The following is a 57,671-nucleotide window of genomic DNA, read 5'->3' on the forward strand; positions in this document are numbered from 1 at the left end:
GGAAAAAAGAAAGCCAATCACGTAGTTATTGCCGGAATCTTTGCTTCGTTCTTTTCATTAGGTATCATCTATGTTTCTAAAGTAGCTCCGGCTACTTCTTGGTCTGTAGTAGATGATGGAACCTTTGTAGAAGTATTTGGCGCAGCACCTTTGGCTGTTCTTGCTTCAATGCTTGCTTATCTATCGGCACAATTCATAGATATTAGAATCTACCATTTCTGGAAAAACCTCACCAAAGGAAGACATCTGTGGTTACGTAATAACTTTTCTACCTTCTCTTCTCAGATCGTAGATACGTTAACAGTTCTTTTATTATTGTGTTCTTTTGGGATCATTCCTTGGGATAAATTTGTAGGACTATTGATTAGTGGAGTTATTTTTAAAATGATGATCGCTGCTTTAGACACTCCTATTCTCTATGTTGTTGTATACGGATTTAGAAAGTATTTTGGTTTGAATCCGGGAGAAGAGATCGATGAGAAAATTCAAAGAAGTTTGGAAGGTGAAATTAAAAACATCGGTTAGTAGTATAAATTTTAGTTTCCCTGTAATTTATTGAGATTCCTTTCGTCTAAATCGGCATAATTAAGACAAAAATGATGAAACGAATTCTAACCCTTATTCTAGTCCTTTTCATAACTCACAGTTACGCACAATCTTCTAACTTTAATGATCTATTGCAGAAGCATGTGGATGTTAGAGGAACCGTAGATTACAAATCTCTTAAAGCCAACGAAGCAAAGCTAGATGCTTATCTTTCATACTTAAATAACACAAAGCCTGACAAGGCTTGGTCTGCCGATAAAGAAAAAGCTTTTTGGATCAATGCGTACAACGCATATACAATTAAAATTATCTTAGATAATTACCCACTTAAGAGCATTACAAATATTAAAAAAGGTGGCAAAACTGCTTGGAAATATGCTTTTGCCAAGGTTGGAGGAAAGACATATACCTTAGATCATATAGAACATGAGATCTTACGAAAAAAATTCAAAGACCCTAGAATTCATGTAGGTGTCAATTGTGCTTCAGGATCATGTCCTAAATTGGCAAACCTAGCTTTTACTGAAGATAATATCGAATTAGAGTTGGAACGTTTGATGAAAGAATTCATCAACGATCCTACAAGAAATAAATTAGGGAAGAAAAAAGTAGAAATTTCAGAGATATTCAATTGGTTTAAAGGAGATTTCACAGCCAACGGCTCTGTAATTGATTACATCAACCGCTACGCTGACACTCCTGTAAACAAGAAAGCAAAAATAAAATACCTAACTTACGACTGGAGTTTGAACGGTAATTAAATAGTGTCTGTTCGAGTGAAATTCATACTTGAATTTTGTATCGAGAATCACTCCTAACTTCTCGATACTGTTTTCTGTCAGACTGAGCTTGCCGAAGTCAAGAAAATCACTCGAAATGATATAAAAGAAAAGAAGTATGTCGAAAACATATTATGACCCAGCCGACTTACGCAAGTTTGGCAAAATAACAGAATGGAGTGAAGAACTTGGAAACAAGTTCTTTGATTATTATGGAAAAGTATTTGAAGAAGGTGCTCTAACAGCTCGTGAAAAATCGTTGATTGCCTTGGCGGTAGCACATACAGAACAATGTCCGTATTGTATAGACGCTTATACCAAAGACGGATTACAAAGAGGAATCACGAAAGAAGAAATGATGGAAGCTGTTCATGTAGGAGCAGCTATAAAGAGTGGAGCTACCTTGGTTCACGGTGTTCAGATGATGAACAAAGTGAACAAACTGGAAATGTAAGCAGGAACCAATTTAAAATTGTGTGAATCGCTTACTCTGAGTAAAGTCAAAGAGTCGATAACCATCGACTTGACAAATGAAGTAGAAAAAATGAGTAAAAAATCACTTTTAGCCAGAAACAATGATCTGGCCAATACTGAACGACAGTTGGAGATTCTTTCCAATGGTATTTTTGCGGATGGAGAATTACCTACGTTCGCAAAAAAAATAAAGGAAACAGATCAGTTTCCTCTACGCCCAAAAAAATTAGAGATTTTACAAATCAACGTTGGATATATGTGCAATCAAGTTTGTGCGCATTGTCATGTTGATGCCGGTCCGGATAGAAAAGAGATCATGACCAAAGAGACCATGCAACAATGTTTGGACGTCATCAAAAAAACAGGAGCTCATACCTTAGACCTTACCGGAGGTGCGCCGGAAATGAATCCTAATTTCCGCTGGTTTGTAGAAGAAGCTGCAAAAGTGGGAATCAAAGATTTTATCGTACGCTCCAACTTAACTATCATACGAGCTAATAAAAAATATCACGACCTGCCTGAGTTCTTTAAAAAGCACAATGTACATGTAGTAAGTTCTATGCCACATTGGACCAGAGGAAAAACAGATAAGCAACGTGGAGATGGAGTTTTTGACAAATCGATTCAGGCTTTGAAAGATTTGAATGCTGTTGGATACGGAATGCCTGAAAGCAATCTACGCTTAGATTTAGTATACAATCCTTCAGGTGCGTTTTTACCGGGAGATCAAATGGCATTAGAAGCCGATTTCAAAAAAGCTCTGAAAGAAGATTTTGACATTGATTTTCATAATTTATTTGCTATTACCAATTTACCTATCAGTAGGTTTTTAGACTATTTAATCGCTTCAGAAAACTATGAGGATTATATGTACGCTTTGGTAGATGCTTACAATCCGGCAGCGGTAGAAAATGTTATGTGTACCAACACACTTTCTGTAAGTTGGGATGGTTGGTTATACGATTGTGATTTCAACCAAATGCTAAACCTGAAAGTAGCTAGTAAAGTAAAGCATATCTCTGAGTATAACGAAGAGTTGTTACAAAATAGAAACATCATTATCAATCAACATTGTTATGGATGTACCGCTGGTGCGGGTAGCAGCTGTCAAGGGGTAGTTGCATAAAATTAGAACATGAAAAAACTAACGTTTTTATTTCTTTTCATCTCATTAACTGCTTTCTCTCAAGAAAGCATTAAAGAAGTACTTAAAAAATACAACAATGAGAAGATTCCTTATATCAGTGTAGATCGTTTAAAAAGCTTCAACTCTAAAAAGGTTGTTATTTTAGATGCAAGAGAACAAAAAGAGTTTGATGTAAGTCATATTAAAAATTCGATCCCTGTAGGCTATAACAATTTCAATGTATCAAAAGCAATCAAAAATATCACAGACAAAAATATCTCTGTAGTAGTATACTGCACTTTGGGAGTTCGTTCTGAGGATATTGCCGAAAAATTAAAAGAGGCAGGTTACAAGAATGTTTACAATCTATTTGGAGGCATTGTTGAATGGAAAAACAAAGGATACACTGTGGTTGATATAAATGGAAATGAAACCGAAAAAGTTCATGTATCAAGTAAAGTTTGGGGCAAATGGCTCCTAAAAGGAGAGAAAGTATATGAATAAAAATCTATTGATCGTTTTTGTCAAGAACATTATCCTTGGTAAAGTAAAAACAAGATTGGCTAAAACTATTGGTAATGTGGGAGCTTTTCAAATTTATCAAGAATTGGTAGCTATTACAGAAAGGGAATCAAAAAATGTAACTGCCGATAAGCATATCTATTTTTCTGATGTCATCATCCCTTCAAAATGGGAAGGAAATGAAAAATTTGTTCAGGAAGGAAAAGACTTAGGTGAGCGAATGAAAAATGCTTTTATAGAAGGTTTTGAAAAAGGATACAAAAACATCATTGTAATCGGATCTGACCTGCCCAATATTTCAAAAGAAGTTATTGAACGAGGTTTTGAAGAATTGGATTCAAATGACCTTGTTTTTGGTCCTGCAGATGATGGAGGTTATTACTTACTGGGAATGTCTCAACTAAACACTTCGGTTTTTGATGACAAACCATGGAGTCAATCTGCTTTATTAGATGTAACTTTACAAGAATTATCTGAGCAGCAAAAGTCGGTTTCTTTACTGGAAACTCTTAATGACATTGATACATTTGAAGACTTAATTGCTTCTGACTTTTACAGAACAAGCAAGCGCGCTCAGGAAATTGTTAAGCATCTAAACCCATCCGTAAAAGAATGAAACAACATTTACAAGAAACAACCGATTTTTTAAGATCTGAAGGTTTTGAAAAACCAGAAATAGGAATTGTTTTAGGAACTGGCTTAGGTCAGTTAATCCAAGAAATAGAGATAGAAAAAGAGGTTTCTTATGCAGACATTCCTCATTTTCCACAAGCCACAGTAGAATTCCATTCCGGAAGACTTATCTACGGAACTCTTTCCGGAAAGAAGGTAATTGTAATGTCCGGAAGATTCCATTTGTACGAAGGATATTCTCAATGGGAAGTAACTTACGGAATCAGAACCATGCATCAGCTAGGCATTCAAACCCTATTAATTTCAAATGCTGCCGGAGCTATTAATCTTTCTTACAAAAAAGGAGATCTAATGGTCATTGATGATCATTTGAATTTACAAGGAGGATCACCTTTGGCTTTTGCCAATGTAGGTGAATATGGTGAACGTTTTGCTGATATGTTGGAACCTTATTCAAAAAAAATCAACGGTTTACTGAAATCTATCGCAAAAGAAAACGACATAAACTTGCAAGAAGGTATATATGCCGGTGTTTTTGGACCTCAACTAGAAACACGAGCAGAATACAGAATGCTACAAATTTTAGAGGTAGATGCCGTAGGAATGAGCACTGTTCCGGAAGTAATTGTAGCCAAGCATTTAAACCTTCCTTGTGCTGCAGTTTCAGTTTTAACGGACGAATGCGATCCTAAAAATCTGGCTCCTGTAGATATTGAAGATATCATTAGAGTTGCCGGTGAAGCCGAACCCAAAATGATTCTGTTATTTAAAGAATTGATCAAAAAAATATAGATGCATAGAAATCGACAAGTCGCTGTTTTAACCCTCCGATTATTACTTGGATTCATTTTCTTCTTTCAAGGATTTGGAAAGGTTTTCAAGTTCGGTTTGGAGAACGTTTCTCAAAATTTCTTTTTGAAAAGTTATGGCGAATTGCTTCCTGATTTTCTACTCATCTTTACCGCTTATTATACTTCATTGGTTGAGCTGATAGGAGGTTTGCTCCTGATCATCGGATTGAAAAGAGATATAACATTGTATTTTTTAGCCTCTGTATTGGTCATTGTTACCTTTGGACATGGTCTAAAAGATCCTATTTGGGACCTATCTCATGTAATGTACAGAGCAATTCTTTTGGTTGCTTTGTTATGGTTGCCAAAAGAATACGACCTATTCTCTATTGATTCCCTCATCAAGAAAAAATCAAAAAACGAATGAGTTATTTAGAAACAACAAAAGACCTATATAAAGAAGCAGCTTTAGTACCGGATGTTGGGCTATGCTGTACTACCAATCCCATCTGGGAATTGCCGGGATTAAAGATCCCTCGTATCATGCAGGAAATGAATTATGGTTGCGGAAGCACAGTTCACGCTCGCGACCTGACCAACAACCCTAAAATCTTATACGTAGGAGTTGGAGGAGGAATGGAATTATTACAATTCTCTTATTTCTCTCGCCAAAAAGCAGGTGTGATCGGAGTGGATGTTGTCGATGAAATGTTAGAAGCTTCTCAAAAGAATTTTGTTGAAGCAGAAGCACAAAACGATTGGTTTGATTCCAGTTTTGTGGATTTGCGCAAAGGAGATGCTTTGAACCTTCCGGTAGAAGACAATTCTATTGATGTAGCTGCTCAAAACTGTCTTTTCAACATCTTTAAAGAAGAAGATCTAAAGAAAGCGATCAAAGAAATGTATCGTGTGCTAAAACCTCATGGTAGATTGGTAATGAGCGACCCTACATGTGAGCAGCCTATGAACGATAATTTACGTAATGACGAACGTTTACGTGCGCTGTGTTTGAGTGGAAGCTTACCTATTAAAGAGTATGTAAAGATGTTGACAGATGCCGGGTTTGGAACCATTGAAATACGAGCTAGAAAGCCATATAGAATTTTAGACCCTAAAAATTACGATACAGATGAGTTAATCTATATCGAGTCTATCGAAGTAGCCGCAATCAAAGATCCAATGCCTGCAGATGGTCCTTGTGTTTTTACAGGAAAAACTGCTATTTACTTTGGAGAGAATGAATATTATGATGATGGTAAAGGACATACCTTATTACAAAATCAGCCTTTAGCTATCTGTGATAAAACTGCTGAAGCCATTGCAGACTTAGGCAGAAAAGATATTTTCATTTCAGAATCCACGTTCCATTACGATGGTGGAGGATGCTGTTAAGTTAATTTTATTGAGTTTGTAAACGCCTTTTGTAAAAAGGCGTTTTTTTATGCTTTTTTAACACCTCCCAACGTAAAGTCACGCGCTCTTTTTCGACTTACATCTCTGTATCGAACAGGTAAATTCTTTTATGACTGACATCCAGTTACAATCGGCTATTTTGATCTTTGCCAATACGTCTGAAAAAGATGTTATTGACAAATCAATTCCCAATGGAAAGGATTTATTTGATCGCTTGAATACCCATACTTTTGAGATAACTACTAAGGCAAAACTTCCTGTTTTCTTAATTTCTGAAGACATTCAACGTGGAGATAATTTCGGAGAGCGATTTGCCAATGCGATCACAGATATATTTTCCAAAGGATATGAGCAGATTATAACTGTTGGAAATGACAGTCCGGATTTAAAAACCTCAGATATTTTAGAGGCACATTTCAACTTGATTTCCGGCAATTCAACGATTGGCCCTTCAGCAGATGGTGGCACCTATTTGATTGGGATTCACAAACATTCTTTCAACAAAAAGTTGTTTACTGAACTTCCTTGGCAAACTTCTTTTTTAAGACAGGCGCTTCACTCTTATTTAATAGAGCAAGGTTCTACCGTAAAGAGCCTTTCCTATAAGCAAGATATCGATTCTTATGACGACCTTAAGTACTTTCTGGATCGTCATCAAAAGATAACATCAGATCTCCGGCAAATTTTGTTGGAGCTTACAAAAAATAAGCATTCTGTTTTTTCATATGTCGAGCTTTTTCAACTTGAAAATACAGATACAAATCTTTACAACAAAGGTTCTCCTTATTAAGCAAACTCTCTCTTTTGCTTCCTCACTTTGAAATGAGGATGCAAGTCAAGCTTACATCAGATTTATCAACAAACAATTTATATACGTGAAAAGTACATACGCTTTTTTAATATTATTCTTTTGCACACTTTTTTCGGCAAAAGCTCAAGAAACAACAGGTTCTATAGAAGGAAAAGTAACCGATACACAAGGTAAAAACATTCCTTTTGCAACTGTAACCATTACCGATACTGAAACTAATTTTAAATATGGTACAACCTCTCAGGAAAGCGGGCATTATGTAATTGCCAACATCCCTCCGGGAAACCAATACAAAGTAGAAGTTCATTATTTGGGATACGAAACCAAGAGTATTTCCAGCATCATTATCAACCTTGGAAAAACAACAACATTAGACTTAATGATCAAAGAAGAAAATACACTTCTTGAAGAGATTGTCATTCGAGGGAAAACAAAAAAAATAAATCAGCGTATCATCAACACAAAACAACTGCTAAAAACACCTACAATCAGCAGGAGTGTGCAAGACCTCACCAGAACCATCTCAGAAGCTAATTTAAATTCTTTTGGAGGAGCCAGCAATCGCTTCAACAATTTCAATATTGATGGAGTTGCCAGCAATGATGTTGTTGGTTTTCAAGAACCGGCCAGTGGCGCTGCAGGTTCGTCTGCCAATGGAACTCCGGGAAGTCTTTCTAGAAGTCAACCCATTAGTTTTGGTGCCATTAAAGAGCTTTCTGTAAAAACTTCTCCTTTTGATGTTAGTATTGGAAACTTTACCGGAGCCAATATCAATATTGTAACAAAAAACGGAACCAACACAACCCGAGGAGAGATCTACGGATACGGAAACAATCAGGTTTTGGTTGGTTCGTATTCTGATGGAATTGAGCAAGATGTTGCAAACTTTCACGATGTACAATTTGGAGGTGGAATTGGCGGCGCCATTGTTAAGGACAAGCTTTTTTACTATGTCAATGTAGAACAAGCACTCAGTTCTTTGCCTCTCTTAAGTGCACCGGGTAGCAATTCTTCTAACATTAGCAGGCAAACTGTTATTGATATTGCCAATAAATTACAAACCGATTACAACTACAATCCGGGAAGTTTTGAAAACAGTACGGTAAAGACGGCATCAACAAAAGTTTTTGCTCGCTTGGATTACAATATTTCTGAGCAACACAAACTTACTTTCAGAAATAATTTTGTGAGAAGTTTTGCTGACAATCTAGAATGGAATCAATCTGTTTTTAATTTCGGGAACCAAGGATATAGACACAATAGTACTTTGAATAGTACTACATTGGAATTGAACTCTACTTTTTCTCAAAATGCCTCAAACATACTAAGCATTGGATACAATAAAGTAAAAGAAGATCGAAGTTATGATGGAAGGGTTTTTCCGCATATTGAAATTACAGATGCTTCCAACAGAATCTTTGCCGGAACGTACAGAGAGGCTTCTATTTACAATACAGATCTAAACACATTTCAACTAACAAATAAGTTTACTTATTACAAGAACAATCATACATTAACCGGAGGTTTGTTACTACAATACAATGATATTGATTATGGTTTTTTAACTGCCTGGAATGGTAGATGGGCTTACAATTCTGTGGATGACTTTTTAAATGATCGTCCTTCTAGAATTCGCGGTGTATATCACGTAAGTAATAACTCGTTTGATTTTGTAAACAATCAACCTTCTGCAACCATTGATGTCTTAACTACCGCCTTATATCTTCAAGATAAAATTCGTATCAATGATCATTTTACCATCACTCCAGGAATACGTTTAGACAATCAATTTTTATTGGATAAATTACCTTTAAGCGACTTGGTAAAAGCAACTCCGGAGTTTAGCGGTTTTACAAATGAAATAAGAACCTCGCCACACATCAATCCTAGAGTTAGCTTTGACTATATTTTAGACGAAAATAGAAACTATACACTTAGTGGTGGAAGTGGTTTGTTTACCGGAAGAATTCCGTATTTGTGGTTGGCTTATGCCGAATATATCTCCGGAACAGATTATTTTAATGTTGATATTAGGCCTGGTGGAAATACTGTTCTTTTAGAAGAAAATTTAGGTGCTTTGGCGCAACAACAGCCCGGACTCACAGAGATCAATCTCATTGATAATAATTTTGAACTACCGAGAGAATGGAAAACCCGATTGAGTTTTTCTGCAAAACTACCCAACAAACTCCGTTTGGGGATCGAAGGAACCTATACTGAAGTTTTACAAGGAATTTTCTTTCAATCGATCAACAGAAGATTACAATTTGAAACTTTTGACGGTGCCGATAATCGCCAATATTACAGTGGCAATAACCTGATTGTCAACCCAAATTTCACCAATGTATTCTTACTATCAAATACAGACAAAGGGTATCGTTATACACTTTCCTTAACGGCTGCGAAAGAGCTAGAGAATTATGTAGGGACTTTTGGGTATACCTATGGAAAAAGCAAAGATATTTCCAGTACTGTTCGTAATTCTCCTGCAGCGAATTTTGAATGGAATCAGGCGATCAATTCACAATCTCCAGATCTAGCTTTGTCTAATTTTGATCTTCGTCATAAGATCGTTTCCACTCATGCGTATAATTTTAATTTTAAGAATAATCATCAGCTACAAGTATCAATGTTGTATAGCGGAACTTCAGGCTCACCTTATTCTATCGTATACCAAGGTGATGTAAATCGCGATGGTTCTTCTCGTAATGATCTAGTATACATCCCAAGGAATTCTAGCGAAATTATTTTGCGTGACATTACGGACGGAAATGGAAACATTTTGGTTTCTTCTCAGCAACAATGGGAGCAATTGAACAGCTTTATTGAGTCTAATGATTATCTGAGAGAAAACAGAGGTAATTATGCAGAAAGAAATGGCGCAAAAACTCCATGGAATCATCAATTGGATGCCAAGTTTGTTTACAATTTACCACTGAAAAGGAAAAACCTACAAATTACTTTAGATGTATTTAATGTATTGAATTTGGTCAATAGAAATTGGGGAGAGTTGGTGTTTGTTCCCAACGTAGTAAACTCAAGTTTTAATCTATTGCGATTTACGGGAATTGAAAACAATCAGCCTACCTATCAGTATACAAATAACGAAAACACAACTCCTTGGGTTGTTGATAATGTAAACTCGAGATGGAGAGCTCAATTGGGAATTAAGTATCAATTTTAGTGCTCTTGTCTTCTATTACAATTCGCTTATATTTCAGTACTTTTGAGGTAAAAGCCTATTGTTATGGAAGTACTTATCATTCCTTTTAAAGGAAATTTTGAAATTCCCATTGATGATAAAATTTTAGAGCTCGCAGTAGAAGATGCTGAAGATGTTAGAAGAATTCTTTTAAAGCACGTCATAAAAGGAAATGCATATCATGTACAAATTTTTAAAAGCCTTCAAGATCTTTTTCATGTTATCATAGGTCCAAATGAAGTTACTGCTTATTATGGAGATGATATTGATAATGAAATTCAGTTAGAATCCTATGAAGAAGCTGTATCGTTAATTTTAGATTATTCTTCTTCCAATGGAACTCAATTATTAAAAGACATTATTCACAAAAAGCAAGTAAAAAAAGAAGAGCTTGAAAAAGCTCGTTTTGAAAGTTGGAAAAAGCAATATAAAATTCAACAAGAAGAGAATAAAAAAACATACAGAAAGAGAAGTATTATCGTTTGGGCAGCCATAGTGCTCATATCATTAGTTATATATTTAGCTTGGACTGATGAATTAAGGTTTGTAGGGAGAGAGACAAATACTACTGAAGCTCTTGTAGTAAAGACCAAATTCTATCATTGGGGTAGAGGGTATTACAAACAAAAAGTAGTTTATCAATTTAAATACAAAGACAAAACTTACGAAGGTTCTTTTAATGCCGGGAAACGAATAGGAATTCAAGAAGAAGGTAATTTGGTGAAAATTAAGTTTAGAACCTCTGATCCAAACGTTTCAAAAAGAATTCCTTGGAGATAGGAATATACTTCTAGAAATACTGCCCAATACCAAAAACAAATCCTTGTGTACCGTTTTTAGTAATTCCATATCCGTAATCGATACGAAAAATAGCATTGTAGATCTTTTTATGAATGAATCGAACCCCCAACCCCGGATAAATTCGAAGGTTATTACTATCGCTAAAATCTCCTAAATCACCTCCCGGGTTGCGCCAAGAACCTGCATCAATGAAGGCGTTTCCTTGCACGGTTATATTCCCTTTCTTATGTAAGATATATCGATATTCTGTGTTCAATACAACAACTCCCGTTCCGCGATCAATGATATTCCCTACTCCACGTACATTCAGGTTGTTGTCTACAGAAAAAGGTGCGAATGGTGAGTCTTCATTACTGGCAAATCCAATTCGCAATCGGTTGGCCCAATTTCCTTTTTCGCCAAATCGTTTGTAATAGAAGAAATCATTCCACCAAATAGAAAAATCCGGTAAAATTTGATTTCTAGCATTGACATATTGAAAGTTAAAAATACTACGGAACCCTGAAACACTTTCATAATAATAATTCAAGGCATTGTATTCATAGATTAGTTTGATCAATGATTTATCTACCACTAGTTCCTGAGGCACATTTGGACTCGTAGCTCCTGATTTGTACTGATAATCTTCTGTAAATAAGTTTAACCCCAATTCTACTCGGTGATGAAAGTTAAATTGATACAATCCTAGCAATTCATACGACGTATTATTGTATTTATAATCTGCCGTGGTGTCATCGAAAAAAACGGGTTCTTGTGTCGTTAAGTTTTGATAGTTGAATGCCAACCCAACTTTCCTCCCAAACAAAAAAGGCGCTCTGAAATTGATCGCATAGGAGTTGTAAATGTCTTTTTGAAAAAATCCTCCAATGTTAATTCCCCTACCTAAGAAATTGAATTCGTTAACTCCAATGCGATAGGCAAATTCATCATCATTGGTCGTATATACATTGGCAAAAGGAATGATGGTAAAATTCTCTTCAATATCTATATAAACATTGTATAAATTCTCATGCGAATAGAATACCTGAAAATAAGCATGTGATATTGCCGGTTGCCTTCGCAACCGAGCAATATCATTCTTTAGTTTTACAGAATCCAAAGGTTTTCCTGCTTTGGATTCAAGAATTTGTTTTATAAAGGGTGCTTTTGTTTTTTTTGCACCTCGTATTTTGATATCATAAATGATTCCTTCTTGACAGTATGTTGTAACTGTTCCTAAAATGAATATGATAACTAATACGATTCGCTTCACAATATTGTTTTACGTCTGATTGCAAAACGAAGATAGAAACCTTTTTTAACCTCCTGTTAATTCAGGATAAACAATTTACATCTTAACAGTTAAAATAGGTAACGTCGCATGATTTGCAATGTCTTCTGAAAGGCTACCTCTAAAAACATGAGAAAGTCCTTTTCTACCGTGGGTACTTACTGCGATCAAATCTGCTCCAACAGAATTGGCAAAGTTTAAGATCCCCTTTTCGATGGTTCTGTCGCAAACAAAGGAAACTTCTTTCAATTTTTCTGCATTTCCTTCAGCAGCGATTAAAAATTCTGCAGCCATCTGATGCATTTCTGCTGTGGTTTTAAAGTTATCATATGGAGTATTTACATACAAAACATGTAATTTCCCTCCCAAATCATCAACAATACTTTTTGTTTGAAGATACGCACCAATAGATTCTCTTGAGAAGTCTGTAGCGTACACAACCTCTTCAAAATCGAAATTCTCCAAATCATTTTTTACGATCATTACCGGAATTTCAGAAAAACGGATCACCTTTTCGGTATTAGAACCTAAGAAAAGTTCCTTTAATCCTGTGGCACCGTGAGATCCCATTACTATCAAATCTGCATTCTCTTTTTTTGCTACCTCATTAACCTCACTAAACACTTTAAAGTGTTTGATAATAGGTGTTACTTTAACATCTTCTAAATACTCTTTCTTTAGAAAATTGTGAAATCGCTTTTTAGCAAACTGTAACAAAAAAGCTGTTTGCTCTTGATGATAACTTCCACTTTCATTCATAGAAGCAACGTGCATATCTAACATGTGTAATGCCAAGATTTCGCTATCTCTTTTCTTAGCTAAAGCTGCAGCAGCTTTCAATGCATACTCGGAATGTTCCGAAAAGTCTACGGGTACAATAATAGTTTTCATAAGTTTTTTTGTTGGTATCATACCTCAAAGGTATCTCCAACTCTTCACCTATTTCATAACATTTATCATGTTTTGAAAACTAATATTATGCTATCTTATGTGCTAGTTGAGCTTGTAAAGCTTTTGTAGTAAAGCCTCTGCTGGCTTATTCTGAGGTGTAAACCGATTGTTGTCTTTTCCTCCTACGCGATCATGCCTGTGAAACCACTTCCAAACAAAACCTCCGGCAAACCATTTCTCTTTCCAAAACTGATTGTAGATGGCTTGTAATCCGTTGGCTTGAGCTTCAAGATCTATAGAGCCTGCAACTCTTTTAGAATCCCAAGGTTCTTTTCCGGTGTAGTGCAAACTTCGGTAACCGAATTCTGTAAATAAAACAGGCTTATTAAAGTTCTTTTGAATCTTTTTGATCTCGTTCTTGTGCTGCTTCCACCCTTTTTCAAAGTCTTTAACACTTGGTGTTTTCTCAGCAGTAACAGGAAAATAAGCATCAATTCCGATGTAATCTAACTGATCCCAGAATTTTACTCTTTTAAACTCATCCCAATTGGAAGCATAGGTAAGTTTACCTTTGTATACTTTTCGAATTTTCTTGATCAAAGATTTCCAATAATCGGGTCTGTTAAAAACAAATTTTTCCAACTCTGTTCCAATACTAAAAATATCTACTTTGATCTTTTGTGCTGTTTTTGCATACGTAAGAATGAAACGCTCGTAAGAGTCTTCCAACATCTTCCATTGCTCTTCAGAGTTCATCTCAATATGACCGGTATACTTACCTCCCCAAACCCAGATTTGAGGTTTTAGCATCACTTTTATTCCTTTTTTTCGGAACTCTCTTGCATATTGTTGTATTCCTTCATCTCTTTCTCCAAACCACTGTCTCTTTTCGTTAAAACGAATTTCTGGGGATGACAGTTCTCGGATAAACCCAAAAGGCATTAATGCTACATAATTTGCATTGACCTTTTTTACCGGGTTGGTATGGACATGACTTATGCTGTCACCCGAAGCAACAAAACTGATTCCATTAACTTTTTGAGCAATTCCTTTAAAAGAAAAACTCAACAAAATAACAGATAATAAAAAGAGCCTAATAGTTTTCATAATCAGGCTCTAAATGTATTTAATATTTTCAAAATTTCTAAAACAAAGCTCTTAAACCTATGCTAAAAGTATTTCCTAAACCTTGAAAGTTATGACCTCTTACAATCTTACTATACAAAGCTTCTACATTCAAAACTTTAGTTACCTGGTATTTACTTCCAAAACCTACAGATGAGCTATTTTGTTGAAAATTCCCTCCAACTCTTTGTGAATGCTGAACGAATCCTAAAACTGTTGCTTTTTGAGTTGGGAAATAACTCATAAAAACTCCTGGTGCTAATAATAAAGTCTTGTTTGCAAAACTGTTTTCATCACCAAAACTATACTCAGTATTTAACTCTGTAAACAACTGCCATTTACCACTTGGGAAAGTGTAATCATAGAAGTATCTATTTTGCAAAGCCCAAGCTGATTGATCAAGAAAAACACCTGTATTATCACTACCACTAAATGTAGGAATATGAAGTGCTGTTAAAACTGAGAAATTCCCAAAATTCTTGAAAGGTTGAATTTTAATAGCTGGAGCTATCGTAGAAAGTCCGTTTCTTGAAGTATTTGAATTTCCAAAATTGAAGACAGAGAACGTATTTTCTCCTCCTAGTGTATTAGATCTATATTCTAAAATCACCCCTAAGTTAACTCTATTGTTTTCAGAAACACCTGTAAAAACTTCTAAAGTAGAAGTGAAAAAAGTTTGTCTTGGAATATCTACTCCATTACTATTATCTTGACCTGTTTGTCTTGTCTGGGTGTATAAACCATTAAAAAATTTAATGTCCCATTGACCTTTATTCAACAATTTAGAAGGTGTAAATACTTGTAAATTATTTTTATCCTCAGTGTCATCTTCTTGAGAAAACCCTTGATATGCTATAAGTAACAAAGCGATTAGTAGAATTCGTTTCATAATATATTTTGATTTTATTTTCTTGTAGTTAATCGTGGTATCCGTCGAGATGAAGAAAGATTACTTTCATTCTAAAATTATTTATACTCGTTCTAAATTAGAAATTGGTTTAAGAAAATTGAATTAACTTCGACAGATTGCACAGCAACCCAACAATCATGGAGCACATAGTTATTATTGGAAATGGGATTTCGGGAGTAACCTTAGCGAGACATATTCGCAAAAACTCCGACAAGCAAATCACCATAGTTTCAGCAGAAACAGATTACTTTTTTTCTAGAACAGCACTCATGTATATCTACATGGGGCATATGAAATTTGAACACACACAACCTTACGAACCTTGGTTCTGGAAAAAGAACCGAATCAACTTAAAAAAGGGATATGTTCAAAAAGTAGACACTGCTAACAAACAATTGCTTTTTTCTAATGGAGAGACATTAGCTTACGACAAATTGGTTCTTGCAACTGGTTCTAAACCTAATAAATTTGGATGGCCAGGACAAGATCTAAAAGGTGTTATGGGCATGTATCACAAACAAGATCTAGAGAATTTAGAAGTTCACGCACCTAATAACGATGTATGTAAAAGAGCTGTAATTGTAGGAGGTGGATTGATAGGAATAGAATTAGCAGAAATGCTGCATTCAAGAAATATTCCTGTTACATTTTTGGTTCGTGAAGATAGTTTTTGGAATGGGGTTTTGCCTTCCGGAGAGAGTGAAATGATCAATAGACATATCCAAAGTCATCATATAGATCTTCGCTTGGGTGTCAACTTAAAAGAGATCAAATCTGATGAGAACGGACATTGTTACTCTGTGGTAATTGCAGAAACCGGGGAAGAAATCGAATGTGATGTTGTTGGATTGACAGCTGGAGTTTCTCCAAATATCGACTTCTTGAAAGAGTCGGATATCGAAACTAATCGCGGAATTCTTGTTAATAGATATTTAGAAACCAGTGCAAAAGATGTGTATGCTATTGGTGATTGTGCAGAGCAAAGAGAAGCTATTGGAAACAGAAGACCTATAGAAGCCGTTTGGTATACCGGAAGGATGATGGGTGAAACCTTGGCTCAAACAATCTGTGGAAATAGAATTCAATATAACCCAGGACATTGGTTCAACTCTGCTAAATTCTTAGACATCGAATACCAAACTTATGGTTGGGTATTTAGTGATAGAACTAAAAAAGATTCTGAACTCCATTTTCATTGGAAACATGAAGATGACACCAAATGTATTACTGTAGCTTACGATAGAGATTCTAATAAATTTTTAGGGATTAACACATTTGGCATTCGCATGAGACACGAAGTGTTTGATCGATGGTTAACAGAGGAAAGAGATGTAGATTTTGTAATGCAGCATTTGGCTGAAGCCAATTTCGATCCTGAATTCTACAAACGCTATGAGAAAGAGATTTTAAACGCTTTTAACAACAAACTTCAAACGGCATAGATCATGAGTGGAAGAGTCAATTATAGCATGTCTTTAGCAAAACCAGATGCAAAAGATGTAACCATAAAACAAAAAATAGGAGTAGCCATAGGTACAGTAGGTTTGTTGATCCTTATACTAACCTTATTTAACTTAGATGTATTAAATAATGGAATTTTCTTAACAGCTTCTTTGGTATTAATTACTATTGGAACTATTATTTATGCCAATGATCTATACTTAACAAAACCAGAAGGAATTAAAAACAACGGTGTTTGGTTTAAATCCATCTCCTCACGTGGAATTTTAGGATGGGCTGCCGGAATTTTATTAACAGGGTTCTATATCGTTCTATATTTTAAAGCAGAATTACTGGGGCAAGGAGTAAACGGAGCTCCCAATACCGGACTTGTTGCTTTGTTTGATCCTTTAAGTCTCTTTTTAAGCGGAAGACCTGCAAGTCAGTGGTTTGTATACGGAACCTTATATACCGTAGCAATTATAGCCTTTGGATATAAATTCATTTTAAAATATCGTCATAATAGATATCAGCAACTACGAACAGTTTCTGTAATGTTCTTTCAATTAGGTTTCGCCTATTTGATTCCGGAATTCATGGCTCGTTTAAACGAGCGTCCTGAATACAACCTTCCTTACTACGACCTAAAAAGTATGTGGCCATTGAATTATTATTTATTTGATGGATGGTCTATAGATGGCTTGATCACTTCAGGAAACTTAGGAATTGGTATGTTGATCTTTGGGGTAGTCACCATTTTTGTGATCTCTCCTATTCTAACCTATAAGTACGGAAAACGCTGGTACTGTTCATGGGTTTGCGGATGTGGAGGATTGGCAGAAACTGCCGGAGATTCATTCCGTCAATTAAGTAGTAAAAAAATGTCGGCTTGGCGCATCGAAAGATGGTTGATTCATACTGTAATGGTTTTCTCAATTATCATGACTGTAGCTATGGTGTATACTTACTTAGGAAACGATTCTAAAACATTTTGGTTGACCAAAGGTTTCTTCTTAGCTGCTATTGGTATCATCTTAACTGCCATTTTTGCTTTGGTAATGATCTTTAAAAGAAATGAGTTAGGAAAGGATGCCAAATACGGAGCTATTGGTTATTTCGTAGTGATCGCTGCATTGGTAGGAATGTATTTGACAGGAACTACAGATCACGTTTTCTACATCCCTTCTTGGGAATTAAGGTCTGTTTACGGAATCTATATCGGAGCCGTTTTCTCAGGTGTTATCGGAACAGGATTCTATCCAATTTTAGGAAACAGAGTATGGTGTCGATTTGGATGCCCTATGGCTGCTATCTTAGGATTCCAACAACGTATGTTCTCTAAATTTAGAATTACCACCAACGGTGGACAATGTATCTCTTGTGGAAATTGTTCTACTTATTGTGAAATGGGAATTGATGTACGTTCTTACGCTCAAAAAGGAGAAAACATTGTTAGATCTAGTTGTGTGGGATGTGGTGTTTGTTCTGCAGTATGCCCAAGAGGTGTCTTAAAATTAGAAAACGGTGCTCAAAAAGGAAGAATTAACCCTACTGAAGTTTTATTAGGGAACGATGTGAACTTAATGGAGCTTGTAAATCAGAAATAATGCCTTTACAAAAGCCTCTACTTCTTTTATTTCTCTGTGCTTCTTTAAGCCTATTTGCACAGAAGAAAACTTATCATAAAGCCTATTATAAAAATGGGAAGTTAAAAGAAGAAGGTTGGATGAAAAATAACCAGAAGAATGGTTATTGGAAGTTCTATTACAGAAATGGAAATCTAAAAAAAGAAGGTCGTTTTAAAAATAATTTAGAGGTAAAATATTGGTACTTTTACCGTAAAGATGCCTCCAAAGAAAAGGAAGGTCATTTCGAAAAAGGCAAAAAGAATAAATGGTGGTTGTTCTATGACGATATGGGGCATATCAATCATAAATGTCAATTAAAAGACAATCAAAAAAATGGCTATTGCCTGATGTACGAAATGAAGAAATTGGTGAGAGCCGAAAAATATCAGCAAGGGAAAAAGATAAAAGAATGGACAGACTTTAAATCTTTTAAAAGAGATAATAATTTGTCGGATTTGAGACAGTAAGTCTTATGATGAATGGAGAATTTGAGGTAATTTATTGAAGTGAAGAAAAACATTAAAGTAATCATTCCTGCATATAATGAGGAAGATTCTATAACCAACGTTGTAAACGATATTCCCAGTATCGTAAATGAAATTATTGTAGTAAGCAATAATTCGACAGACAAAACCGAAGAAAACGCAGCTAAAGCAGGTGCTACTGTTTTGCAAGAACCTCGTCGTGGTTATGGCTATGCTTGTTTGAAAGGAATGGAACATATTTACAACCAAGTAAACAAACCGGATATTGTTGTTTTTTTGGATGGAGATTATTCTGATTACCCGGAACAGCTAACAGAATTAATAGACCCTATTATACATGAGGATATGGATTTTGTTATTGGAGCACGTGTAAAAGAATTAAGAGAACCCGGTTCTATGACACCTCAACAGGTTTTTGGAAATTGGTTAGCTACCTTTCTGATGAAATTGTTCTTTAGAGCAAAATTTTCTGACCTGGGACCTTTTAGAGCTATCACATATGATAAGTTGTTAGCTCTGGAAATGGAAGATAAGACCTATGGCTGGACTGTAGAAATGCAATTGAAAGCCATCAAACAAAAATTAAAATACAAAGAGATTCCTGTAAAATACAGAAACCGTATTGGTGTTTCCAAAGTTTCAGGAACAGTTAAAGGAACTATCATGGCAGGTTTTAAAATATTAGGTTGGATTTTTAAATACAGTTTTAAGTAATGGTCCTAGAATATATTATTATCACTATTTACTCTGTAGCGCTCATTTTGATCTTTATGTACGCATTGGCGCAATTGAACTTATTGTTCAATTATGTGAGCGCACAAAAGAAAGAAGATACTTGTGCCAGATACGATCTTGAAAATCCAGACGAAGTTCCTTACGTAACCATTCAGCTTCCTGTATACAACGAATTGTATGTGATGGAGCGTTTATTAGACAATATTGTAAAGCTTAAATATCCACGTGAAAAACTGGAGATTCAGGTATTGGATGATTCTACGGATGAGTCTGTACAAAGTACAGAGCAGAAGATCATTCAATTACAAAAAACTGGTATTGATATACAACACATCCGTAGAACTAACAGACAAGGATTTAAAGCCGGCGCTTTAAAAGAAGGTTTACAAATCGCCAAAGGTGATTTTATCGCCATTTTTGATGCCGATTTTCTGCCACAAGAAGATTGGTTATTACAAACCGTTCCTTATTTCAAAAATCCTGATGTGGGTGTTGTTCAAACTCGTTGGGGGCATATCAACAGAAACTATTCTACCTTAACTAAAGTTCAAGCATTTGCCTTGGATGCTCACTTTACATTAGAGCAAGTGGGGCGTAATAGCAAGGGGCATTTTATCAATTTTAACGGTACTGCCGGTATTTGGAGAAAACAATGTATTATTGATGCCGGAAACTGGGAAGGAGATACGCTTACAGAAGATTTAGATCTTAGCTACCGTGCTCAATTGAGAAAGTGGAAATTCAAATACTTAGAAGATGTAAAAACTCCTGCCGAACTTCCTGTAATTATTAGTGCCGCTAGATCTCAACAGTTCCGTTGGAACAAAGGTGGTGCAGAGAATTTCCAAAAAATGGCAAAGAGAGTATTATCAAACCAACATATTCCTTTAAAAACCAAAATTCACAGTCTGTTACATTTACTCAACAGTTCTATGTTTATGATGATCTTTTTAGTGGCTATTTTGAGTATTCCAATGCTATATATCAAGAACGAATATGCACATCTAAAGTCATATTTCTATATGATGAGCTTCTTCGTAATGAGTACCATTATCTTTTTTATCTGCTATTGGTTTATGTTCAAAAAAACCTATGGCGGCGGATTCATCAATTTTATCAAATACATCGGAACATTCTTTACCTTCTTCTCTATTGCAATGGGATTCTCATTACATAATACTATTGCTGTTGTAGAAGGGCATATTGGGAAGAAAAGTGAGTTTGTAAGAACTCCAAAATTTAATATCAAATCTCTTACAGATAGCTGGAAGAATAACAAATACATTCGTAAAAAACTGAGTCTAAATGTGGTTATTGAAGGACTGCTAACAATCTATTTCGCTTTTGGAATGTACAGTGCTTTTGTGGTAGGTGATCAAGGTGGTGATTTTGGATTGTTCCCTTTCCATTTGATGCTTTTCATTGGATTTGGATATGTATTCTTTAAATCGATTTTCTCAAAAGCTTAATGATTCTTTCTAAAAAATATCAGACCATTCTTGCTATGATTGTTAGCATTGGCCTGTATTTTTTGTTTGCTTATAATCTAGATCGCACCAACTTTACACAATTGGTATCGATGTATGTAGCACTATTCCTACCTTTTTTATATTTCATTAAAAAGGAGCAATCAAATTTTCCTTTTTTAGTAGGAGTAGCCATCCTTTTCCGATTGGTATTCTTATTTGCCATACCCAACCTATCACAAGATTTTTATCGTTTTATTTGGGATGGACGTATGCTCTTAGAAGGGTTTAACCCATACATTTCATTGCCTCAAACCTATATAGAACAGAGACAATTTCCTATAGAACAAGCTGTAGATCTGTACGCAGGAATGGGTGATTTAAATGGGAGTCATTTTACCAACTATCCTCCTATCAATCAATTGAACTTTTTGATTGCTGCCATCTTTTCCAACTCCAGTATTCTTGGGGCTGCAATTGTATTGAGATTACAAATTATTTTGGCGGATATTGGAATCATTTACTTTGGAAAAAAGATTCTGGAAAAACTGAATTTACCCATTCATCATATCTTTTTGTATGCACTGAATCCGTTTATCATTATTGAGTTGACCGGAAACCTGCATTTTGAGCCTGTTATGTTGTTCTTTTTGGTGTGGAGTTTATACTTGCTCATACAAAAGAAATGGATTTGGGCTGCTGTGGTTTTAGGTTTATCGGTTTCTTCTAAGTTGATCCCTCTGCTGTTTTTACCATTGTTCTTTCAGTGGTTTGTAAAAAGACCTCTCGACTCCGCTCGAGGTGACAGAGATGCAATAAACCAAACAAAATCAAAGCTTTATTCTTTAAATGGTTTTTTACAATTACTTTCTTTTGGAGCTATAGTAATTGTAACCAACATCATTTTATTCTTGCCCTTCCTCTCTTCTGAATTGATTAGTAGTTATACCAATTCTGTAGGGTTGTGGTTCCGTAATTTCGAATTCAATGCCAGTTTGTATTACATCGCTAGAGAGATCGGTTATTTGTTTAGAGGGTACAATGAAATTGCTATCATCGGAAAGATCATGCCTACCATCGCTGTTTTATTCTTACTAGGAATTACTTTCTTTAGAAAAAACAAATCTCCTCAACAGCTATTAACAGCCCTGTTATTAGGATTGACATTCTATTATTTCACCACAACTACCATGCACCCATGGTATTTGGCAACGCTAATCATACTAAGTGTATTTACCAAGTATCGTTTTCCAATTGTATGGAGCGTTGTTATCATTGTAACCTATCAAGCCTATGCCAATACACCTTGGAAAGAAAATCTATGGCTGGTTGGATTGGAATACCTAATTGTGTATGGTGTTTTGATCTGGGAACTCAAGAAACTAAAGAGCAATAAAGTTCTAAATTAATCGAACTCTACCGTACTCTGACGATCTCTGTTTACATGCAATTTGGTAACATCCGGACGTGAGTAATGTCCTACCGGATCAAAGTTTTGTCGCTCTTGGTACACTCTTGAGAAGTCCAAAGTTTCGTAGATCAACCCTTCTTTTCCAATTACAGGTTCAATGATCCACTCGCCATCCGGTCCTGCAATACAAGACCCTCCGTTTGCTAAAGTATCGGGAGCATTGCTTAAGATTTGTTCTAAATGTGGAGTATCGCTTGGAAAATCGCTTTTGTTCATCAAACTAGATACTGAGATTACATACGAACGAGATTCTCTGGCAATAAATCGTGTAATATCTTTGGTGTTATGGTCACTTCCCGGCCAAACAGCAATATGTAAATTTTCTCCTAAGCCATACAAAGCGGTTCTTGGTAATGGCATCCAGTTTTCCCAACAGTTCAACCCTCCTACTGTAAACTCTTTTAGAGGGTGTACTTGCAATCCGTGTCCATCTCCCGGTGCCCAAGTCAATCTTTCTTCGTAAGTAGGTTGTAATTTTCTATGCACAGATTGAATCTCTCCTTGTTGATCTATATATACCAAAGACGCATAAATACTATGACCTCCCCTATTTTGAGCGCGTTCCATGATACCTAAATAAATTGCCATTTTGTGTTGCTTTGCCAAAGCACAAATAGAGTTCAATTCTCCTTTCTCGATCATAATTGAGTTACTCACATAATGTGCATGTAGTTCTTTGGCAACAGGTGAATTAAAAGTAGCTCCGTTTACCAATTCAACCCAAAAAGGATATCCCGGTAATAAGGCTTCACCAAAAACAATGAGTTCTGCATTTTCTTTGGCTGCTTCGTTAATAGTTTGTTCTATTTTTTGAATGGTTTGCTCTTTGTTTAACCAAACCGGTGCTATTTGCGCTAAAGCGACTTTTAATAAATTAGAATTACTCATTAGGAATCTTTATTGTGACTTCGACTACGCTCAGTCACCATTATGTCATTGAATTGATATATTAACCACTAATCCTTCGTTGGCTCTTACATTAAACACAGTTTGATCTTCAAAGATCCAATACTGTCCCTTTATGCCTACCAACTTTCCGGTATAAGATCCTTGTTTTACCAAATTCAAACTTTTTGGTTTTTCAGGATATTGGTGTACCGGAAAATGAAGTTCTGTTTCTGTATTGTTTTCAATAAAATACTCTTGAACTTCCTCGGGTATGTAAGGTCGTAATTTTTTCTGCCAATCTACAAGATCTACGTCCTCTATATCATTCTTTAACATCTTTCTCCAATTTGTTTTATCTGCAACATGCTCTTTTAGTGCCACTTCGGTTATTCCTGCTAAATATCGATTAGGAACCTCTACGATCTCTATAGCTTCATGTGCTCCTTGATCGATCCAACGAGTAGGCACTTGCTGCTTTCTGGTTACTCCAACTTTTACATTGCTTGAGTTTGCCAAATACACAATATGAGGCTGCAATTGCATTTCTTTTTCGTACTCCAAATCACGATCTTCTTTTCCTAAATGAGCAGTACTCAATTCAGGCCTCATGATCCAATCTCCTGCTCTTGGCGTATCAAAAAAACAAGATTTACAGAATCCTTGACGGTAGATCGGGCGCTCAAGATGACAGTTTAAACATTCATATTTCACAAAAGACAGATCTAAAGTTTTGTTTAATAGTTGATTTACATTCAGAAAATCAGACCCCATATCTAAATAATACTGAATCTTTTCGCTATTTTCAGTGGGCATTTTTTTTAAAACTCCTTGATATTGCATGTAAAATAATTTTCTATTTTTAACTCCTCTTTGTAAGTACTAAACAAACTTACGGGAAAAAATCAACTTACTAAACTCAACTTTTTACTGTATGGCGATTCCATTTGTTAATTCCATCATCTCATGGTTTCTCAAAAAGAGGAAGCATCAAATGGAACTTTTTTTAAAGTATCCTGTTGATGTTCAAGACGAATTGCTACTCCGTTTGGTACAATTTGCCAAGAGTACAGAGTTTGGTGAAGAGCATGATTTTTCTTCTATTCACAGCTATCAAGATTTTGTAGAAAAAGTTCCTATTCAACAATACGAAAGTATAGAACCTTTGATCGAACGTTGTAGAAAAGGTGAGCAGAATTTGTTTTGGCCTACCAAGATCAAATGGTTTGCGAAATCGAGTGGAACAACCAATGCAAAAAGCAAGTTTATTCCGGTAAGTGATGAAGCTATTGAGTATTGTCATTTTAAAGCAGGAAAAGACATGCTATGCCTCTACATCAATAATAATGAAGATGCAGAGCTGTTTAATGGAAAAGGATTGCGTTTAGGAGGAAGTTCTGCAATATACGAGGACAACGATTCTTATTTTGGAGATCTTTCTGCCATCATCATTGAAAATATGCCTTTCTGGGCTGATTTTAGCTCGGCTCCACGACAAGAAACAGCATTGATGAGTGAATGGGAAACCAAAATGGAAGCCATTATCAATGAAACCATCAATGAGAACATCACTAGTTTGGTAGGTGTGCCATCATGGATGTTGGTATTGTTAAATCGTGTTCTTGAGAAAACAGGAAAAGACAATATTCTGGAAGTTTGGCCCAATTTGGAAGTTTATTTCCACGGAGGAGTTAACTTCAATCCTTATAGAGAGCAGTATAAGAAACTAATTCCGAAAAAGGATTTTCGTTATTACGAAACCTATAATGCATCAGAAGGTTTCTTTGCTATTCAAGACAAGAACTATTCTGACGAATTGCTATTGATGTTGGATTACGGAATTTTCTACGAGTTTATTCCTATGGATGAGTATGATGGAGAGAATTCAGTAGCTATTCCACTATCTGAGGTTAAGAAAAATGTGAATTATGCTGTTGTGATAACTACCAATGGTGGTTTATGGCGCTATTTGATTGGAGATACGGTAAAATTTACCAGTTTAGATCCATATCGAATTAAGATTACAGGGAGAACCAAACATCACATCAATGTATTTGGCGAAGAGCTTATTATTGAAAATGCAGAAGAAGCTCTAAAGCTTGCCTGTAAAAAGACCAAAGCTGAAATTACAGATTATACGGTAGGCCCTATTTTTATGAATGGCGATGAAAAAGGTGGGCACGAATGGATTATTGAATTCAACAAAGCACCCAAAAACCTTGCTTATTTTACCGAACTTTTAGACAATGCGCTCAAATCATTAAACTCAGATTACGAAGCCAAGCGTTATAACAATATGACCTTAAAAATGCCTACTATCCATGAAGCTAGAGAAGGTTTGTTCTATGATTGGCTGAAAAAAAGAGGTAAGTTAGGAGGGCAACACAAAGTTCCTAGATTGTCTAACAAACGAGATTTTGTAGAAGAACTATTGACTTTATAATATGGAATCTTTCTTTGAACAGCACGCCTCTTTTTTTCTGGAAACTCCGGAACTAATGCAAGACTTTCAAAGTATTATGATCTTCGAGAAATATCCCAAACATCATTTACTACACGAAGAAGGGTTTATTTGTGATCACCTCTATTTTATAGTTAGTGGTATTGCTCGAGTTTTCTATTATAAGAACGGAAAAGATATTACTTGTTATTTTTCTACAGAACAGGAAACCATTACGGCAATTGATAGTTTTATCCAAAGAAAGAAGAGCAAATACAATGTAGAAGCTTTAGAAGACTTAGAAGTCTATAAAATATCTCATTCAGATCTGGAAGATTTATTTCAAAAGCATCCGGAATACGAACGATTCGGACGTTTGTTCATGCAACAAGCTTATATTGAATTGGTAGAACGTATTGATGATATTCAACTGCAAACAGCACATGATCGCTATCACACATTACTAAAAAAGAAGCCCGAACTCTTCCAAAGAGTTTCTTCTAAAAACATCGCTACTTTTTTAGGCATGACTCCCGAAACTTTTAGCAGAATTAGAGGCAAATAGCTTTCTTGACAATTGTCAAGAATTTTGTCTTTTTCGTCAGCTAACTTTGTAGAACCAAACCTGTTCACATGACAATTTCTACTGCTTTAAAAGACTTTCATCTAGCCAATAACCTCCCAAAAGATGGTGGAGAAAACGATCCTTTTTTCTACATAAAATTCAAACCTTTTACATTCAAATTCCCTAATCCTCCTTTTCGAAGAAAAGTGATTCATATTCACGACATTCAACATATTTTGTATGACTGTGATACTTCTTGGAAAGGAGAATCTTTTATTTCCGGTTGGGAGATCGCAACAGGAATGTGGAAACACTTTCCTATAGGACTTTTTAGCATCAGTGGTATGTTTGTTGGATTGATCCTACATCCTAAAGAAGTCTATGAAGGATATAAAGAAGGATTGCAAAACAACTCTTTGATGGATCTAGAAATCCCAAAAGAAGAGTTGCTTAGTCTTTCTGTATCACAAGTAAAGGATCACATTAAAAAAAGGAAGCCTGTACAACTAAATTGGTTTGTCTTTTTGTTCTGGTGTCTAATGAGTGCCATTGTCACTTTATTTCCTCTTCTAGTTTTAGCAGTGATATTTCTAATGCTATAAAAACATGAAGAAAGTATTGCTCATAAACGGACATCCTGATCAAGAAAGTTTCTGTGCCGGAATTGCTGATTCTTATAAAAAAGGAATACTAACCTCTCAATCTGAGATTAGAGAAATACATATTCGAGATCTAGATTTTAATCCTAACTTACAATTTGGTTATCGTAAAAGAACAGAACTTGAACCGGACCTCATTGCAGCTCAAGAGAGCATAATATGGGCAGATCATATTGTTTGGATATTCCCTGTTTGGTGGGGTTCTTATCCTGCAATTATGAAAGGTTTTATTGATCGTGTATTCCTCCCCGGTTTTGCTTTTAAGAAAAGAGAGAATTCGGTTTGGTGGGATAAATATTTAACCGGAAAATCTGCAAGGGTTATTTTAACCTTGGATCAACCAGCTTGGTATTACCGCTGGTTCAACGGGAGACCAACTTATTTTGCAATGAAAAAACTCTTCCTGCAGTTTGTAGGCATTCAAACTATACGATTTACCTCCATAGGATCTTTGCGTTTGTCTAAAGAAGAGTATAGAATAAAATGGCTGTCAAAGATTGAGCGATTAGGAGAAAAAAGTCTGTAGTTCTATTTTTTTACTTTCTATTTATCACCGTTTACTAACTAGACTTTGTTCTTAACTCATTCTTAGCTCTTAAGGCTCTTATATTTTATAATTTTATAAAAATCACAAAATATAAAGTCATGAAAAAGATCATTATTTTTCTATTATTTCTAACAGTGAACTTTTGCTTTTCTCAAGAAAGAGAGATAAAATCTGAAGTAAACTCAGCTACAGTTTTTTTGAATAGTGCTCAAGTAACTAGAACCAAAAACATCAAAGTAGACAGAGGTTTACAAGTATTAAAATTTGTAGACTTATCTCCTTTTATAGATAAAAAAAGTATCCAAATCAGAGCAGAAGGAATAGAAATTCAAGCCATTAACTATCAGAAAAACTACTTGAACAGTTCAAAGAAAAGTATGGAGCAAATTTCTTTGGAGGATGAGTTGTCTAAACTGAATGACAAAATTGATATTGAAAACATTAATCTCTCTTCTGTTCAAGATGAAATCCAATTTTTAAAGAGCAACAGGAGTATTGGTGGAGATCAGACTTTAACTGTAAGTGCATTAAAAGAAGCATCATCATTTTACAGCAGCCAGATGAAAAAACTAAAAACAAATGAATTGGCCTTCAAAAATAAGATTCATAAATTACATGTAAAAAAGGCTAAAATCACAAAGCAAATTGAAAACCTTACTCCTAAAAAAGAATTTGCTTCGGGTGAAATATTTTTGAAAATGAGATCAAGTTCTGTAAAAACTGTCAAATTTATACTCACATATAATGTTTCTAATGTTGGTTGGTATCCATCTTATGATGTTAGAGTGAAGGACATTAATTCACCTTTGCACTTAAACTACAAGGCTAATCTCAAACAAAATTCCCAAGTAGATTGGAATAATGTGAAGCTCAGGTTTTCATCAGCAAACCCGAGTCAATCTACAAAGGCTGGAAAAATAACTCCTTACTTTATTAACTACGGAACCTACCCTCCCAATTATAAAAGTGAAATTGATGAAGTTGTTGGGTATGTAGAAGATTCTCAAGGTCCTATACCAGGTGCTACTGTTTTGGTAAAAGGAACAACCATTGGTACTGAAACAGACTTTAATGGTAGATATAGCATAAAAGTTCCTGATACTAATTCAACATTGGTATTTTCTTACCTAGGATTTAGAACTGTCGAAAGAAAAGCAAATAACAGATCTATCAACATTCTAATGGAAGCTGATGAAGTACTGGAGGAAGTTGTTGTAACTGCTTATGCAAAACCATCTAAAAATAGAAGGTCTAAATCGAAATTAGGTCAAAAACTTGAAGGCAGGGTATATGGTTTAAATACATCTATTCCTACCAAAAAAATAATAAATCAGACATCGGTTAGTTTCGAGATAATAGAACCTTATACCGTAAAATCAAGTAAAAAGGATTTCATTATTTCTATGAAAACTTATGAGGTAGAGGCAAGCTATAATTATTACGCAGTTCCTAGAATTGAAGAGAATGCTTTCTTAGTTGCTAGGTTGAATGATTGGGAGAAATTAAATCTTCTGGAAGGTGAAGCTAATGTATATTTTGAAAACACTTTTATCGGAACATCACTTATAGACACTAGATATGCAGAAAAGCAACTAGACATTTCCTTGGGGATGGATAAAAATGTTAGTATACAAAGAGATAAAGCTAAAGATTTTACCACTAGGCAGTTTATCGGGAATAAAAAGGAAGAGACAAGTGTGTGGAATATTATTGTTAAAAACAATAAACTACAAACCATTAAAATGTCCGTTTTAGATCAAATTCCTATTTCAACTAGAGAAGAGATAAAAATAACAATGGATAAAAAGTTTGATGGAGTCTTAAATCAAGAAACCGGGGAGGTTCGATGGAATTTTACTCTTACTCCAAAAAACACTAAAGAGATCGTTTTAAAATATACTGTTAGATATCCTAAAAACAGAAGTTTAATTATCGATTAAATCTTTCGCTCTACTACATAATCGATCATTTTAATCAATGACGATTTATAATCAGAGTCTTGGTAGTTATCTAAAATTGCCAAGGCTTTGTTTTTGTAGTCATGCATTTTTTCGGTTGTATACTCAATACCTCCGCTTTTCTTTACAAAAGCAATGACTTCCTTAACTCTCTTTTTGTTTTTGTTATGTTTTTTGATGGAATTGATCAACCAAGCTTTCTCTTTTGGAGTACAATGGTTTAGTGTATAGATCAACGGCAAGGTCATTTTTTGCTCTTTAATATCAATCCCTGTAGGCTTTCCTATTTTCTCTTCAGAATAGTCGAATAAATCATCTTTAATTTGAAAAGCCATTCCAATATACTGACCAAACTTTCGCATTTGCTGAATGACTTCCTGACTGGCTCCTACAGATGCCGCTCCAATTCCACAACAAGCTGCAATTAGCGTCGCTGTTTTTTGGCGAATGATCTCAAAATACACCTCTTCGGTAATATCAAGCTTTCTGGCTTTCTCGATTTGTAACAATTCCCCTTCGCTCATTTCACGAACAGCAATGGAGATCAGTTTTAGTAGATCGAAATCTTCGTTATCAATAGAAAGCAATAATCCTTTAGATAGCAAATAATCTCCTACCAACACAGCAATCTTATTCTTCCATAAAGCATTGATAGAAAAGAAACCTCTTCTTCTATTGCTATCATCTACTACATCATCATGTACCAAGGTTGCTGTATGAATTAACTCTACAATAGAAGCTCCGCGATATGTTCTTTGATCGAAGCCTCCGTTGGAAACCATTTTTGCAACCAAAAACACAAACATCGGGCGCATCTGCTTTCCCTTTCTTCTAACAATGTAATAGGTAATTCTGTTTAAAAGAGGAACTTTGGATAACATAGAATCTTTGAATTTCTCTTCAAAGAGTTCCATTTCCTTCTGAATAGGATATTTTATTTCCTCCACAATTTTCATGAGTCCACAAATTTAGCAAATAATTCTTTCTAAGCTTTCTATTAAGTATCTTTGAATCAAAGCTTTTTTATGAAAAAATTTCTGTTCGTCTTTTGTGCATTTTTTTTGATGTTTTTTGCCCAAGCCCAAGAAACTGATTTTTCGTTCCCTGAGAATGCTTTAGGTTCCTATTCAGGTACACTTTTTATCGATTCTCCCAGAGGAAAACAAGAAATCCCTATGGAGTTTCATATGAAGAAAACAGACTCTTTAAACAAGTACACCTATCAATTAGTATACAATGGTCAAGCTAGAGACTATAGCCTTATCATTAAAGACAAACAGAAAGGAATTTGTGAAGTTGATGAAAACAACGGGATTATTTTACCTTCTCGTTTTTCCGGAAATACATTATATAGCTTCTTTGAAGTGCAAGGAAACTTTTTAAGCTCTCGGCTAGAGTTTAAAGAAGATCATTTGTTTTTTGAAATCCTTTTTAGCAATACAAAAGCCAAAACCACTACCGGCGGAACGTCAGATAAAATACCTGAGGTATATGGGTACCCTATTACTGTTGTTCAAAAAGCAACTTTAAAAAAAACGAATTGATCTAGGATTTATTAGCCAACTGCCCACAAGCAGCATCGATATCTTTCCCTCTGGAGCGACGTACATTTACTACGATATCATTCATTTCCAGATTGGAAATGTAGTTATCTAAAGCTCTCGAACTTGCTTGCTGAAACTCACCATCATCAATAGGATTGTATTCGATCAAGTTTACTTTACTAGGAATGATCTTGCAAAAATCAATGAGTGCTTTGATATCTTCTTTTCGGTCGTTGATACCGTCCCAAACAACGTACTCATAAGTTACCTTTCGTTTGGTTTTTGCATACCAATGTCTAAGTGCATCGGCTAAGTCTTCTAACGGAAAGGTCTCATTAAAAGGCATAATCGAAGTTCTTACCTCATCAATAGCTGAGTGTAAAGAAACTGCTAAGTTGAATTTTACTTCATCATCTGCCATTTTTTTGATCATCTTTGGAACTCCTGATGTTGATAGTGTGATTCTTTTTGCAGACATTCCTAAACCTTCCGGTGACGTAATCTTATCAATGGCTTTGATCACGTTGTTATAATTCATCAATGGTTCTCCCATTCCCATAAAAACAATGTTCGACAGCTTATGATTGTGATATAGTCTACTTTGCTGATCTATAGCTACAACTTGATCATAGATCTCATCAGGGTTTAGGTTCCGCATTCTCTTCAAGCGAGCCGTTGCACAAAACTTACAATCCAAACTACAGCCTACCTGACTAGATACACAAGCCGTTGTTCTGGTATCTGTAGGAATTAAAACCGACTCAACGATCAAACCATCATGCAAACGAATTCCATTCTTAATGGTTCCATCAGAACTTCTCTGCATAGAATCTACCTCAATATGATTGATCACAAAGTTCTCTTCTAACATCTCACGAGTTGCTTTAGAAATATTGGTCATGTCTTCAAACGTGTGTAACGATTTGCTCCACAACCACTCGTATACCTGATTTCCGCGAAAAGCTTTGTCGCCATTCTTTACAAAGAACTCTCGCAATTGCTCTTTGGTTAACGCTCGTATGTCTTTTTTCTTGGGCTTCATCCGCTGCAAAAATACAAAACCTCATAGTAGCTACTATGAGGTTTTGAAATTTATCTCTTTACATCCTCTTACAAGATCAACATTGCGTCTCCGTAAGAATAGAATTTATATTTCTCTTTTACTGCTTGTTCGTATGCTTCCATTACAAAGTCATATCCTGCAAAAGCAGCTACCATCATCAATAAAGTAGATTTTGGTGTATGGAAATTGGTTACCATACTGTTTGCGATACTAAACTCATACGGAGGGAAAATAAATTTGTTTGTCCATCCGCTATATGGATTTAATCTTCTACTTGCAGAAACTGATGATTCTACAGAACGCATAACCGTAGTTCCTACTGCACACACTCTTCTCTTATTATCAATAGCACTATTGATAATATTTGTACTATTCTGAGGAATGATAATTTGCTCAGAATCCATTTTATGTTTCGAAAGATCTTCTACTTCTACAGGGCTAAACGTTCCTAATCCTACGTGTAATGTTAGCTCAGCAAAATCAACTCCTTTGATCTCTAAACGCTTCATTAAGTGTTTAGAAAAGTGCAATCCTGCTGTTGGAGCTGCTACAGCACCTTCGTGCTTAGCAAAGATCGTTTGGTAACGCTCTTCATCTGATGGCTCTACATCTCTTTTGATATACTTTGGAAGTGGCGTTTGTCCTAATTCGATCAATTTTGCTCTAAACTCTTCATAAGACCCATCAAATAAGAAACGTAAAGTACGTCCTCTAGATGTGGTATTATCAATTACCTCAGCTACTAAACTATCATCTTCTCCGAAGAATAATTTATTTCCAATTCTAATCTTTCTTGCCGGATCTACCAATACATCCCACAGTCTGTTTTCTGCATTTAATTCTCTTAACAAGAACACCTCGATCCTAGCACCTGTTTTTTCTTTATTTCCATACATTCTTGCAGGAAACACTTTGGTATTGTTTAAGACCATTACATCTCCTTCATCAAAATAATTGATCAAGTCTTTAAACAATTTGTGTTCGATCGTTTGCTTTTCTCTGTTCAAAACCATCAAACGTGCTTCGTCTCTGTGCTCAGATGGATATTCTGCCAATAATTCAGATGGCAGTTCAAAATTAAAATTGGATAATTTCATACGGAGTTTTCTATTGTTTTTTATCCGTCGTATGGAATTAGCTCATGAGGGTCAGCAATTTTGCGCTTAGATCAGAGTTAATTTCATGGATAGTTTTAGTTATAACGGCGGCAAATATACGATATGCAAATAGGCGTTGTCAAGTGTTTGGCTGATTAATTTACTTTTCGGTCAGTTGAAAACCAATTTGCTGTAAATCAGACCAAAAATTTCTATACGATTTTGTAACCACTTTTGCATCTATAACTTCTAATGAAGTCCTCAGTCCAAGCGGTGCAAATGCCATTGCCATTCTATGATCGTTATAGGTTTCAATAGCTACATCAGCGTTTATTTTTGTTGAAGATTGTAAATGCAAGCTATGATCAGTCACAGAAATATCTGCCCCCATCTTAGTCAGTTCAGCTTTCAATGCCTCCAATCGATCTGTTTCTTTGATCTTTAATGTGTGTAGTCCAAATAAATTACAAGACATCCCTAATCCAAAACAAGTTACTGCTATGGTTTGTGCAATATCCGGAGCTTTGTTCAAATCAACTTCCAAAGTATTTTCACCTCTTTCAGAAACCTTTTTTAGAGTCACCGAATTTGAATCGAACGATGTTTCTACTCCAAAATGCTCATAAATCTCGCTCAAAACAGAATCTCCCTGTAAGCTTTCTTTTTTATAAGCTGTTAATGTAATTTCTGTACCTACATCACACAGAGCTACAATTGAATAAAAGTAGGAAGCAGAACTCCAGTCAGATTCTACAACCAGTGTTTGAGCTTTCGCTTCTTTTAAAGGCGCTACCTTAATGATCTGTCCTTCAAATTGAGATTTAATTCCGATTTGATCCATTAAGCTCAAAGTCATTTCGATGTACGGAATCGAAGTGATCTTGCCTATCAGTTCAATGGTAAGACCTTTTGGTAAACTGGCAGCAATTAGCAATAATGCCGAAATGTATTGACTGCTTACATTTCCGTTGATCTTAACAGTGTCTTGAGTAAGTTCCTTACCGGAAATTTTCAAAGGTGGATAGCCTTCTTTCTCTACATAAGAGATCTCTGCTCCTAAATCTCTCAAGGCATTTACCAAAATTTGAATAGGGCGATTGTGCATTCGATCGGAACCGGACAGAACTACTGTTCTGTTATTTTGCGTAGCAAAAAATGCGGTGAGAAACCGCATAGCGGTTCCGGCATGTCCTATATTAATTTCTGAATCGGACGTTGTTAAAGCATGCTGTAAATGATGCGTATCGTCTGAGTCTGATAAGTTCTCTATGCTCAACTCTGAGAAGAGTTTCTGTAAGATCAATAATCTGTTCGATTCGCTTTTAGAACCAGAGATAAAAATTGATTCTTTGATCAACTTTTTTGTAACACCTTCTATTCTAATATTCATAAGTTTAACTCTGATTTTAATTGCTTAAATTTAGGCTCCTTTAAACAAACTAACTATGCTCAAAAAATTACTTTTTGTTTTTGTATGCCTTTTTGTTTTTGAAAGCTACAAAGTTAATGCTCAAAAAAATCCGACCAAATATTCCGAAGAATATTTTAGTGCTACCAAATGGAGAAATATAGGTCCGTTTCGTGGTGGAAGGAGTGCTGCCGTAACCGGAGTTCCGGGCAAGGCTAATTTGTTCTACATGGGATCTACAGGAGGTGGAGTCTGGAGAACAACAGATGCCGGAAATACTTGGGAAAATATCTCTGATGGTTTCTTTGGTGGTTCTGTAGGTTCTGTAGCTGTAAGCGAATGGGATCCTAATGTGATTTATGTAGGGAACGGAGAAAAAACAGTTCGTGGAAATGTTTCTTCCGGAGATGGAATCTGGAAATCTGTCAACGCAGGAAAAACATGGGAACATATGGGACTTAAAAACTCACGTCACATCCCAAGAATCCGAATTCACCCTAAAAATCCAGATATTGTGTATGCCGGTGTTTTGGGAGATCTCTACAAGTCTTCTAACGAAAGAGGAGTGTACAAATCTACAGACGGAGGAAAAACATGGAGCAAAAAATTATTTGCAAATAAAGATGCTGGTGTTGTTGATTTAATTATTGATCCAAACAACCCAAGAATTTTATATGCTACTACATGGAATGTAAGAAGAACTCCTTATAGCTTGTCTAGTGGCGGAGAAGGTTCTGCTTTATGGAAAAGTACTGATGAAGGTGAAACATGGACAAACATTTCAGATCGTAAAGGATTACCAAAAGGTATCTGGGGAATTAGTGGTGTGACTGTTTCTCCCGTAAACTCAGATATTGTTTGGGCGCTTATTGAAAATAAAAAAGGAGGTGTGTACAAATCTACTGATGCCGGAAAAACATGGAGTTTGATCAATAGCGAGCGTAAACTTCGCCAAAGAGCTTGGTACTATACTCGTTTGTATGCAGACTCTCAAGATGAAAATATTTTATATGTATTGAATGTACGCTACCATCGATCTACGGATGGAGGAAAAACATACAAAACATACAATGCTCCTCATGGAGATCATCACGATTTATGGATCGCACCGGAAGACAATCAACGTATGATCATTGGTGATGACGGAGGTGCACAGGTTTCTTTTGATGCGGGTGAGAATTGGAGTACGTATTTCAATCAGCCTACTTCGCAATTTTATCGCGTTACAACAGACAATCATTTCCCATATAGAATCTATGGAGCACAGCAAGACAATTCTACTATTAGGATTCCACATAGAACTCAAGGTCGTTTTATTGGCGAATCTGATTGGGAATCAACAGCAGGAGGAGAAAGTGCTCATTTAGCCGTTGATCCTAACAATAATGATATTGTGTATGGAGGAAGCTATGGCGGTTTATTAACCCGTCAAAATCATAAAACAGGAGAAACCAGAGCTATTAATGTATGGCCAGATGATCCGATGGGACACGGAGCTGAAGATTTCAAATATCGTTTTCAATGGAACTTCCCTATCTTATTCTCTCCTCATCAGAAGAATAAGTTATATGCAGCCTCCAATCATTTACATGTAACTTACAACGAAGGGCAATCATGGGAGATCATAAGTCCGGATTTGACGAGAAATGACCCTAAGACTTTAGGGCCTTCAGGAGGTCCAATTACAAAAGACAACACCGGAGTAGAATATTACGGAACCATCTTTGCCGTTAGTGAATCTCCTTATGAGAAAGACTTGATCTGGACAGGTTCTGATGATGGATTGGTGCATGTTTCAAGAGATGGAGGGAAAAATTGGAGCAATGTTACGCCTAAAAAAATGCCGGAATGGATGATGATCAACGGCATTGAGGTAGATCCATTCAACAAAGGAGCTGCTTATATTGTTGGTACTAAATATAAAACGGGAGACTACGCTCCTTATATCTACAAAACAGAAAATTATGGTAAATCATGGAAACTGATCACTAATGGAATCGGTGCCGAAGATTTTACCAGAGCTTTACGTGCAGATCCTAAACGAAAAGGGTTGTTGTATGCAGGAACAGAAAGAGGAATGTATATTTCTTTTGATGATGGAAAAAACTGGCAAACTTTCCAATTGAATTTACCTGTTGTTCCTATTACAGATCTTGCTATTAAAAATGATAATTTAATTGCTGCTACCCAAGGTCGTTCTTTTTGGATGATCGATGATCTGACTCCTATACATCAATTGACAAAAGACGCTATGAAGGAAGATGTGATTCTTTTTAAACCACAGGATAGTTATCGAATGGGAGGAGGACGCGGTGCCACTTCTAGAACACAAGGAACCAATCATCCGGGAGGTGTAGCGGTTAATTTCTACATCAAAGAAAAAGGAGAGAAAGATCAAGTTTCGTTAAGCATCTATGAAGGTAATGGAAAACTAATCAAGACCTATAGCACCAAGCCTGATAAAGAAAAGAAAGAAGAAAAATTAACGGTTAAAGACGGAAACAATATTTTCTATTGGAACATGATGTATCCGGGTGCTGAACGTGTTCAAGGAATGATCTTATGGTGGGCTTCTTTAAGCGGACCTATGGCATTGCCAGGAAATTACAAAGCAGTCTTAAAGGTAGGTAACAAAGAGAAGTCTCAAAGTTTCACCATACTTAGAAATCCTGTTTCTGAAGCTAGTTTGGCTGACATGAAAGCACAGTTCGACTTCATTAATGGAATTAATGAAAAAGTAACTGAGATTCACAAAGCTTTAAAGAATGTAAAAAAGGTACGCGCTCAAGTAAAAGCTTTGAAAAAGTCTATCAAAGACAAAGAGAAGCATAAAGATCTGTTAGATTTTGCAGATGCTTTGGTAAAAGACATGACCAAAGTTGAAGAAACTTTATACCAAACCAAAAGTAGAAGTAATCAGGATCCTTTGAATTTCCCTATTAGATTGAACAATAAGTTAGCACACTTAAATTCATTAACTCGAATTGGAAGTTACGGCCCTACTCAGCAAGCTATTGATTTCAAAAATGAGATCAGCAAAGAGATCGACAAAGAACTGGCTAAACTCTATGCTATTTTTAATACACGAGTGAAAGAGCTGAATCAGAAAGTGAAGAATAGTCAGATTGATTTTATTCAACTAGACTAATAGGTATTTATTCATATAGAAAAAGCGCCTTTTAGGCGCTTTTTTAATTTTTAAGAGCTGTAAAACTCGAATCTCAAGAAAGCAATTATTTCATATTTCTATTGGTCATCCACAAACCGTAAAAAAAGCTTATCACCACTTTAATTCCGAAAAAACGAATCCATTCGCCATTGGCAAAATTGGCTTCATTTACCTTTGCAAAATCTCCTGCAAAAACATCTCTCCAACTATTCATCAGAAGCATCGCTATTGATAAAAAAACAAAAAATGGAATAGCGATCTTAGCAAAGTTGCTCCAAAATTCTTTTTGCTGCATTTTCTTTATAAAACTCATATTACTTTAGTTTTTCGTTGTTATGATGGCGATCGTGATCACGTTTGGTTTTGATATCTAATTTCTTTTCGAACGATTCTTGTAAGTTCACTCCTGTTTGATTGGCTAAGCACAATACAACAAATAATACATCTGCCAATTCCTCTCCCAAATCTTTGTCCTTATCGGATTCTTTCTCACTTTGTTCTCCATAACGTCTGGCAATAATTCGTGCCACTTCTCCAACCTCTTCTGTTAATTGTGCCATGTTGGTTAATTCGTTAAAATAACGAACTCCGTGATTTTTGATCCATTCGTCTACTTGCTGCTGTGCGTTCTGTATATTCATCACAAATGTTTTCTAAATTGAGTTTTCAAAGATAGTAGAATTCGCTATTATTTCTTAAATTTATAGAGCTCAGCTCTGCAAAAAACAGTCTGCATTTATTTCCCCAAGTTCAAAAGAATAACCGAAAATGAAAATACTTCTTACCGGTGCTACTGGTTATATTGGGAAAAGACTTTTGCCTACTTTGGTTGAAAGAGGATATGAAGTTGTTTGTTGTGTGCGTGATAAAAAAAGATTTCACCCTCCTAAATCTCTTTTACCCTCTATAGATATTATTGAAATCGACCTACTCAACAAAGATTCTCTCAGTAAAATACCAAAAAACATTGATGGTGCATATTACTTGGTTCATTCCATGGCTTCATCATCAGATTATCAAAAACTGGAAAAAGAGTCTGCGATCAATTTTAGGATTGCAATAGAACAGACCAATGCTACTCATGTCATTTATTTAAGTGGAATTATTAACGAATCTTCACTCTCAAAACATTTGTCTTCAAGAAAAATAGTTGAAGAAGAGCTTGACAAGGGAACATTTCATTTAACTACCATCAGAGCAGGAATCATTATAGGCTCCGGGAGTGCTTCTTTTGAGATCATCAGAGATTTAGTTGAAAAACTCCCTATTATGATCACTCCCAAATGGTTAAGAACAAAATGTCAACCTATAGGTATTGGTGATGTGATCTCTATCCTCACAAAAACTCTTTTCAATACTCAAACCTATGATCGGAATTTTGATGTGGGGAGTTACGACGTTCTAAGCTATAAGGATATGCTCTTAGAGTTTGGAAGGGTTCGAAATTTAAAAAGAACCATTTTTATTATGCCGGTTATGACTCCACGTCTTTCCTCCTACTGGTTATACTTTGTGACTTCTACTTCTTATCGATTGGCTGTTGCTTTGGTAAATAGCATGAAAGTTGAAGTTACTTGTAGAAATGATGAACTTATCAAACTCTTGCAGATCAAACCTCTTTCTTATAGAGAATCATTAAACAAAGCTTTCACTAAGATTCAAAATAACGATGTTATTTCCAGCTGGAAAGATGCTCACATTAGCAGTGGAATGAATATCAATATTTCTGACTTTGTTCAAGTGCCAACCTTTGGTTGTTTTAAAGATAGAAGAGAATTAAACTACATAAACCGCGAACTCTGTATTGATAAAATTTGGGCCATTGGGGGAAAAACCGGATGGTATTACGGAAATGTTCTTTGGAGGTTTAGAGGTTTTTTAGACAAACTTGTTGGCGGGGTTGGTTTACGAAGAGGAAGAACGAATGAAAACACTATTGAAGTAGGAGATGCACTAGATTTTTGGAGGGTTATATATGCAAATAAGGATGAAGGTAGACTTCTTTTATTCGCTGAAATGAAATTGCCTGGAGAAGCTTGGTTAGAGTTTAAAATTGGACAAGAAAAGCTTATACAAACTGCAACTTTCAGACCCTTGGGTCTTGTCGGGAGAATTTATTGGTTTTCTGTGTTACCTTTTCATGGGATCATCTTCAATGGAATGCTAAAACAGCTTTGTAAAAACTAATAGAAGCATCTTCTCTATCTCTTTTATTGCTATTTTAGTCAAGTATTTGATTCATTTGCTATGATCGTCTTTTTAATCATCATTACATTCATTTCCTTTCTTGTTGGGTTTATTTATAGGTTTTTACTCCGTAAAGCTGATAATGAACCTCTTTTCAAGCGCAAAAAGAAGCACAAACCAAGAGTGTATCCTGATGAAGAGCTTGCTTATGATATAGTAATAGAGCTTTTTGATTATGTAGAAAGCAATCGAATTCATTTATTCTCTAAACTGATCGCATATTACGGTTACAACACAAATAGACACTTAAGATCTCACTTGAATCATAAAGATGCTGAAGAAATTCAGAAAATAAATCTTTACTTAAATGCTTTTCGTGAAATATTGGAAGTCTACAGAAAAATTGATCCTGAAACCGATTTTTATGGCCATCTTTCCCCTGGTTTTCTTGTTCATAATAAGACACACAAAATAACAATCGACTCTAAAGAGGTTTTTCGTGTATACATGCAACTTTGTGCAGGTGATGACGGAGAAGATTGTAAAGAGGTATACATTTTTGATGTAGTAAAGGGAGACAATGATTTTTTCCTAGTTGATATTCAAGAGCAACAACTTTATAAAAAGTTGACATCTTACGAAGGAACATATCGGTTCTAAAACCTCATTACAACGCCTACTCCTCTAGGGCTTATTTGTAGATCCCAGTCAAACGCAGTTTTCTTTTCTACATCATTGTACTTTTTATCGTACTTCTTATCGAGGTATTTATCAATCGCTTCTACAATAAAAATACTGATGACAGTACTAAAGGCTATATCTGAAATCCAATGAAATCGATCTACAATTCGAATGATTCCCGGAATAGATCCAACAGTATACAAACCAGCCTTAATCCACGGGCTTTTAAATTGCTTTGCAATCACATAAGCATTGGTAAATCCTAACATGGCATGTCCGGAAGGGAAGGAATCGTAATCTCTTACTCTGTCTATATGAAACGGATCAAACACATCGGAACCTCTATTGGCTCTGGGTCTTGCTCTTCCTATAATTCTTTTTGACACCTGTTGCAACAAACCGGCGGCTGATGCCGAAGAAATTAATAGAACCCCTGTTCTACGTAGTTTTTCATCTTTGGTCAACAACCCGGTCAAATACACAGCTCCGGTAATCATGTAGTTGTTGTTCGGATTTCCATATTCGTTTCCGTAATCAGCTAGCCAATCTGGCACATTTCCTCTCCAACCATTTACCCAACTATCGACTTCGTCATCAACATGATACAAAGCGGCAGTACCTCCTGCTATGTATAAAAAATGGTTCCACTGCTTTTTCTCCCAATGAAAAGGTCTACTGTATGCATGTCCCATTCCTCCAAAAATGTTTCCCATATCATAAGTAAACTCTTGCCAAAGGTTTCTATCCTTCTTAAAGTTGATGGTTGATTTACTTTGCTGACCGTAAGAGGAATTCAGCATTCCAAACACAAAAAATAAAACACATATTTTCTTCATAATTCCGCACTTAACATAATCCTAAAATAGGGATTATTTTTTTCAGTCGGCAAAGGTCGGTATTTTGTTACAACTTCTATCAGAAATTTATTCCTATCTTTTCGATGCAAAAACAATCGTATTCGTTATGAAAAAAGTTCTGGCAGCTTTACTTATACTCTTTAGTTTTCAACAGTGTAAAAAGACAGATCACCACTCTCATTCTGAGAAAGATTCTAATCAACCAATACATGTTACTTCTAATGCCGGAAAGGAATGGAATGTATTTGGAGTTAAAATCGTTGGAAAGATCATGAGTGAAGATACGCAGGGTGAATATTCTGTTATCATCACAGAAACTCCTCCTGAGGGAGGTCCGCCTAAACATGTACACAAACATGAGGATGAACTTTTTTATGTTATGAAAGGCACTTATGAGTTCTACTGTGGCGATACAACTCTTGTAGCAAAACAAGGAGATATGGTTCGACTCCCAAAAGGAATTCCGCATCACTTTAAAAACGTCGACTCTATTCAAGGAGTTACCATGAACACCATAACTCCCGGTGGTTTCGAATCTTTTTTTGATGATGTTGCGAAAGCTTCGGAACAAAGAAAGTTAACCCGAAAAGAAATTGATTCTATTGCAAATAGTTATGGAATGTCTTTTATAAAAAATTAATTCCTTTTATCTTTTACCCACAATTTACTGACCCCGATGGAATTAACAAAAATGCTTTTTTATTTCTCCGGAATTCAAGGAGTTATCTTAAGCTTAATTCTATTACTTTCTAAGAAGCATCGCAAAAGAGCCAATACATTTTTAGCTGTGTTTTTGCTCTTGTTTTCTATGAATACTTTGCGAAATCACTTTTCAGATTATTACTTTGAAACAGTGCAAAGCTACCCTATCATCTACATGACTACTTGGAGCTTTTACAGTTTTTTTGGTCCTTTTTTCTATCTATATATTAAATCCTTGACAGGAAATAGTATTCATTTGGTCAGTACCCTTAAAAAGCATTTTATTCTTCCTCTTTCTTACTTTGCCTTTTTATTCTATGCAGGTGTTCGAGGTATTACAACCGAAGAGCAAGTGAGTAGTGATTCTATAGAATATTATATCTACACTCTATTTTCGATCTTAGTAATTATTCAGCTTTTGATCTATTTGATCTTGGCACTCAAGATCATCTGGAACTATCATAAAGTACTTCGTGATCAGTTTTCAAACATTGACAAGCTAAAACTAAATTGGCTCTTTCAGTTTACCTCCGGCTTGTTGATTATCTACCTTCTTTGGATGATTCTAATGGGAGGAGATATTTTAGCTTTTAAAAAATATCTTTCTGATAGTTTTGTAAATATATTCAGAACTGCTTCGGCTATTTATGTGTATTGGGTAGGGTATTATGCTTTGTTAAAACCGGAAGTTTTTACTGAAGAAAATCGTCCGAATTTAAAAACTCCTCCTTCCAACACTCATGTAGATCAGGAAGAGATCGAAGCTTACAAAGTAAAATTGATCAAATTGTTGGAAGAAGATAAACTCTATTTAAACAGTTCTCTCACCCTTAGTCAACTTGCCAAAAAGTTAAAAACAAACTCAAAAACGGCTTCTCAAGTTATTAATATTGGTTTTCAAAAAACCTTCTACGATCTTATCAATTCATATCGAATTGAGGAAGTTAAACGAAACCTTTTAGACCCTAATTTTCGCAATTATACCCTAGAAGCCATCGCTTTTAACTCGGGTTTTAAATCTTCAACTACTTTCAACAGACTTTTCAAGGCACATACCAATCAAACCCCCAACCAGTATAGGAATACGCATTTAAAATAGTCGTTTTTTACTATGCCCAATTCAGGGATTTGGGCAATACTTCCTTTGTTTTTCACCCTTTTCCACACCTACTTTTGGATCAAAATTATAAATCATTAAAAACGACAATTATGAATTTCAAAAGCTTATTATTTCTATTTGCATTAACTATTGTAGGATGTACTCAAGGTCAAAATTCCGAAGCTGTAATTCCTTCTCAAAACAGAGGAGACATTATTAGTGTTTCTAAAATAGGTACTTATTCGGCAGACCAAATAAAACAGGTAATGATTTCACAAGGGTATTCGATTCCTATTTTAGACCATCTGTCTTTTTCTGTAGATTTTAATAAAGTTGTTTACTTGACAACAGATCAACATGGAAACTTGGTAAAGGCATCCGGAACATTATTAATTCCTAAGACTCAGGAGGCGATTCCGATATTGAGTATTCAACATGGAGTGGTATTTCACCGTAGCAATGTTACTTCTGTTAATGGGGCAAATGTTGGCGAAGGTCTTGTAGGTTTGGTAACTGCTTCTTTAGGTTTTGCTACCACCATTCCTGACTATATTGGTTATGGAGAGTCCAATGCTATTCACCCGTATTTAATTTCAAAATTATCTTCTGCCAATACAATTGACTTACTCAAAGCTTCTAAAAAGCACTTTGTTGCAAACAATGTTTCATTAAACGACCAACTCTTTTTGTACGGTTACTCTGAAGGTGGTTATGTTACTTTGGCTACTCAAAAAGAGATTGAAGAAAATTACACAGATGAGTTTTCCATTACTGCTGTAGCCCCTTTAGCCGGGCCTTATGATATGTATGAAACGATGAAAAAAACTTTTGAAGCAGAACATTATCCATACATCCCAAATCTAGCGTTTGTTTTTACAGCTTACAACGAATACTACGGATGGAATCAGTTGGATAAAATTTTCAAAGCTCCTTACGCTCAAAAAATGACTTCTCTATTTGATGGTAATTTGTCTGCTCAGGAAATTGAGGCTCAACTTCCTTCTTCTTTCACGGAATTAATGCGTCCTGAATTTGTTCAAAGCGTGCTTAACGGAACTGCTGTTGAAGTGATAAATGCCTTTAAAGAAAATACCTTACTGAACTGGACTCCCAAAGCTCCCATTCGCTTTTATCATGGTGATCAAGACCAAATTGTGCCTTATCACAATGCTACAACAGCATACAATAATTTAAATGCTCCCGGGCAACAAATAGAGCTAATTACACTCAACAATAAAAACCATTCTACAGCTAATATCCCTTCGGTTGTAAAAACGTTGGAATGGTTCTTTCAACTAAAAGAATAAGCATTCGTAGTTGTCTCTTTGTAGAATGCTGACAGGATTATTTTCTGTTAGCATTCTCTATGATTGCTAAAAACTCTTCTCTTTCGATCTCTCGGGCACCTAAGCTTGCCAAATGATCGGTATAGACCTGACAATCGATAAGCTTGTAGTTGTTGGATTGGATCAAATGGATGAAAGCAATTTTTGAAGCATTAGACTTTTTTGAGAACATACTCTCTCCACAAAATACCTGTCCTAACTCTATTCCATACAGGCCTCCAACTAGTTCTTGTTTTTGCTGCTCTGCATTGTAGAACCAAACTTCTATAGATTTAGCATGACCTAGTTCATGTAGTTTTATATACGCTCTTTCCATGTCATCTGTAATCCAAGTACCTTCTTCATCTTTTCTTTCAATTGTTTTACAGTGGCGGATCACTTCTTCAAAAGCCTTATTCTCTGTGATGGTAAACTCTCCTTTTCTCAATACTTGTTTCATCGATTTGGAAACTTTCAACTCATTTGGGAATAACACCATACGTTCCGGTGGGCAATGCCAAAGGATGGGGTATTCTTCTGAATACCATGGAAAAATTCCTCTAGCATAAGCGTGCATTAAACGTTCTGGAGAAAGATCTCCTCCAATGGCAATAATGCCTTCTTCAGAGATGGTTTCATAGGGTGGGAATTCAATTCTATCTGTAAGCCAAATCATTTCTTAGAATAGTAACAGACCAATAATATAGATTGTACTTCCAACAAACATCGCCAATAAGGTATAAGGAAGAATTTCTTTTGCTTTTAGCTTTGTTATTCCCAACAAAGGAAGTGCCCAAAACGGTTGTAACATATTGGTCACCTGATCGCCATAGGCAAGAGCCATAATGGCTTTGTTTAAAGGAACGCCTAGCTTTAATGCAGATTCAACAACGATTGGTCCTTGAACCACCCATTGCCCTCCTCCACTCGGTACAAAAATATTGACCAGTCCGGCACTAAAGAATGTAAAAATGGGCAATGTTGTTGCATTGGATACCGACACAAAAAAGTCTGAGATCTGCGTAACCATTCCAGAGTTACTCATGATTCCCATGATTCCGAAATACAGAGGAAATTGAATCAATATTCCGGATACGTCAGAAATCGATTCTCCAACAGCACTGGTAAATCTTTTAAAGCTTCCGTGTAAGATAATTCCTAATCCCAACATAAAGAAGTTGATTAGGTTAGGTGTGATCTTCAATGCTTTGATATCGTCAAAATATCGATATGAAAATGCCACAATGATCAAAGCTCCAAAAATCCATGCTAAAACTTTAGAGCTATCTAGCTTTTCTGCTTTTGTTGTAGCTTTCTCATCAATATTCATTTGATATTCAGGCAAACTAATTTCGGTGGGAGAAGCTTTTTTTCCCAACCAGAAGAACAATCCTGAAATAACAACCACAACAGCTAAAAAGATCAACAAATTTGATAGGCTAAATATTGTCTGACTATAATCAATGACCTCCGGGATTTGACTCAATATCTCCGGAGAAGAAACTTCTTTCATAATTCCGGCTATATGCCCTTCTTCATTGATCTTTATGGGTGCTGAACCGGAAATTCCTCCATGCCACACCATCAACCCCATATAACCAGCTGCTCCGATGATTGGATAGTTTAAAGAGATTTTATTTTTTTGAGCATGCTCCGCAACCTTTCTGGCTAGTAAAGCTCCAAAGATCAATCCTAATCCCCAATTAAAAAAGGCTACCAGCATGGTTGTACAGGCAACAATAGCTGCACTGGTTGCCGTGTCTTTGCAGTATTTTGTAACTTTTAAAATGGCATTGCTCACCGGTTTACTAAGAACCAATACATGCCCTAGTACTAATATTAACATCATTTGATATGCAAATACTAGCAATCCGTTAGACCAGATTCCCTTTTCCCAAAATTGTAAAACATCTACTGTATAATCTAGCACTCCAACTTCTAAAGGCTTGGTAAAAAACAAGGCTAAAAGTACTGTGATAAGAGTTAATAGAATGGCTATGGTAAATGGTGAAGGCAAATACTTTTTAAAGATATTTTCAACAGCTTTAGTGATGTTCATTCGGTGGGATTTGTTAGCTAAATTAAAAAGAAAAGTTAATAATTTGATTTTCTTGTTGTCAACATAATTTTACTGCGTATTTTTGCAGTTCCATTTGGGATCGCTGATGAAATCAAAAAGTAAAAAGAAATCGAGAACAAGACTACTACACCAGTACTATTCTTATACTGGTTTTTATTCTTTTGTAGGGCGTAGCCTAAAGAAGGCAGCACTTCCTATTATCTTGATCATTGTTGCTCTTTTCTTGGTCAACAAATATGTATTTACCATAGATGACGGATTGGAATTACTTACCGAATCTTTTTCTAGAACCGGAGTACTTATAACATTCTTTATTTCTGAAACTTTACTTGGATTGATTCCTCCGGAAATTTTTATCGGATGGTCTAAAAAGACGGATGATCCTATCTTGAATTTATCCATCTTAGCAACTCTTTCCTACACAGGGGGTATTATCTCTTTCTTTATTGGAAAAGCTGCTTTAAGAATTGCTTCTGTAAAGAATTACTTGGAAGTAAAAATGGCCAAGCATTTAAAGAATACCAGTAAATGGGGTGGTTTCTTGATCATTATTGGAGCTTTGTTACCTGTTCCTTTTTCAATTACTTGTATGGCAGCAGGAATGATCAAATATCCTTTTAAAGGTGTTGTTCTTTATGGTTTATTCAGGTTTGCTCGATTTGCCTTATATGCCTGGGCAATATTTAAAGTAGTTACCTAAACCTATTCTTCAGGTTCAGGTAATCCTTCTTTAAATTCATTCACCACTTTTTCAATAGCATCATTCACACGTTTTTCGTCTGAATCATACGACATTGTCATTGATTTCTTTTCCGGGAACTGCTCGATCATCACAGTGGTTGATGGGAAGGCAAAATCAACACCCAATTCTTTTGCCAACTTAACAATGGCTATATGAATCTGATGTCTCGATTTTTGTTCGGCAGACCAAGCAAGGTTCTTCAAGTACATATTCATCAAGATCAACAACGCAGAGTCTCCAAATCCGTTGAATTCTACAGTATAGTTATCTGATTTCGTATCCGGATGTGCCTTGATAATTTCTCTTACACCGTTTACAAAAGCTTCGATCAATTCAGGAGGTGTATCATAACGAAGTCCTAATTGGGTATTGTATCTTCTGTACAAACGTAATCCGCTGTTATTAATCACTATTTCCGATAACTTGCTATTTGGTATTTGATAGATAGAAGTATCTGCTGCTCTTACACGAGTAGATCTAAAACCTACCTCTTCTACGGTTCCTACAACTCCTCCTGCTTCTATCCAATCTCCTATATGAAATGGTTTGTCTACAAAGATCATCACAGTTCCTATCAAGTTCTTTACTGTATCTTGAGAGGCAAAAGCAATAGCCAAACCTCCAATAGATGCACCGGCTAAAATAGTTGTTGGGTTTACTCCAAAAAGAACCAATAATTTGAACACTCCAACAATTACAATAATAACTGTTGAGAAGTTTCTAAGGATTGGAATCAACTGATCATCTAATTTTCCTTCGGTTTTTTCTGCATATTCACGATACAAACTGATTAACACTTGGGCTAGTTTTAAGAAAACATAGATCCAGAATATAGTTGATGCAATATTGATGGTTAATAAGATCCACTTGTTGATGGTTAATCCAAATTGTAAGGAAGGAAATACCAAATCAATCATCCAAAGTGCAACCAACAAACTGATTGGGTGTGCTAATTTCTTTAATGATGTATTTACATCGCTCCCTCTGTTCTTTGTGTATCTGTATAGGATTCTTCTAAGAATGAAGAAAGCTAATCGTTTAGAAATAGCAAATACAATAACAGAAATAACTAGCAAGAGTAAAAAAGCAATGTATTGCCATATCTCTAGAGAAAACACTCTCTTGTGTCCGGCTCCGGGAACCAATTCGATAACTTTATCTATATACCAAGGAAAAACTTCTTCATAAAGTGTGTTGATATTATTGACAGTTTCTTTAGAGTAATACCAAGAATCTCCAATTCTTTCAACAGAAATTGACGGCATTCTTTCCGGAAAAAGCACATATTTATGCATTGTAGCATATCCTAATGTATCACTTGTATACAAAGAATCTATTGGGATCTTATTAAAATCTACTTGCAATCCTTTTCCATCTAAAACTCTTTTGATCTTGATGGCTATATCTATAGCTTCTTTCTCACTTTTCCCATAAATAGTCGTTGCTGACTTTTTAGGTTCGTAAGAATTATTCTGTAAAAAGTATATATGTGTATATACGGTTGCTTTAGGATTGGATAGGTCTACCTGAACATCATCTTGCGCAAAGGAAATGAAAGGAATTAAGAACCATAAAAGCAGAAATCTCTTCATTTTGAAACTGTTAATACCTGTTAATTTAGACCCCAAATTTAAACCTTTTCTGTTTTGGGCAGTCAAAAAAGCATATAAATAAAACACGGTAAACTTAGATTATGAAAAAATTAGCAAGCGTATTAGTTTTAGTATTTGCATTTACTTTGACTACTCAGGCGCAAAAGAAACGTAAAAGAATGCAAAAGGAGAAGATGACTGTAGAGCAACAAGCTACTTTGGCTGTTAAAAAGATGGCATTAGAGTTAGAGCTTTCAGATGCTCAGCAACGCAAATTAAAGCCGTTGATCAAAAAGCAGATCACAGAGCGTAGAGCGCAGTTTGAGAAGATGAAGAAAATGAGAGAAGAAAAGAAGAAATTGGAAGCTGATCAGCGTTACAAAAGAGCAAATGCTGCACTTGACAAGAAATTAGCTTTTCAAAAGGAGATGAAATCCATCTTAAATGCTGAGCAATACGAAAAGTTCCAAAAAATGAGCAAAGCCAGAAAAAGAGGGATGAAGCAACGAATGGCTAAGCGTAAAAAAATGGCTTACTTAAAGAAGAAGAAAAAAGAAAGAAAACATAAAGACGAGGATAATTAGTTTTGAGTTGATTAATTTTCGCAAGCTCGGTTTTGGTTGGCCGAGCTTTTTTTATTCTTTAAACCAACTAGAATACTCCACGTAGTTGTTTGCAATTCTATTGATCTCTCCGGAAATAAGTTCTTCTGAAATGTCTTTTACTTTTTTGGCAGGAACTCCTGCATAAATGCTTCCTGCTTCTACTCTGGTATTTTTTGTTACCACGGCCCCGGCAGCAATAATGGAATTACTTTCTACAACACAATCATCCATAATAATACTTCCCATTCCTACCAATACGTTATCCTGAATGGTGCAACCATGAACAATGGCATTGTGCCCTATAGAAACATTGTTACCAATATTGGTTGGTGATTTTTGATAGGTTGCATGAATAACAGCACCGTCTTGTACATTTACTTTATTCCCCATTTTGATGTAATGTACATCTCCTCGAATCACAGCATTGTACCAGATACTACATTCACTCCCCATTGTTACTTCACCAACAATCACAGCATTTTCTGCTATAAAACAATCTTCTGGAATTTGTGGGTATTTTCCTTTTACAGGTTTGATGATTTTCATGTTGTCTTATTTGAAATATGACAACAAAGCTCCCTTTTTTGAAGAAGAAACCAAAATTTCTTTTCCATTAGTTAAGATCACACTTCCTCCTTTTCCTTTTTTGTACTTAACAATAGAGTTGATATTAACTAAATAGGATTTGTGAATTCTGGCAAAATCGTAATTGGTTAAAGCCGTCTCAAAATACTTTAAGGTTTTACTTACCAACCTTTTAGAATCTTCTAAGTAGATTTCAGTATAATTATCATCTGCTTTACAGAATACAATGTCTTTTACATCTAATACTTCAAATCCATCTTGAACAGGAATGGTAATCTTTCCGGAAGCTCCGGATACTTTGGGTGATAAGATCTTATTTTGTAAATCGTTCTCTCTTTCCTTGATCTCTGTAACATGATTGACAGCTTTGATCAATTCGTCAATAGAAATAGGCTTTAAAAGGTAATACGAGGCATGACTGTTAAGTGCTTCAATGGCATAATGATCGTAAGCCGTCACAAATACTGTTTCAAACCTTCTATCGTCTACTTTCTCTAAAAGATCAAAAGCGTTTCCAAAAGGCATTTCAACGTCTAAGAATACTAAATCCAGCTCGTGCTGTTGAATTAATTCATAAGCTTCGTTAATATTGCTTGCCTCTCCCATTAAAGTCACATTTGGACAATACTTAGAAAGGTAATTGCGTAAAATATCTCTGCTTACCGCTTCGTCTTCTACTATGATGGCTTTAATTTTCATTTTAATTCCTTTTTAATAACAATTTGACTTGAGTTCCCGTTCCGTTTTCAAAGAGGTCTGAGACAGATACAGAGATCTTATCTTGATACATATCGTTCAAAATAGTGATCCGTTTCTTGATCGTACTCATTCCTTTTGATTTTTGTTTTAATTGATTTTTTGTCTTGAGTTCTTGCGATCGTTTTCTTCCTACTCCATCATCTTTAATTAGTACCGATATTGATTCTTCATCTACTTTTTGAACTTCGATATGTAGATTTCCTTTTTCTTCTTTATAACGGAGTCCGTGCCAAATAGCATTTTCTATATATGGCTGTAATAACATTGGCGGAATGGAATATTGATCTAAATCAATGGCTTCATCTATAGATATCTTATAATCAAACTTTTCTTTAAATCGATTGTGTTCCAGCTTTACATACAATTCTATAAGTTCTACTTCCTTAGCAAAAGGGATAAAATCTTCATCTGAATTTTCCAATACAGATCGCATTAATACGGAGAATTCTGAGAGATATCGATTGGCATTACGTTCGTCATTTACCGCAATAAAACTATTTACAGAGTTTAGTGCATTAAAGATAAAATGCGGATTCATCTGTGATCGCATAGATTTTAACGCCAGTAAATTATTGGATAGTTTTTGCTGTTTATTGCTTCGAAATAGTAAATATGTGAATACGATCATTGCTAGAATTCCGGCAATCAATGAGTAAATAACATACTGCTGTAGCTTTGTTCTTTCTACACTTAATTGCTTGTTCTTAAACGCTAGATCATATCGACTATCACTAAGTGCCTTATCTTTTTCCAAACTTGCAATTCGATTTCTATATTCAGCAGATTTTTTCGCTGTTCTTTTCGAATATTCGATCTCCTGTTCTTTCCGTGCATACAATGTATCTACCAAACTAACATACTCTCGGTAGGTCTTATACGCTTTATCATATTCTCCAACATTTTCATAGACTTCTGAAAGTTTTCGAGTAGCATCTTTCTTTACAATCAGATCTTTGTTCTTATCGGCATCTTCAATACTTTTCTTTAAAAAAGGAATGGCTTCTTCATAGTCTTCTTTTTCTACCAAAGCGCGTCCGATTTTATAATTATTTACCGAAGCGGAATTGATTGCTGAAATTTGATAGGTATCAAATAGATTCCCTACATCTAAAAACCCGTTAAGAATACCAATACTGTCATTAGCACTAACTTTAGAATTACTTTCCTTATCAGCAATAAGTAACACTGAATCGTTTAGTTGTTTTGTTTCTAAAAGTGCTTGCTTTCTTAGATTAATCTCCTTATCAAATTGTTGTGTAGAGTTATAAAAATCTGCTACTTTATCTTTTTCTTCCAAGGATCTAACCGGACTTTCTTCAGAGGCTAACTTGATCGAATTTCGAAACTGTCGGTTTGCTTTTGGTATGTTTCCTTGTGCTACAGATACATCTCCCAATTTTGAGTTGATATCAGTAATTTTTGATGTTACTTTATTGTCTTCAGAAATCTTAAGTGCTCTGTTATAATTGGTAATAGCTTTGGCAAATTCTTTTTTCTCAAGATAAATATCTCCTAAGTTTTCATAGACTAGAATCTTTTCAAACAGCCCTAACTTACTTGTTTTAATGGTTAGTAAATATGTTTCTGCTATATCAAACTCTTTAATAGCCATGGCGGCTTTTATTAGCTGATACTTGGTTCGTTCATCTTCTCTGTACTGTAAAGAGTTTTTATAATATGAAATTGCCAAGTCATATTGCATCCACTCATAGTAAATATCTCCTAACAATCTATAGGTAGCTGCATTACGCCCATCTGAATAGTTCTCTCTTAAAATGTTTTCAATAAAAGAAAGACTCTTTTCTATATTTATTTTCTTGTAAAAGTTGGCAGAATCTAGATTGGTAAAATAATCATCGGAGCTTGACATTACTTTACTTCTATTTCGTGAATATACATCTTGTTGATATTCTCTATTCTCTTTTGTTTCGGTTAATTCTACACGAATATCTTCATCGGATTCTACTCTAAAGAACAGCGTTTTAAATCCAGGGTGCCAGATAACCAATTCATCATTTAGTTTTAACCTTACCAAATAGTATTGATTGATGTAACTATACGGAAATGTTTCTCCGTTAGCATACACATAAGCATTCTTGATAGATTTGCCGGTTTCTTGATCTACTACACGGACTTTGATTTCGATTAAAGTTCCAAAGCCTGTTTTGATATCTTGAGAAAATCCGGTCTGAATCATCAAGAAAATTAAGGGCAATATGATTCTGTAAACCTTACTCATTATAGTACTTAGTAATGTAAACATACACACAAAAAATTTTCCAAAAAAATCACATCCCTCTTAAAACGGGCTTTTTCACTTAAAATTTGAAACGTTCACTAAATTAAAAATCCGCTTCCCTCATTGAAAAGGTCCTTTTACTCATTCTCAATTTTATTTCGCAAAAGTTGGCCTTAATATTGAAGTGTCAATGCTAACAAACCAAGCTTTTCATCATTCATCAAAAACAAAAATTATGAAAACACGAATGTTAAAAGTTATCGCAGTTCTTTTCTTAGGACTTTCAGTAGCATCTTATGCATCTGAACCTGAGAATGACAAAAAGAAAAAGCAAACAATTAAAGTTGCTCTTTTATTAGACACGAGTAATAGCATGGACGGATTGATCAATCAGGCAAAAGCCCAATTATGGCAAATCGTTAATGAACTGTCATATGCTAAGTACGGAATTCAAAAGCCTGATTTAAAAATTGCCTTGTATGAATATGGCAATGATCGATTAGAATCTTCTGATGGATACATCAGACAAGTTCTTTCTTTTAGTAATGACCTAGATGATATCTCGGAAAAATTGTTCTCTCTAACCACAAATGGTGGTAAAGAGTATTGCGGACAGGTAATCAGTTCTTCTTTAAATGATTTGAAGTGGGGCAAAAACAAAAATGACCTACGCTTGATCTTTATTGCAGGAAATGAGCCTTTTACGCAAGGAAAGATCAATTACAGAGAAGCAATTTCTGATGCCAAAGAAAAAGATGTAATTATTAATACCATTTACTGTGGAGATTACAATACAGGAATATCTGGAATGTGGAAGGACGGAGCAGATATGGGAGGTGGAGATTATATGACGATCAATCACAATAAAAAGATCGTTCATATTATCACTCCTTACGATGAAGAGATCATCATCTTAAATAGAAAGCTGAATAAAACATATATCTATTTTGGAAACAAAGGGTATACAAAACAAATGGCTCAAAAGCAACAGGATGTAAATGCAGAAGCTCTAGATGAAGTTGTGATTGTAAACAGAACAGTAAGCAAGAGTTCTAGATTATATAACAACTCTAGTTGGGATTTGGTTGACAAATCTGAAAAAGAGAAGGTCGATTATTCAAAGATCAAAAGATCACAGCTTCCAAAACATTTGCAAAATATGTCGGATGCTGAATTAAAAAAATATGTAGAAAAACAGAAAAAAGTTCGTTCAAAGATCAAGGCCAAGATTAACGAATTGAACAAAAAAAGGAAAGCTTATATCTCCCAAAAACAAAAGGAGACTATGAAAAAGGACGAGTTAGAAAATGTTATGATTAAGGCCATTAAAAAACAAGCTATGAGGAAAAAATATTCATGGTAGAATTGAATATGTTAGTTGTTTGGTTAGATTCGCGAAGGTTTCTCTTGACCTTCGCGGATTTTTTATTTGATTACAAGTTTCTGACCAATAGACAGGGTATTGTCTTTTAAATTATTCCACTTTTTCAAGTCATCTACCGTTGTTCCAAACTTTTTAGAGATCGAGTATAAGGTATCTCCTTTTTTTACTTCGTAATACTGAGCCTTTGTAGCTTTCTTCTTTTTTGGTTCTTCTCTCCTATCTTCTTCTTTTGCTATTCTTTTTCCTCTTTTTAGGTCTTTCTTTGTAAACTTATCAAACTCATACAGCTTGTAGTCTTCTATGATCTTAATTAATTTTTTAGGGTACTTTCTATCTGTAGCATATCCTGCTTTTTTCAAGCCTCTTGCCCAACCTTTGTAATCCTTTAATCGAAGTTTAAACAATCCGGCATATCTTCTTCTCCCGGACAGGAATTTAGAGTGATCTTTATAAGAGCTCTGTACATACTTATACTTTCTGAAACATTCTCCTTTTTCATCATCGTCATGGTATACACGTCCTCCTTTCCATCCGGTGTGGCATTTGATTCCGAAATGATTGTTGGATTTAGAAGCTAACTGGCTCCTTCCATTTCCGGATTCTAAAATTCCTTGTGCCAAAGTAATACTTGCAGGAATTTTATATTCATGCATTTCCAACACAGCCAATGGTGCGTATTTTCTGATGTAATGAAGTGTGTGTCTGTTTAGTGATTTATTACCTCTTTCTAACTTTCTTACATGCTGAATCTGCTTTACTGAAGGCAACTTTTCCGGTTTAGGCTCTACTATTTTCGCCTTTTTATTTTGCTTTTTTGTAGTCACTTTTCTGCTTGAACTACAACTAGCCAATAATACAGATACCATTACAACCAGTAAAAACCGTACTCTCATATATGTATTTTTAAATCACTTCCTTTTTTTCGTAATCGTTCATTAAACCCTTCTATTCCTTGCAATCCTCCTGTATGGATTACCAAGATATTGGATCCTTGTGGAAATTTATCTTGCTTGATCATGTCTATAATTCCAAACAACATTTTTCCTGTATAGATGGGGTCTAATGGTATTTGTGTTTGTTCTTTGAACTGGTTGATAAAATGAATCAACTCTTCAGAAAACTTTCCATATCCGCCAAAATGGTACTTTGTGATCAATTTCCAATTGTCTCTTTCCGTCACAAAACCTTCTATTTCTCCCTGCAAAAAATCTCCTTTTAATGCCGGAAACCCTAAAACAGTCTGATGCTCTTTGGCACTTTTAATAAGCCCGGAAATGGTACCTCCTGTACCCACACAAGAACAAATATAATCAAACTGCTCATCTTCATCTGTTAAAATCTCTTCACATCCTTTGATAGCCAATTCGTTGGTTCCGCCTTCGGGTACTAAATAAAAATCTCCGTAGTACTTTTTTAAACGCTTGATGAGATCTTGATCTTCTTTTTGTCGGTATTGCTCTCTGGAAACAAACTCAAAATGCATTCCATTTTCTGAAGCTTGTCGCAACGTAGAGTTTTGCTCTAAGGTTTTTTCTAGGTTTTTTCCAAGCTCATCACCTCTTATAATTCCAATGGTTTTAAAACCTTCTTTTTTCCCGGCAACAGCAGTTGCCAAAATATGATTAGAAAAAGCCCCTCCAAAAGTCAACAGTGTTTTTTTGCCTTGCAGTTTTGCGTGAGTAAGGTTGTATTTGAGCTTTCTGAATTTATTTCCGGAGACAAAAGGATGAATTTGATCTTCTCTCTTTACAAACATCTTGATCTTCTTATCACTTAACTCTTTTAAGAAGATTTGTTGGTTGATTGTTCTAATGTTGGATTGAAAAAGATCGAAGGGGTTAATGTCAGATCGAGCGGAGTCGAGACCTATATTTTTTGCGTGTGATCTGTTTTTACATTCTGATAACTCTTGTAACTTATTGAAATCTTCATTTGCTAAAGCCAATTTCTTTTCCCTACTCCACTTTTTTATCTTTTTCTCAAAGCAAATGGCTTGTTCAATATCATTAAATTCTTGTTGGAAAATCAGCTCAACCGGCCTTCTCTTGTAGGTAAAACAATCTTTGTTTAAACCTTTTTGATGCTCTTCAAATCTTCTTGATATATCGTTCGTTACTCCGGTATATAAATAACCGTCAAAGCATTTTAATATGTATACATAATATAGCTTCACAATAACATTTAGCTTTTCACATCTCGACTCCGCTCGATATGACAAGTATAAATAGCTTACAATTTAAAACTAAGAAAAATTGGTTACTTCTTCTTCAGCTAGTTCCCATTGCTCCATTAATTCTTCATATTTTCTTTTCTTAGCCTTGTAGTTTTCAAAAAAGTTAGGTTGTGAAGAAACCTCTTCGTAGTTCTCTGCCAACGCCAAATCTATTTGTTCTATTTCTTTTTCTAGATCATTGATTTGATTTTCGATCTTCGCCAGCTTATTTTTAAGCTTTCTCAATTCTTTTTCCTGCTCTTTGGAAAGCTGATATTTTTCTTTTTGAGAGCTTTTTTTGGTTTCTTTTACTACAGTTCTTTTCTCTGCTTCTCGAAGGCTTTCCATTTTATGAACGTCTAAGAAATAATCTATATCTCCTAAATATTCTTTGATCACCTTGTCTTTAAATCCATACACCTTATTGGTCAATCCTTGTAAGAATTCTCTGTCGTGAGATACCAATATGAGAGTTCCGTTAAAGTTTTGCAATGCTCTCTTTAAAACACTTTTTGACGCAATGTCTAAGTGGTTGGTTGGCTCATCCATGATCAATACATTGAATGGCGATAACAATAGCTTACATAGAGCCAAACGGTTTCTTTCTCCTCCTGATAATACTTTTGCTTTTTTATCTACAGATTCTCCGCTAAACAAAAAAGCTCCCAGCATATCTCTTACTCGTGCTCTGTTGTTATCATCGGCAGCATCTTCCATGATCTCAACTACTGTTTTCTCCGGTGGTAAGTATTCTGATTGGTTCTGAGC

General features: G+C 35.3%; 55 protein-coding genes and 1 pseudogene (2 of these 56 running past the window's edge). 33 read left to right on the forward strand and 23 right to left on the reverse strand.

The annotated features are described in order from the left end of the window. From ACFSRZ_RS03635 to ACFSRZ_RS03690, 12 genes are all read left to right on the forward strand, one after another. On the forward strand, positions 1 to 525 hold the 3' portion of the coding sequence (locus ACFSRZ_RS03635; RefSeq protein WP_379665156.1) for a queuosine precursor transporter. The gene continues 219 nt to the left of window position 1, outside the view; the window shows 525 of its 744 coding nt (coding positions 220–744); its start codon lies beyond the left edge, outside the window; it ends in the stop codon at positions 523 to 525. 71 nt (positions 526 to 596) lie between these two features. Beyond that, a complete protein-coding gene (locus ACFSRZ_RS03640; RefSeq protein WP_379665157.1) occupies positions 597 to 1,307 on the forward strand; it encodes a DUF547 domain-containing protein in 711 nt (236 codons plus the stop codon). A gap of 136 nt (positions 1,308 to 1,443) precedes the next feature. Then, positions 1,444 to 1,779 carry an arsenosugar biosynthesis-associated peroxidase-like protein gene (locus ACFSRZ_RS03645; RefSeq protein ID WP_379665158.1) on the forward strand — a complete coding sequence of 112 codons (336 nt, stop codon included), beginning with the start codon at positions 1,444 to 1,446 and terminating at the stop codon, positions 1,777 to 1,779. Between the two features lie 90 nt (positions 1,780 to 1,869). Next, positions 1,870 to 2,925 carry an arsenosugar biosynthesis radical SAM (seleno)protein ArsS gene (arsS, locus tag ACFSRZ_RS03650; protein WP_379665159.1) on the forward strand — a complete coding sequence of 352 codons (1,056 nt, stop codon included), beginning with the start codon at positions 1,870 to 1,872 and terminating at the stop codon, positions 2,923 to 2,925. A gap of 9 nt (positions 2,926 to 2,934) precedes the next feature. Further along, positions 2,935 to 3,429, forward strand: coding sequence for a rhodanese-like domain-containing protein (locus ACFSRZ_RS03655; RefSeq protein ID WP_379665160.1), 495 nt, complete (start codon positions 2,935 to 2,937; stop codon positions 3,427 to 3,429). After that, complete coding sequence (locus ACFSRZ_RS03660; protein WP_379665161.1) at positions 3,422 to 4,063, forward strand: TIGR04282 family arsenosugar biosynthesis glycosyltransferase; 642 nt, start codon at positions 3,422 to 3,424, stop codon at positions 4,061 to 4,063. The genes ACFSRZ_RS03655 and ACFSRZ_RS03660 overlap by 8 nt, the downstream gene beginning before the upstream one ends. Next, a complete protein-coding gene (locus ACFSRZ_RS03665) occupies positions 4,060 to 4,872 on the forward strand; it encodes a purine-nucleoside phosphorylase (RefSeq protein WP_379665162.1) in 813 nt (270 codons plus the stop codon). Before ACFSRZ_RS03660 ends, ACFSRZ_RS03665 begins: the two co-directional genes overlap by 4 nt. Continuing rightward, on the forward strand, positions 4,873 to 5,298 hold the full coding sequence (locus ACFSRZ_RS03670) for a DoxX family membrane protein (RefSeq protein ID WP_379665163.1): 426 nt from the start codon (positions 4,873 to 4,875) through the stop codon (positions 5,296 to 5,298). Further along, entirely contained in the window at positions 5,295 to 6,263 is a 969-nt protein-coding gene (gene arsM / locus ACFSRZ_RS03675; protein ID WP_379665164.1) for an arsenosugar biosynthesis arsenite methyltransferase ArsM, read from the forward strand. The genes ACFSRZ_RS03670 and arsM overlap by 4 nt, the downstream gene beginning before the upstream one ends. 130 nt (positions 6,264 to 6,393) lie before the next feature. Then, entirely contained in the window at positions 6,394 to 7,074 is a 681-nt protein-coding gene (locus tag ACFSRZ_RS03680; RefSeq protein WP_379665165.1) for a TIGR04282 family arsenosugar biosynthesis glycosyltransferase, read from the forward strand. An 85-nt stretch (positions 7,075 to 7,159) separates the two neighbouring features. Continuing rightward, positions 7,160 to 10,279, forward strand: a complete 3,120-nt coding sequence (locus ACFSRZ_RS03685; RefSeq protein ID WP_379665166.1) for a TonB-dependent receptor — start codon at positions 7,160 to 7,162, stop codon at positions 10,277 to 10,279. A 63-nt stretch (positions 10,280 to 10,342) separates the two neighbouring features. After that, positions 10,343 to 11,077, forward strand: a complete 735-nt coding sequence (locus ACFSRZ_RS03690; protein WP_379665167.1) for a hypothetical protein — start codon at positions 10,343 to 10,345, stop codon at positions 11,075 to 11,077. A 10-nt stretch (positions 11,078 to 11,087) separates the two neighbouring features. Here the strand turns inward: ACFSRZ_RS03690 and ACFSRZ_RS03695 are convergent, their stop codons facing one another. The 4 genes from ACFSRZ_RS03695 to ACFSRZ_RS03710 all read right to left on the reverse strand — a co-directional run bounded on the left by ACFSRZ_RS03695 (position 11,088) and on the right by ACFSRZ_RS03710 (position 15,273). Further along, complete coding sequence (locus tag ACFSRZ_RS03695; RefSeq protein WP_379665168.1) at positions 11,088 to 12,350, reverse strand: outer membrane protein assembly factor; 1,263 nt, start codon at positions 12,348 to 12,350, stop codon at positions 11,088 to 11,090. Positions 12,351 to 12,425: 75 nt separating this feature from the next. After that, positions 12,426 to 13,259 (reverse strand): universal stress protein, encoded by an 834-nt coding sequence (locus tag ACFSRZ_RS03700; RefSeq protein ID WP_379665169.1) that lies wholly within the window; start codon positions 13,257 to 13,259, stop codon positions 12,426 to 12,428. Positions 13,260 to 13,361: 102 nt separating this feature from the next. Beyond that, positions 13,362 to 14,366, reverse strand: coding sequence for a glycoside hydrolase family 113 (locus ACFSRZ_RS03705; RefSeq protein WP_379665170.1), 1,005 nt, complete (start codon positions 14,364 to 14,366; stop codon positions 13,362 to 13,364). Between the two features lie 37 nt (positions 14,367 to 14,403). Then, on the reverse strand, positions 14,404 to 15,273 hold the full coding sequence (locus ACFSRZ_RS03710) for a hypothetical protein (RefSeq protein WP_379665171.1): 870 nt from the start codon (positions 15,271 to 15,273) through the stop codon (positions 14,404 to 14,406). 158 nt (positions 15,274 to 15,431) lie between these two features. Here ACFSRZ_RS03710 and ACFSRZ_RS03715 point away from each other — a divergent pair, with 158 nt between their 5' ends. The 6 genes from ACFSRZ_RS03715 to ACFSRZ_RS03740 are packed head-to-tail and all read left to right on the forward strand — an operon-like array spanning position 15,432 to position 22,457. Then, a complete protein-coding gene (locus tag ACFSRZ_RS03715; RefSeq protein WP_379665172.1) occupies positions 15,432 to 16,736 on the forward strand; it encodes an NAD(P)/FAD-dependent oxidoreductase in 1,305 nt (434 codons plus the stop codon). Positions 16,737 to 16,739: 3 nt separating this feature from the next. Next, positions 16,740 to 18,341, forward strand: a complete 1,602-nt coding sequence (locus ACFSRZ_RS03720; protein ID WP_379665173.1) for a 4Fe-4S binding protein — start codon at positions 16,740 to 16,742, stop codon at positions 18,339 to 18,341. Continuing rightward, positions 18,341 to 18,829, forward strand: a complete 489-nt coding sequence (locus ACFSRZ_RS03725; RefSeq protein WP_379665174.1) for a toxin-antitoxin system YwqK family antitoxin — start codon at positions 18,341 to 18,343, stop codon at positions 18,827 to 18,829. Before ACFSRZ_RS03720 ends, ACFSRZ_RS03725 begins: the two co-directional genes overlap by 1 nt. Before the next feature lie 39 nt (positions 18,830 to 18,868). Continuing rightward, entirely contained in the window at positions 18,869 to 19,561 is a 693-nt protein-coding gene (locus tag ACFSRZ_RS03730; RefSeq protein WP_379665175.1) for a glycosyltransferase family 2 protein, read from the forward strand. After that, positions 19,561 to 21,051: a cellulose synthase family protein gene (locus ACFSRZ_RS03735; protein WP_379665176.1), complete on the forward strand. Its 1,491-nt coding sequence runs from the start codon at positions 19,561 to 19,563 to the stop codon at positions 21,049 to 21,051. The genes ACFSRZ_RS03730 and ACFSRZ_RS03735 overlap by 1 nt, the downstream gene beginning before the upstream one ends. Continuing rightward, a complete protein-coding gene (locus tag ACFSRZ_RS03740; RefSeq protein ID WP_379665177.1) occupies positions 21,051 to 22,457 on the forward strand; it encodes a mannosyltransferase in 1,407 nt (468 codons plus the stop codon). Before ACFSRZ_RS03735 ends, ACFSRZ_RS03740 begins: the two co-directional genes overlap by 1 nt. Here ACFSRZ_RS03740 and ACFSRZ_RS03745 read toward each other — a convergent pair. Both ACFSRZ_RS03745 and ACFSRZ_RS03750 read right to left on the reverse strand, forming a co-directional pair. Beyond that, entirely contained in the window at positions 22,454 to 23,407 is a 954-nt protein-coding gene (locus ACFSRZ_RS03745; RefSeq protein ID WP_379665178.1) for a carbon-nitrogen hydrolase family protein, read from the reverse strand. The two genes, ACFSRZ_RS03740 and ACFSRZ_RS03745, sit on opposite strands and share 4 nt — an antisense overlap. 45 nt (positions 23,408 to 23,452) lie before the next feature. Beyond that, positions 23,453 to 24,247 carry a DUF2797 domain-containing protein gene (locus tag ACFSRZ_RS03750; RefSeq protein WP_379665179.1) on the reverse strand — a complete coding sequence of 265 codons (795 nt, stop codon included), beginning with the start codon at positions 24,245 to 24,247 and terminating at the stop codon, positions 23,453 to 23,455. Positions 24,248 to 24,338: 91 nt separating this feature from the next. Here ACFSRZ_RS03750 and ACFSRZ_RS03755 point away from each other — a divergent pair, with 91 nt between their 5' ends. From ACFSRZ_RS03755 to ACFSRZ_RS03775, 5 genes are all read left to right on the forward strand, one after another. Then, complete coding sequence (locus ACFSRZ_RS03755) at positions 24,339 to 25,847, forward strand: GH3 auxin-responsive promoter family protein (RefSeq protein ID WP_379665180.1); 1,509 nt, start codon at positions 24,339 to 24,341, stop codon at positions 25,845 to 25,847. 1 nt (position 25,848) lies between these two features. After that, positions 25,849 to 26,409: a Crp/Fnr family transcriptional regulator gene (locus ACFSRZ_RS03760; RefSeq protein ID WP_379665181.1), complete on the forward strand. Its 561-nt coding sequence runs from the start codon at positions 25,849 to 25,851 to the stop codon at positions 26,407 to 26,409. A 68-nt stretch (positions 26,410 to 26,477) separates the two neighbouring features. Next, positions 26,478 to 27,011 (forward strand): hypothetical protein, encoded by a 534-nt coding sequence (locus ACFSRZ_RS03765; protein WP_379665182.1) that lies wholly within the window; start codon positions 26,478 to 26,480, stop codon positions 27,009 to 27,011. 4 nt (positions 27,012 to 27,015) lie between these two features. Then, the gene (locus ACFSRZ_RS03770) at positions 27,016 to 27,594 is read left to right on the forward strand and encodes an NAD(P)H-dependent oxidoreductase (RefSeq protein WP_379665183.1); all 579 of its coding nucleotides are present in this window, start codon (positions 27,016 to 27,018) and stop codon (positions 27,592 to 27,594) included. Positions 27,595 to 27,713: 119 nt separating this feature from the next. Further along, positions 27,714 to 29,555 carry a mucoidy inhibitor MuiA family protein gene (locus ACFSRZ_RS03775; RefSeq protein ID WP_379665184.1) on the forward strand — a complete coding sequence of 614 codons (1,842 nt, stop codon included), beginning with the start codon at positions 27,714 to 27,716 and terminating at the stop codon, positions 29,553 to 29,555. On the opposite strand, the gene ACFSRZ_RS03780 is transcribed toward ACFSRZ_RS03775, so the two are convergent. Further along, positions 29,552 to 30,529, reverse strand: a complete 978-nt coding sequence (locus tag ACFSRZ_RS03780) for a polyprenyl synthetase family protein (RefSeq protein WP_379665185.1) — start codon at positions 30,527 to 30,529, stop codon at positions 29,552 to 29,554. The genes ACFSRZ_RS03775 and ACFSRZ_RS03780 overlap by 4 nt on opposite strands. 69 nt (positions 30,530 to 30,598) lie before the next feature. On the opposite strand from ACFSRZ_RS03780, the gene ACFSRZ_RS03785 reads away from it, so the two are divergent. Continuing rightward, a complete protein-coding gene (locus ACFSRZ_RS03785; RefSeq protein WP_379665186.1) occupies positions 30,599 to 31,117 on the forward strand; it encodes a hypothetical protein in 519 nt (172 codons plus the stop codon). A 1-nt stretch (position 31,118) separates the two neighbouring features. Here ACFSRZ_RS03785 and rlmN read toward each other — a convergent pair whose 3' ends face one another. The 3 genes from rlmN to ACFSRZ_RS03800 all read right to left on the reverse strand — a co-directional run bounded on the left by rlmN (position 31,119) and on the right by ACFSRZ_RS03800 (position 34,667). After that, entirely contained in the window at positions 31,119 to 32,159 is a 1,041-nt protein-coding gene (gene rlmN, locus ACFSRZ_RS03790) for a 23S rRNA (adenine(2503)-C(2))-methyltransferase RlmN (protein WP_379665187.1), read from the reverse strand. A gap of 68 nt (positions 32,160 to 32,227) precedes the next feature. Next, positions 32,228 to 33,277 carry a tRNA preQ1(34) S-adenosylmethionine ribosyltransferase-isomerase QueA gene (queA, locus tag ACFSRZ_RS03795; RefSeq protein WP_379665188.1) on the reverse strand — a complete coding sequence of 350 codons (1,050 nt, stop codon included), beginning with the start codon at positions 33,275 to 33,277 and terminating at the stop codon, positions 32,228 to 32,230. A gap of 160 nt (positions 33,278 to 33,437) precedes the next feature. Then, complete coding sequence (locus ACFSRZ_RS03800; RefSeq protein WP_379665189.1) at positions 33,438 to 34,667, reverse strand: 3-phosphoshikimate 1-carboxyvinyltransferase; 1,230 nt, start codon at positions 34,665 to 34,667, stop codon at positions 33,438 to 33,440. Between the two features lie 55 nt (positions 34,668 to 34,722). Between ACFSRZ_RS03800 and ACFSRZ_RS03805 the strand changes: the two genes are divergently transcribed. Next, the gene (locus ACFSRZ_RS03805) at positions 34,723 to 37,833 is read left to right on the forward strand and encodes a VPS10 domain-containing protein (protein ID WP_379665190.1); all 3,111 of its coding nucleotides are present in this window, start codon (positions 34,723 to 34,725) and stop codon (positions 37,831 to 37,833) included. Between the two features lie 85 nt (positions 37,834 to 37,918). On the opposite strand, the gene ACFSRZ_RS03810 is transcribed toward ACFSRZ_RS03805, so the two are convergent. Continuing rightward, positions 37,919 to 38,167: a hypothetical protein gene (locus ACFSRZ_RS03810; protein WP_379665191.1), complete on the reverse strand. Its 249-nt coding sequence runs from the start codon at positions 38,165 to 38,167 to the stop codon at positions 37,919 to 37,921. A 1-nt stretch (position 38,168) separates the two neighbouring features. After that, a complete protein-coding gene (locus ACFSRZ_RS03815; protein WP_379665192.1) occupies positions 38,169 to 38,495 on the reverse strand; it encodes a nucleotide pyrophosphohydrolase in 327 nt (108 codons plus the stop codon). Positions 38,496 to 38,622: 127 nt separating this feature from the next. On the opposite strand from ACFSRZ_RS03815, the gene ACFSRZ_RS03820 reads away from it, so the two are divergent. Continuing rightward, positions 38,623 to 40,041, forward strand: coding sequence for an SDR family oxidoreductase (locus tag ACFSRZ_RS03820; RefSeq protein ID WP_379665193.1), 1,419 nt, complete (start codon positions 38,623 to 38,625; stop codon positions 40,039 to 40,041). Between the two features lie 60 nt (positions 40,042 to 40,101). Further along, positions 40,102 to 40,701: a hypothetical protein gene (locus ACFSRZ_RS03825; protein WP_379665194.1), complete on the forward strand. Its 600-nt coding sequence runs from the start codon at positions 40,102 to 40,104 to the stop codon at positions 40,699 to 40,701. Here ACFSRZ_RS03825 and ACFSRZ_RS03830 read toward each other — a convergent pair. Beyond that, positions 40,698 to 41,558 carry a phosphatase PAP2 family protein gene (locus ACFSRZ_RS03830; RefSeq protein ID WP_379665195.1) on the reverse strand — a complete coding sequence of 287 codons (861 nt, stop codon included), beginning with the start codon at positions 41,556 to 41,558 and terminating at the stop codon, positions 40,698 to 40,700. The genes ACFSRZ_RS03825 and ACFSRZ_RS03830 overlap by 4 nt on opposite strands. 127 nt (positions 41,559 to 41,685) lie before the next feature. Here ACFSRZ_RS03830 and ACFSRZ_RS03835 point away from each other — a divergent pair, with 127 nt between their 5' ends. The 3 genes from ACFSRZ_RS03835 to ACFSRZ_RS03845 all read left to right on the forward strand — a co-directional run bounded on the left by ACFSRZ_RS03835 (position 41,686) and on the right by ACFSRZ_RS03845 (position 44,687). Then, entirely contained in the window at positions 41,686 to 42,219 is a 534-nt protein-coding gene (locus tag ACFSRZ_RS03835; protein ID WP_379665196.1) for a cupin domain-containing protein, read from the forward strand. Between the two features lie 36 nt (positions 42,220 to 42,255). Continuing rightward, entirely contained in the window at positions 42,256 to 43,380 is a 1,125-nt protein-coding gene (locus ACFSRZ_RS03840) for a helix-turn-helix domain-containing protein (RefSeq protein WP_379665197.1), read from the forward strand. Positions 43,381 to 43,490: 110 nt separating this feature from the next. Further along, the gene (locus tag ACFSRZ_RS03845) at positions 43,491 to 44,687 is read left to right on the forward strand and encodes an alpha/beta hydrolase family protein (protein WP_379665198.1); all 1,197 of its coding nucleotides are present in this window, start codon (positions 43,491 to 43,493) and stop codon (positions 44,685 to 44,687) included. A 37-nt stretch (positions 44,688 to 44,724) separates the two neighbouring features. On the opposite strand, the gene aat is transcribed toward ACFSRZ_RS03845, so the two are convergent. Continuing rightward, positions 44,725 to 45,381 carry a leucyl/phenylalanyl-tRNA--protein transferase gene (gene aat / locus ACFSRZ_RS03850; protein WP_379665199.1) on the reverse strand — a complete coding sequence of 219 codons (657 nt, stop codon included), beginning with the start codon at positions 45,379 to 45,381 and terminating at the stop codon, positions 44,725 to 44,727. 3 nt (positions 45,382 to 45,384) lie between these two features. Further along, positions 45,385 to 46,764 (reverse strand): short-chain fatty acid transporter, encoded by a 1,380-nt coding sequence (locus tag ACFSRZ_RS03855; protein WP_379665200.1) that lies wholly within the window; start codon positions 46,762 to 46,764, stop codon positions 45,385 to 45,387. Between the two features lie 106 nt (positions 46,765 to 46,870). Between ACFSRZ_RS03855 and ACFSRZ_RS03860 the strand changes: the two genes are divergently transcribed. Then, complete coding sequence (locus ACFSRZ_RS03860; RefSeq protein ID WP_379665201.1) at positions 46,871 to 47,485, forward strand: YqaA family protein; 615 nt, start codon at positions 46,871 to 46,873, stop codon at positions 47,483 to 47,485. A 2-nt stretch (positions 47,486 to 47,487) separates the two neighbouring features. On the opposite strand, the gene ACFSRZ_RS03865 is transcribed toward ACFSRZ_RS03860, so the two are convergent. Next, the gene (locus ACFSRZ_RS03865) at positions 47,488 to 49,119 is read right to left on the reverse strand and encodes a mechanosensitive ion channel family protein (protein WP_379665202.1); all 1,632 of its coding nucleotides are present in this window, start codon (positions 49,117 to 49,119) and stop codon (positions 47,488 to 47,490) included. Between the two features lie 101 nt (positions 49,120 to 49,220). On the opposite strand from ACFSRZ_RS03865, the gene ACFSRZ_RS03870 reads away from it, so the two are divergent. After that, positions 49,221 to 49,703, forward strand: a complete 483-nt coding sequence (locus tag ACFSRZ_RS03870; RefSeq protein ID WP_379665203.1) for a hypothetical protein — start codon at positions 49,221 to 49,223, stop codon at positions 49,701 to 49,703. Between the two features lie 51 nt (positions 49,704 to 49,754). On the opposite strand, the gene ACFSRZ_RS03875 is transcribed toward ACFSRZ_RS03870, so the two are convergent. Genes ACFSRZ_RS03875 through ACFSRZ_RS03885 form a run of 3 tightly spaced genes read right to left on the reverse strand, consistent with a single transcriptional unit; the run spans position 49,755 to position 53,331 of the window. Continuing rightward, entirely contained in the window at positions 49,755 to 50,270 is a 516-nt protein-coding gene (locus tag ACFSRZ_RS03875; RefSeq protein ID WP_379665204.1) for a gamma carbonic anhydrase family protein, read from the reverse strand. A gap of 6 nt (positions 50,271 to 50,276) precedes the next feature. Continuing rightward, entirely contained in the window at positions 50,277 to 51,008 is a 732-nt protein-coding gene (locus ACFSRZ_RS03880; RefSeq protein ID WP_379665205.1) for a LytR/AlgR family response regulator transcription factor, read from the reverse strand. Between the two features lies 1 nt (position 51,009). After that, the gene (locus ACFSRZ_RS03885; RefSeq protein ID WP_379665206.1) at positions 51,010 to 53,331 is read right to left on the reverse strand and encodes a histidine kinase; all 2,322 of its coding nucleotides are present in this window, start codon (positions 53,329 to 53,331) and stop codon (positions 51,010 to 51,012) included. Positions 53,332 to 53,542: 211 nt separating this feature from the next. On the opposite strand from ACFSRZ_RS03885, the gene ACFSRZ_RS03890 reads away from it, so the two are divergent. Continuing rightward, positions 53,543 to 54,670, forward strand: coding sequence for a hypothetical protein (locus tag ACFSRZ_RS03890; RefSeq protein ID WP_379665207.1), 1,128 nt, complete (start codon positions 53,543 to 53,545; stop codon positions 54,668 to 54,670). A 62-nt stretch (positions 54,671 to 54,732) separates the two neighbouring features. Here the strand turns inward: ACFSRZ_RS03890 and ACFSRZ_RS03895 are convergent, their stop codons facing one another. From ACFSRZ_RS03895 to ACFSRZ_RS03910, 4 genes and pseudogenes are all read right to left on the reverse strand, one after another. Beyond that, a complete protein-coding gene (locus ACFSRZ_RS03895) occupies positions 54,733 to 55,584 on the reverse strand; it encodes a glucosaminidase domain-containing protein (RefSeq protein WP_379665208.1) in 852 nt (283 codons plus the stop codon). Continuing rightward, entirely contained in the window at positions 55,581 to 56,495 is a 915-nt protein-coding gene (locus ACFSRZ_RS03900; protein ID WP_379665502.1) for a 1-aminocyclopropane-1-carboxylate deaminase/D-cysteine desulfhydrase, read from the reverse strand. The genes ACFSRZ_RS03895 and ACFSRZ_RS03900 overlap by 4 nt, the downstream gene beginning before the upstream one ends. 153 nt (positions 56,496 to 56,648) lie before the next feature. Beyond that, positions 56,649 to 56,864, reverse strand: a pseudogene (locus ACFSRZ_RS03905) (GIY-YIG nuclease family protein); the annotation flags it as partial. 69 nt (positions 56,865 to 56,933) lie between these two features. Next, positions 56,934 to 57,671 carry the end of an ABC-F family ATP-binding cassette domain-containing protein gene (locus ACFSRZ_RS03910; protein ID WP_379665209.1) on the reverse strand. 1,182 nt of this gene lie beyond the right edge of the window, so the window shows 738 of its 1,920 coding nt (coding positions 1,183–1,920); its start codon lies off the right edge, out of view — the gene reads right to left on this strand; its stop codon occupies positions 56,934 to 56,936.

This window comes from Pseudotenacibaculum haliotis (genome assembly GCF_042684245.1).
In the GTDB taxonomy this organism is placed as follows: Bacteria; Bacteroidota; Bacteroidia; order Flavobacteriales; family Flavobacteriaceae; genus Polaribacter; species Polaribacter haliotis_A.

Bases quoted from the DNA above. Each gene is read 5' to 3' on its own strand.
- ACFSRZ_RS03640 (WP_379665157.1), top strand. From the start codon at position 597: ATGATGAAACGAATTCTAACCCTTATTCTAGTCCTTTTCATAACTCAC.
- ACFSRZ_RS03645 (WP_379665158.1), top strand. From the start codon at position 1,444: ATGTCGAAAACATATTATGACCCAGCCGACTTACGCAAGTTTGGCAAA.
- arsS (WP_379665159.1), top strand. From the start codon at position 1,870: ATGAGTAAAAAATCACTTTTAGCCAGAAACAATGATCTGGCCAATACT.
- ACFSRZ_RS03655 (WP_379665160.1), top strand. From the start codon at position 2,935: ATGAAAAAACTAACGTTTTTATTTCTTTTCATCTCATTAACTGCTTTC.
- ACFSRZ_RS03660 (WP_379665161.1), top strand. From the start codon at position 3,422: ATGAATAAAAATCTATTGATCGTTTTTGTCAAGAACATTATCCTTGGT.
- ACFSRZ_RS03665 (WP_379665162.1), top strand. From the start codon at position 4,060: ATGAAACAACATTTACAAGAAACAACCGATTTTTTAAGATCTGAAGGT.
- ACFSRZ_RS03670 (WP_379665163.1), top strand. From the start codon at position 4,873: ATGCATAGAAATCGACAAGTCGCTGTTTTAACCCTCCGATTATTACTT.
- arsM (WP_379665164.1), top strand. From the start codon at position 5,295: ATGAGTTATTTAGAAACAACAAAAGACCTATATAAAGAAGCAGCTTTA.
- ACFSRZ_RS03680 (WP_379665165.1), top strand. From the start codon at position 6,394: ATGACTGACATCCAGTTACAATCGGCTATTTTGATCTTTGCCAATACG.
- ACFSRZ_RS03690 (WP_379665167.1), top strand. From the start codon at position 10,343: ATGGAAGTACTTATCATTCCTTTTAAAGGAAATTTTGAAATTCCCATT.
- ACFSRZ_RS03700 (WP_379665169.1), bottom strand. From the start codon at position 13,259: ATGAAAACTATTATTGTACCCGTAGACTTTTCGGAACATTCCGAGTAT.
- ACFSRZ_RS03705 (WP_379665170.1), bottom strand. From the start codon at position 14,366: ATGAAAACTATTAGGCTCTTTTTATTATCTGTTATTTTGTTGAGTTTT.
- ACFSRZ_RS03710 (WP_379665171.1), bottom strand. From the start codon at position 15,273: ATGAAACGAATTCTACTAATCGCTTTGTTACTTATAGCATATCAAGGG.
- ACFSRZ_RS03715 (WP_379665172.1), top strand. From the start codon at position 15,432: ATGGAGCACATAGTTATTATTGGAAATGGGATTTCGGGAGTAACCTTA.
- ACFSRZ_RS03720 (WP_379665173.1), top strand. From the start codon at position 16,740: ATGAGTGGAAGAGTCAATTATAGCATGTCTTTAGCAAAACCAGATGCA.
- ACFSRZ_RS03725 (WP_379665174.1), top strand. From the start codon at position 18,341: ATGCCTTTACAAAAGCCTCTACTTCTTTTATTTCTCTGTGCTTCTTTA.
- ACFSRZ_RS03735 (WP_379665176.1), top strand. From the start codon at position 19,561: ATGGTCCTAGAATATATTATTATCACTATTTACTCTGTAGCGCTCATT.
- ACFSRZ_RS03740 (WP_379665177.1), top strand. From the start codon at position 21,051: ATGATTCTTTCTAAAAAATATCAGACCATTCTTGCTATGATTGTTAGC.
- ACFSRZ_RS03745 (WP_379665178.1), bottom strand. From the start codon at position 23,407: ATGAGTAATTCTAATTTATTAAAAGTCGCTTTAGCGCAAATAGCACCG.
- ACFSRZ_RS03750 (WP_379665179.1), bottom strand. From the start codon at position 24,247: ATGCAATATCAAGGAGTTTTAAAAAAAATGCCCACTGAAAATAGCGAA.
- ACFSRZ_RS03755 (WP_379665180.1), top strand. From the start codon at position 24,339: ATGGCGATTCCATTTGTTAATTCCATCATCTCATGGTTTCTCAAAAAG.
- ACFSRZ_RS03760 (WP_379665181.1), top strand. From the start codon at position 25,849: ATGGAATCTTTCTTTGAACAGCACGCCTCTTTTTTTCTGGAAACTCCG.
- ACFSRZ_RS03765 (WP_379665182.1), top strand. From the start codon at position 26,478: ATGACAATTTCTACTGCTTTAAAAGACTTTCATCTAGCCAATAACCTC.
- ACFSRZ_RS03770 (WP_379665183.1), top strand. From the start codon at position 27,016: ATGAAGAAAGTATTGCTCATAAACGGACATCCTGATCAAGAAAGTTTC.
- ACFSRZ_RS03775 (WP_379665184.1), top strand. From the start codon at position 27,714: ATGAAAAAGATCATTATTTTTCTATTATTTCTAACAGTGAACTTTTGC.
- ACFSRZ_RS03780 (WP_379665185.1), bottom strand. From the start codon at position 30,529: ATGAAAATTGTGGAGGAAATAAAATATCCTATTCAGAAGGAAATGGAA.
- ACFSRZ_RS03785 (WP_379665186.1), top strand. From the start codon at position 30,599: ATGAAAAAATTTCTGTTCGTCTTTTGTGCATTTTTTTTGATGTTTTTT.
- rlmN (WP_379665187.1), bottom strand. From the start codon at position 32,159: ATGAAGCCCAAGAAAAAAGACATACGAGCGTTAACCAAAGAGCAATTG.
- queA (WP_379665188.1), bottom strand. From the start codon at position 33,277: ATGAAATTATCCAATTTTAATTTTGAACTGCCATCTGAATTATTGGCA.
- ACFSRZ_RS03800 (WP_379665189.1), bottom strand. From the start codon at position 34,667: ATGAATATTAGAATAGAAGGTGTTACAAAAAAGTTGATCAAAGAATCA.
- ACFSRZ_RS03805 (WP_379665190.1), top strand. From the start codon at position 34,723: ATGCTCAAAAAATTACTTTTTGTTTTTGTATGCCTTTTTGTTTTTGAA.
- ACFSRZ_RS03810 (WP_379665191.1), bottom strand. From the start codon at position 38,167: ATGAGTTTTATAAAGAAAATGCAGCAAAAAGAATTTTGGAGCAACTTT.
- ACFSRZ_RS03815 (WP_379665192.1), bottom strand. From the start codon at position 38,495: ATGAATATACAGAACGCACAGCAGCAAGTAGACGAATGGATCAAAAAT.
- ACFSRZ_RS03820 (WP_379665193.1), top strand. From the start codon at position 38,623: ATGAAAATACTTCTTACCGGTGCTACTGGTTATATTGGGAAAAGACTT.
- ACFSRZ_RS03825 (WP_379665194.1), top strand. From the start codon at position 40,102: ATGATCGTCTTTTTAATCATCATTACATTCATTTCCTTTCTTGTTGGG.
- ACFSRZ_RS03830 (WP_379665195.1), bottom strand. From the start codon at position 41,558: ATGAAGAAAATATGTGTTTTATTTTTTGTGTTTGGAATGCTGAATTCC.
- ACFSRZ_RS03835 (WP_379665196.1), top strand. From the start codon at position 41,686: ATGAAAAAAGTTCTGGCAGCTTTACTTATACTCTTTAGTTTTCAACAG.
- ACFSRZ_RS03840 (WP_379665197.1), top strand. From the start codon at position 42,256: ATGGAATTAACAAAAATGCTTTTTTATTTCTCCGGAATTCAAGGAGTT.
- ACFSRZ_RS03845 (WP_379665198.1), top strand. From the start codon at position 43,491: ATGAATTTCAAAAGCTTATTATTTCTATTTGCATTAACTATTGTAGGA.
- aat (WP_379665199.1), bottom strand. From the start codon at position 45,381: ATGATTTGGCTTACAGATAGAATTGAATTCCCACCCTATGAAACCATC.
- ACFSRZ_RS03855 (WP_379665200.1), bottom strand. From the start codon at position 46,764: ATGAACATCACTAAAGCTGTTGAAAATATCTTTAAAAAGTATTTGCCT.
- ACFSRZ_RS03860 (WP_379665201.1), top strand. From the start codon at position 46,871: ATGAAATCAAAAAGTAAAAAGAAATCGAGAACAAGACTACTACACCAG.
- ACFSRZ_RS03865 (WP_379665202.1), bottom strand. From the start codon at position 49,119: ATGAAGAGATTTCTGCTTTTATGGTTCTTAATTCCTTTCATTTCCTTT.
- ACFSRZ_RS03870 (WP_379665203.1), top strand. From the start codon at position 49,221: ATGAAAAAATTAGCAAGCGTATTAGTTTTAGTATTTGCATTTACTTTG.
- ACFSRZ_RS03875 (WP_379665204.1), bottom strand. From the start codon at position 50,270: ATGAAAATCATCAAACCTGTAAAAGGAAAATACCCACAAATTCCAGAA.
- ACFSRZ_RS03880 (WP_379665205.1), bottom strand. From the start codon at position 51,008: ATGAAAATTAAAGCCATCATAGTAGAAGACGAAGCGGTAAGCAGAGAT.
- ACFSRZ_RS03885 (WP_379665206.1), bottom strand. From the start codon at position 53,331: ATGTTTACATTACTAAGTACTATAATGAGTAAGGTTTACAGAATCATA.
- ACFSRZ_RS03890 (WP_379665207.1), top strand. From the start codon at position 53,543: ATGAAAACACGAATGTTAAAAGTTATCGCAGTTCTTTTCTTAGGACTT.
- ACFSRZ_RS03895 (WP_379665208.1), bottom strand. From the start codon at position 55,584: ATGAGAGTACGGTTTTTACTGGTTGTAATGGTATCTGTATTATTGGCT.